Annotated in this window: 47 protein-coding genes, 1 tRNA gene and 1 other RNA gene; 36 read left to right on the top strand and 13 right to left on the bottom strand. The window is 68.7% G+C overall.

The window, feature by feature from the left end:
* Nucleotides 1-78: 78 nt before the first annotated feature.
* The 8 genes from rnr (at nt 79) to BB334_RS02185 (ending at nt 13,415) form a co-directional block, all read left to right on the top strand.
* Entirely contained in the window at nt 79-2,406 is a 2,328-nt protein-coding gene (rnr, locus tag BB334_RS02220; protein ID WP_408646414.1) for a ribonuclease R, read from the top strand.
* Nucleotides 2,399-3,154 carry a 23S rRNA (guanosine(2251)-2'-O)-methyltransferase RlmB gene (rlmB, locus tag BB334_RS02215; protein ID WP_068803875.1) on the top strand — a complete coding sequence of 252 codons (756 nt, stop codon included), beginning with the start codon at nt 2,399-2,401 and terminating at the stop codon, nt 3,152-3,154. Before rnr ends, rlmB begins: the two co-directional genes overlap by 8 nt.
* Nucleotides 3,155-3,245: 91 nt before the next feature.
* Nucleotides 3,246-4,469: a nitrate regulatory protein gene (locus BB334_RS02210; protein WP_068803873.1), complete on the top strand. Its 1,224-nt coding sequence runs from the start codon at nt 3,246-3,248 to the stop codon at nt 4,467-4,469.
* 328 nt (nt 4,470-4,797) lie between these two features.
* Nucleotides 4,798-7,290, top strand: a complete 2,493-nt coding sequence (gene nirB, locus BB334_RS02205) for a nitrite reductase large subunit NirB (RefSeq protein WP_068803871.1) — start codon at nt 4,798-4,800, stop codon at nt 7,288-7,290.
* Between the two features lie 37 nt (nt 7,291-7,327).
* Nucleotides 7,328-7,639 (top strand): nitrite reductase small subunit NirD, encoded by a 312-nt coding sequence (gene nirD / locus BB334_RS02200; protein ID WP_068803869.1) that lies wholly within the window; start codon nt 7,328-7,330, stop codon nt 7,637-7,639.
* 20 nt (nt 7,640-7,659) lie between these two features.
* A complete protein-coding gene (locus BB334_RS02195; RefSeq protein WP_068803868.1) occupies nt 7,660-8,874 on the top strand; it encodes a nitrate/nitrite transporter in 1,215 nt (404 codons plus the stop codon).
* 103 nt (nt 8,875-8,977) lie between these two features.
* Complete coding sequence (locus tag BB334_RS02190) at nt 8,978-10,666, top strand: bifunctional protein-serine/threonine kinase/phosphatase (RefSeq protein ID WP_068804419.1); 1,689 nt, start codon at nt 8,978-8,980, stop codon at nt 10,664-10,666.
* 13 nt (nt 10,667-10,679) lie between these two features.
* On the top strand, nt 10,680-13,415 hold the full coding sequence (locus tag BB334_RS02185; RefSeq protein ID WP_083200235.1) for a nitrate reductase: 2,736 nt from the start codon (nt 10,680-10,682) through the stop codon (nt 13,413-13,415).
* An 18-nt stretch (nt 13,416-13,433) separates the two neighbouring features.
* On the opposite strand, the gene BB334_RS02180 is transcribed toward BB334_RS02185, so the two are convergent.
* Genes BB334_RS02180 through BB334_RS02160 form a run of 5 tightly spaced genes read right to left on the bottom strand, consistent with a single transcriptional unit; the run spans nt 13,434 to nt 20,108 of the window.
* Nucleotides 13,434-14,336, bottom strand: coding sequence for an ADP-polyphosphate phosphotransferase (locus tag BB334_RS02180; RefSeq protein ID WP_068803866.1), 903 nt, complete (start codon nt 14,334-14,336; stop codon nt 13,434-13,436).
* Between the two features lie 4 nt (nt 14,337-14,340).
* Nucleotides 14,341-15,189: a mechanosensitive ion channel family protein gene (locus BB334_RS02175; protein ID WP_068803864.1), complete on the bottom strand. Its 849-nt coding sequence runs from the start codon at nt 15,187-15,189 to the stop codon at nt 14,341-14,343.
* Nucleotides 15,190-15,197: 8 nt separating this feature from the next.
* On the bottom strand, nt 15,198-16,430 hold the full coding sequence (locus tag BB334_RS02170; RefSeq protein ID WP_068803863.1) for a MarR family transcriptional regulator: 1,233 nt from the start codon (nt 16,428-16,430) through the stop codon (nt 15,198-15,200).
* A gap of 20 nt (nt 16,431-16,450) precedes the next feature.
* Complete coding sequence (mgtE, locus tag BB334_RS02165) at nt 16,451-18,085, bottom strand: magnesium transporter (RefSeq protein WP_088179136.1); 1,635 nt, start codon at nt 18,083-18,085, stop codon at nt 16,451-16,453.
* A gap of 10 nt (nt 18,086-18,095) precedes the next feature.
* On the bottom strand, nt 18,096-20,108 hold the full coding sequence (locus tag BB334_RS02160; protein WP_068803861.1) for an SLC13 family permease: 2,013 nt from the start codon (nt 20,106-20,108) through the stop codon (nt 18,096-18,098).
* 186 nt (nt 20,109-20,294) lie between these two features.
* Between BB334_RS02160 and BB334_RS02155 the strand changes: the two genes are divergently transcribed.
* Nucleotides 20,295-21,608 (top strand): MFS transporter, encoded by a 1,314-nt coding sequence (locus tag BB334_RS02155; protein WP_068803859.1) that lies wholly within the window; start codon nt 20,295-20,297, stop codon nt 21,606-21,608.
* 15 nt (nt 21,609-21,623) lie between these two features.
* Here the strand turns inward: BB334_RS02155 and BB334_RS02150 are convergent, their stop codons facing one another.
* The 5 genes from BB334_RS02150 to BB334_RS02130 form a co-directional block, all read right to left on the bottom strand.
* On the bottom strand, nt 21,624-24,332 hold the full coding sequence (locus tag BB334_RS02150) for a cation-transporting P-type ATPase (RefSeq protein ID WP_068803858.1): 2,709 nt from the start codon (nt 24,330-24,332) through the stop codon (nt 21,624-21,626).
* 64 nt (nt 24,333-24,396) lie between these two features.
* Nucleotides 24,397-25,857, bottom strand: coding sequence for a GntP family permease (locus BB334_RS02145; RefSeq protein ID WP_068803856.1), 1,461 nt, complete (start codon nt 25,855-25,857; stop codon nt 24,397-24,399).
* Nucleotides 25,854-26,924, bottom strand: coding sequence for a patatin-like phospholipase family protein (locus BB334_RS02140; protein ID WP_068803854.1), 1,071 nt, complete (start codon nt 26,922-26,924; stop codon nt 25,854-25,856). Before BB334_RS02140 ends, BB334_RS02145 begins: the two co-directional genes overlap by 4 nt.
* 147 nt (nt 26,925-27,071) lie before the next feature.
* On the bottom strand, nt 27,072-28,487 hold the full coding sequence (locus tag BB334_RS02135) for a nicotinate-nucleotide adenylyltransferase (RefSeq protein WP_068803852.1): 1,416 nt from the start codon (nt 28,485-28,487) through the stop codon (nt 27,072-27,074).
* A 34-nt stretch (nt 28,488-28,521) separates the two neighbouring features.
* On the bottom strand, nt 28,522-29,346 hold the full coding sequence (locus BB334_RS02130) for an NADPH-dependent oxidoreductase (RefSeq protein ID WP_068803850.1): 825 nt from the start codon (nt 29,344-29,346) through the stop codon (nt 28,522-28,524).
* A 169-nt stretch (nt 29,347-29,515) separates the two neighbouring features.
* Here BB334_RS02130 and BB334_RS02125 point away from each other — a divergent pair, with 169 nt between their 5' ends.
* Together BB334_RS02125 and ffs are read left to right on the top strand one after the other, a co-directional pair.
* Nucleotides 29,516-31,207: an AMP-binding protein gene (locus BB334_RS02125; protein WP_068803845.1), complete on the top strand. Its 1,692-nt coding sequence runs from the start codon at nt 29,516-29,518 to the stop codon at nt 31,205-31,207.
* A gap of 44 nt (nt 31,208-31,251) precedes the next feature.
* Nucleotides 31,252-31,350, top strand: an RNA gene (gene ffs, locus BB334_RS02120) — signal recognition particle sRNA small type.
* Nucleotides 31,351-31,408: 58 nt separating this feature from the next.
* On the opposite strand, the gene BB334_RS02115 is transcribed toward ffs, so the two are convergent.
* Together BB334_RS02115 and cfa are read right to left on the bottom strand one after the other, a co-directional pair.
* A complete protein-coding gene (locus BB334_RS02115; RefSeq protein ID WP_068803843.1) occupies nt 31,409-32,311 on the bottom strand; it encodes a ZIP family metal transporter in 903 nt (300 codons plus the stop codon).
* 116 nt (nt 32,312-32,427) lie between these two features.
* Complete coding sequence (gene cfa / locus BB334_RS02110) at nt 32,428-33,621, bottom strand: cyclopropane fatty acyl phospholipid synthase (protein ID WP_068803841.1); 1,194 nt, start codon at nt 33,619-33,621, stop codon at nt 32,428-32,430.
* Between the two features lie 200 nt (nt 33,622-33,821).
* Between cfa and dnaX the strand changes: the two genes are divergently transcribed.
* The 9 genes from dnaX (at nt 33,822) to BB334_RS02065 (ending at nt 41,302) form a co-directional block, all read left to right on the top strand.
* Nucleotides 33,822-35,789, top strand: coding sequence for a DNA polymerase III subunit gamma/tau (gene dnaX / locus BB334_RS02105; RefSeq protein WP_068803839.1), 1,968 nt, complete (start codon nt 33,822-33,824; stop codon nt 35,787-35,789).
* A 71-nt stretch (nt 35,790-35,860) separates the two neighbouring features.
* Entirely contained in the window at nt 35,861-36,184 is a 324-nt protein-coding gene (locus BB334_RS02100) for a YbaB/EbfC family nucleoid-associated protein (protein WP_068803837.1), read from the top strand.
* A complete protein-coding gene (gene recR, locus BB334_RS02095) occupies nt 36,184-36,777 on the top strand; it encodes a recombination mediator RecR (RefSeq protein WP_068803835.1) in 594 nt (197 codons plus the stop codon). The genes BB334_RS02100 and recR overlap by 1 nt, the downstream gene beginning before the upstream one ends.
* A gap of 167 nt (nt 36,778-36,944) precedes the next feature.
* Complete coding sequence (gene petA, locus BB334_RS02090; RefSeq protein ID WP_068803833.1) at nt 36,945-37,538, top strand: ubiquinol-cytochrome c reductase iron-sulfur subunit; 594 nt, start codon at nt 36,945-36,947, stop codon at nt 37,536-37,538.
* Nucleotides 37,539-37,541: 3 nt separating this feature from the next.
* Complete coding sequence (locus BB334_RS02085) at nt 37,542-38,810, top strand: cytochrome b (RefSeq protein WP_068803831.1); 1,269 nt, start codon at nt 37,542-37,544, stop codon at nt 38,808-38,810.
* The gene (locus BB334_RS02080) at nt 38,807-39,562 is read left to right on the top strand and encodes a cytochrome c1 (protein WP_068803829.1); all 756 of its coding nucleotides are present in this window, start codon (nt 38,807-38,809) and stop codon (nt 39,560-39,562) included. Before BB334_RS02085 ends, BB334_RS02080 begins: the two co-directional genes overlap by 4 nt.
* A gap of 108 nt (nt 39,563-39,670) precedes the next feature.
* A complete protein-coding gene (locus BB334_RS02075) occupies nt 39,671-40,267 on the top strand; it encodes a glutathione S-transferase N-terminal domain-containing protein (protein WP_068803827.1) in 597 nt (198 codons plus the stop codon).
* A gap of 58 nt (nt 40,268-40,325) precedes the next feature.
* Nucleotides 40,326-40,784: a ClpXP protease specificity-enhancing factor gene (locus BB334_RS02070; RefSeq protein WP_068803825.1), complete on the top strand. Its 459-nt coding sequence runs from the start codon at nt 40,326-40,328 to the stop codon at nt 40,782-40,784.
* 29 nt (nt 40,785-40,813) lie between these two features.
* Nucleotides 40,814-41,302 (top strand): hemerythrin domain-containing protein, encoded by a 489-nt coding sequence (locus BB334_RS02065; RefSeq protein WP_068803823.1) that lies wholly within the window; start codon nt 40,814-40,816, stop codon nt 41,300-41,302.
* A gap of 7 nt (nt 41,303-41,309) precedes the next feature.
* Here BB334_RS02065 and BB334_RS02060 read toward each other — a convergent pair whose 3' ends face one another.
* Nucleotides 41,310-42,569, bottom strand: coding sequence for a D-amino acid dehydrogenase (locus BB334_RS02060; RefSeq protein WP_068803821.1), 1,260 nt, complete (start codon nt 42,567-42,569; stop codon nt 41,310-41,312).
* Between the two features lie 148 nt (nt 42,570-42,717).
* On the opposite strand from BB334_RS02060, the gene BB334_RS02055 reads away from it, so the two are divergent.
* From BB334_RS02055 to BB334_RS18350, 16 genes are all read left to right on the top strand, one after another.
* A complete protein-coding gene (locus tag BB334_RS02055) occupies nt 42,718-43,719 on the top strand; it encodes a class 1 fructose-bisphosphatase (RefSeq protein WP_068803819.1) in 1,002 nt (333 codons plus the stop codon).
* Nucleotides 43,720-43,771: 52 nt separating this feature from the next.
* Nucleotides 43,772-45,499: an autotransporter assembly complex protein TamA gene (locus BB334_RS02050; RefSeq protein ID WP_068804413.1), complete on the top strand. Its 1,728-nt coding sequence runs from the start codon at nt 43,772-43,774 to the stop codon at nt 45,497-45,499.
* Between the two features lie 184 nt (nt 45,500-45,683).
* On the top strand, nt 45,684-45,974 hold the full coding sequence (gene groES / locus BB334_RS02045; protein ID WP_068803817.1) for a co-chaperone GroES: 291 nt from the start codon (nt 45,684-45,686) through the stop codon (nt 45,972-45,974).
* 53 nt (nt 45,975-46,027) lie between these two features.
* Nucleotides 46,028-47,677 carry a chaperonin GroEL gene (gene groL / locus BB334_RS02040; protein WP_068803815.1) on the top strand — a complete coding sequence of 550 codons (1,650 nt, stop codon included), beginning with the start codon at nt 46,028-46,030 and terminating at the stop codon, nt 47,675-47,677.
* 181 nt (nt 47,678-47,858) lie between these two features.
* Nucleotides 47,859-48,545 carry a response regulator transcription factor gene (locus tag BB334_RS02035; RefSeq protein WP_068803813.1) on the top strand — a complete coding sequence of 229 codons (687 nt, stop codon included), beginning with the start codon at nt 47,859-47,861 and terminating at the stop codon, nt 48,543-48,545.
* The gene (locus BB334_RS02030) at nt 48,520-50,007 is read left to right on the top strand and encodes a sensor histidine kinase (RefSeq protein WP_068803811.1); all 1,488 of its coding nucleotides are present in this window, start codon (nt 48,520-48,522) and stop codon (nt 50,005-50,007) included. Before BB334_RS02035 ends, BB334_RS02030 begins: the two co-directional genes overlap by 26 nt.
* Before the next feature lie 143 nt (nt 50,008-50,150).
* Nucleotides 50,151-50,459, top strand: coding sequence for a DUF485 domain-containing protein (locus BB334_RS02025; RefSeq protein WP_068803809.1), 309 nt, complete (start codon nt 50,151-50,153; stop codon nt 50,457-50,459).
* Nucleotides 50,456-52,171 carry a cation acetate symporter gene (locus tag BB334_RS02020; RefSeq protein WP_068803807.1) on the top strand — a complete coding sequence of 572 codons (1,716 nt, stop codon included), beginning with the start codon at nt 50,456-50,458 and terminating at the stop codon, nt 52,169-52,171. The genes BB334_RS02025 and BB334_RS02020 overlap by 4 nt, the downstream gene beginning before the upstream one ends.
* Nucleotides 52,172-52,326: 155 nt before the next feature.
* Nucleotides 52,327-52,402, top strand: a tRNA-Phe gene (locus BB334_RS02015).
* A gap of 169 nt (nt 52,403-52,571) precedes the next feature.
* The gene (gene hemA / locus BB334_RS02010; protein WP_068803805.1) at nt 52,572-53,825 is read left to right on the top strand and encodes a glutamyl-tRNA reductase; all 1,254 of its coding nucleotides are present in this window, start codon (nt 52,572-52,574) and stop codon (nt 53,823-53,825) included.
* Between the two features lie 68 nt (nt 53,826-53,893).
* A complete protein-coding gene (gene prfA, locus BB334_RS02005; RefSeq protein WP_068803803.1) occupies nt 53,894-54,973 on the top strand; it encodes a peptide chain release factor 1 in 1,080 nt (359 codons plus the stop codon).
* Between the two features lies 1 nt (nt 54,974).
* A complete protein-coding gene (gene prmC, locus BB334_RS02000) occupies nt 54,975-55,820 on the top strand; it encodes a peptide chain release factor N(5)-glutamine methyltransferase (RefSeq protein ID WP_068803802.1) in 846 nt (281 codons plus the stop codon).
* Between the two features lie 131 nt (nt 55,821-55,951).
* Nucleotides 55,952-56,275, top strand: a complete 324-nt coding sequence (grxD, locus tag BB334_RS01995; protein ID WP_068803799.1) for a Grx4 family monothiol glutaredoxin — start codon at nt 55,952-55,954, stop codon at nt 56,273-56,275.
* A gap of 298 nt (nt 56,276-56,573) precedes the next feature.
* Complete coding sequence (locus tag BB334_RS01990; protein ID WP_068803797.1) at nt 56,574-57,173, top strand: hypothetical protein; 600 nt, start codon at nt 56,574-56,576, stop codon at nt 57,171-57,173.
* Nucleotides 57,174-57,188: 15 nt separating this feature from the next.
* Nucleotides 57,189-57,449: an HPr-rel-A system PqqD family peptide chaperone gene (locus tag BB334_RS01985; protein ID WP_068803795.1), complete on the top strand. Its 261-nt coding sequence runs from the start codon at nt 57,189-57,191 to the stop codon at nt 57,447-57,449.
* Nucleotides 57,446-57,671: hypothetical protein (locus BB334_RS18350; RefSeq protein ID WP_198531156.1), on the top strand; the 226-nt coding region annotated here is incomplete at its 3' end. The genes BB334_RS01985 and BB334_RS18350, both read left to right, overlap by 4 nt.

Raw genomic sequence — 57,671 nt, 5'->3', positions numbered from 1 at the left:
AAGGCTGCCGCCAGCAAGCCCGCCGAAACGGCGCCATCCAACCGGCGGTCCGCGGCGCCGACCGCGCAGCAGCCGGCCGTGGAAAAGGCCGCGGGCAAGAAGGGCGAGGCGGGCAAGAAGCGCAAGCCAGGCCCCGCGCCGAGCGCGATCCGTCTCGCAGATCCCTTCCACGCGCGTGAGGCGCTCGAGTACGAGAATCCGCTGCCGAGCCGCGAGTACATCCTGCAGATCCTCGCCGAGCGCGGGGTGCCGGTGCCGTTCTCGACCCTGATCGAGGCGCTCGACATCCACCCGCACGAGATCGACTACTTCGATCGCCGCCTGCGGGCGATGGAGCGCGACGGCCAGATCTACCGCAACCGCGCCAATGCCTACCTGCTGCCCGCCAAGGCCGACCTGATCAAGGGCAGGGTGGAGGGGCATCCCGACGGCTTCGGCTTCGTGCGCCGCGATGACCGCGAGCCCGACATCTTCCTCGGTCCGAAGGAGATGCGCGAGGTGCTGCACGGCGACCGCGTGATCGTGCGCATCTCCGGCACCGACCGCCGCGGCCGCCCGGAAGGCAAGCTGGTCGAAGTGCTCGAGCGCGCCAACGAACGGGTCGTCGGCCGCGTGCGCAACGAGCATGGCGTGCTGATCGTGGTGCCCGAGAACCGCCGTCTGGCGCAGGACATCCTCGTCGCGCCGGGCGGCAAGCGACCGCAGCCGGGCCAGGTCGTCACCGTCGAGCTCATCGAGCAGCCCACCAAGTACGCCCAGCCGATCGGTCGCATCGTCGAAGTGCTCGGCAACTATGCCGATCCCGGCATGGAGATCGAGATCGCGCTGCGCAAGCACGACCTGCCGTTCGAGTTCTCCCCCGAGGCGAAGACCGAGACGCGCAAGCTGCCGCCGAAGGTGCGCAAGAAGGACTGGGCCGGCCGCGAGGACCTCACCGCGCTGCCGCTGGTGACGATCGACGGCGAGACCGCGAAGGACTTCGACGACGCGGTGTATTGCGAGCGCCAGGGCCGCGGCTTCCGCCTCATCGTCGCGATCGCCGACGTGTCGCACTACGTCGCCGCCGGCGGTGCGCTCGACGGCGATGCCTTCGATCGCGGCAACTCGGTGTACTTCCCGCGCCGGGTGATCCCGATGCTGCCGGAGAAACTGTCGAACGGGCTGTGCTCGCTCAATCCCGAGGTCGAGCGCCTGGCGATGGTCGCCGACATGAGCATCTCGACGACCGGCGCGATTAAGGCCTATCGCTTCTATCCGGCGGTGATCTGGTCGCACGCCCGGCTGACCTACACCCAGGTCGCCGCCGCGCTCTACGACAAGGACGCGGCGGTGCGCGCCGAACTCGCCGCGGTGCTGCCCCACCTCGAGAATCTGGACAAGGTCTTCCGCGTGCTGCTGAAGGCGCGCGCCAAGCGTGGTGCGATCGACTTCGAGACCACCGAGACGCGCATGATCTTCGACGACCAGGGCAAGATCGAGCGCATCGTGCCCGAGGTGCGCAACGACGCCCACCGCCTGATCGAGGAATGCATGCTGGCCGCCAACGTGTGCGCCTCCGACTTCCTCGCCAGCCGCGAGCATCCCGCGCTGTACCGCATCCACGACACGCCGGCCGAGGAGAAGCTCGCCAAGCTGCGCGACTTCCTCAGCGAATTCGGTCTGCAGCTCGGCGGCGGCGACGAGCCTCGCGCGCTCGACTATGCCAAGCTGCTCGACCAGGTCAAGGATCGGCCCGACGCTCAGCTGCTGCAGACGGTGATGCTGCGCTCGCTCAAGCAGGCGATGTACAGCCCCGACAACGTCGGCCATTTCGGCCTCGCCTACGAGTCCTACACGCACTTCACCTCGCCCATCCGGCGCTATCCCGATCTCCTGATCCACCGCGGCATCAAAGCGGCGCTCGGCGGCGAACAGTACCGCCCCGGCGACTGGGAGGAGATCGGCCTGCACTGCTCGATGACCGAGCGCCGCGCCGACGACGCCACCCGGGACGTGGTCGCCTGGCTCAAGTGCTACTTCATGCAGGATCGCGTCGGCGAGGAGTTCACCGGCGTGGTGTCGTCGGTCGTGCCCTTTGGGCTGTTCATCGCGCTCGACGACATCTTCATCGAGGGCCTGCTGCACATCTCCGATCTCGGCACCGACTACTTCAAGCACGACGAGACCCGTCACGCCCTGCTCGGCGAGCGCACCGGCAAGCAGTTCCGCCTCTCCGACCGGGTGCGCGTGCAACTCGTGCGGGTGGATCTCGAGACCAACAAGATCGACTTCCGTCTCGTCGAGGGTCCGTTGCCGCGCGCAGGCGCGACGTCCGAAGCGAAACCGGTAGAATCGCCCGCCTCCGGGCCGGCCGCAGGCGTCGCCCGCAAACGCAAATCTTCCGCAAAGGGCTCCAGCCGTGGCTAAACCTGCCGAAACCTCGCCTTCCTCCCGCCTGATCTACGGCTTCCATGCGGTCTCCGCCAAGCTGCGGCAGTCGCCCGAAGCGGTCTTCGAGATCTACCTGTCGGCCGACCGCAAGGACGTGCGGGCAAAGAAGTTCGTCGCCCTCGCCGAGGCCGCAGGCATACGCATGATTCCGAGCGAAGGCGAGCGCCTCGACGCCATGGTCGGCACCCGCCGCCACCAGGGGGTGGTCGCCAAGATCGACGCCACCCGGCGCGAGCTCAAGCTCGCCGACGTGCTCGACAGCCTGGACGAGAAGGCGCTGATCCTGGTGCTCGACGGCGTGCAGGATCCGCACAACCTCGGCGCCTGTCTGCGCGTGGCCGACGCCGCAGGCGCGCACGCGGTGATCGCCCCCAAGGACCGCGCGGTCGGCCTCAACGCCACCGCGGTGAAGGTCGCCAGCGGCGCGGCCGACACCGTGCCCTACATCACCGTCACCAACCTCGCGCGCGCGCTGCGCGAGCTGAAGGAGGCCGGGGTGTGGGTGATCGGCGCGACGGGCGAGGCGGAGAAATCGATCTACGAAGTCGACCAGAAGGTGCCGGTGGCGTGGGTGCTCGGCGCCGAGGGCGCCGGCCTGCGCCGGCTGACCCGCGACACCTGCGACGAACTCGCGCAGATCCCGATGCACGGCAGCGTGGAGAGCCTCAACGTCTCGGTGGCGAGCGGCATCTGCCTGTTCGAGGCGCGCCGCCAGCGCGGCTGAGAACGCGCCGCCGCTTGACGGTGTGAATCTTGCTTCGAAAGGAATCGCTTCGCGTCGTCCGGCGTGGAGCGATTCTTTCTTGGGAGGCGGGATGAAGTCGGTCGTGGATTACCTGGCTGCGGCCAGGCAGTGCGAGATCCGGGCGTTGGAGCGCCTGCACGCGGCCTGCGAACTGGTCTCCGACATCGCCCGCCTGGTGCACGTGCTGCAAAAGGAGCGTGGCAGTTCCAGCGTCTTCCTCGCCTCCGGCGGCCGCCGCTTCGCCGACCAGCGTTCGCAGCGCATCGCCGAATGTCTCGGGGCGGAAGCGGCGCTGCGCGAGCGCTTGGCCGCCCTCGAGCCGGAGGCGGGGGGCGACGCCCGGCTGTTCACCCGCATCGCCGCGGTCGTGCACGGGCTCGACGGCCTCACTGCGCTGCGTGAGGGCATCGGTAGTCTTGCGCTGAAGCCGGAGCAGGCCTGCGCCGCCTTCGACCGCCTGATCGCCGATCTGCTCGCGGTGGTGTTCGAGGCTGCCGATAGCGCCGGCGATCCGGCGATCTCGCGTGCGCTGGTGGCGATGTTCAACTTCATGCAGGGCAAGGAGCTCGCCGGTCAGGAGCGCGCCGCCGGTGGGCTGCTGCTGGCGTCGGGGCGGGCCGACGCCACGCACCGCGACCGTCTGCTGCACCTGATCGAGGCTCAGCAGCGCTGCTTCGGCGTGTTCGCCGAGTTCGGCGAGATCGACGTGGTGGCGCGCTGGCGCGCCGCCGAGGCCGAGGCCGCGATGGGCGAGCTCGAACGACTGCGCGGCATGCTGTGCACCGCCAGGCCGGGGGCTGCGCTCAAGGCGGCGCTCAGCGAATCCTGGTTCGCCTGCTGCACGACGCGGATCGACGCTATGAAGAACATCGAGGCCCAGCTTGCCGCCGGGCTGCAGCAGTTGTGCGTGGACGAGACCGCCGATGCGCGCGCCACTCTCGGTGAGCTGGCGCTGCCCGCCTCGGCGGCGCCGGGCGGCCCGCCTGCGGTTTTCGTCGATGCGGCGCAGGCGGCCGACCCGATCGTCGCCGGGGAAGCGGGCCCGCGCCTGGGGCGCTCGCTCCTCGACATGCTGCAGGCGCAGTCGCGCCGTCTGCAGTCGATCAGCGACGAGTTGCACGCGGTGCGCGGCGCGCTCGAGGAGCGCAAGCTGATCGAGCGCGCCAAGGGCCTGCTGATGGCCGAGGAGGGCCTGTCCGAGGACGCCGCCTACCGGCAGCTGCGGCGATTGGCGATGCAGCGGGGCGAGCGCCTGGTGGCGGTCGCACGCGCATTCCTCGCCGGGCGTCGCTGAGCGCCGCTGGCGCACCGATCGCGTGCGGCCGCAGCGCATGCTGCACTGCAATAGTGCGCAAACCCTCGCGCGCGCGCCCTTCATCGCGCTCTCAAACCCTTCGCTTAAGGGGGGGCGGTGCGATCCGAGGATCTGGCACGGTCCCTGCTTAAGGAATACCGAGACTGAGCCAACGGCGGCTCCGGATTCGACGCACCATCCGCAACATCCCTGACCAATGGACAACGGCGTCCATTTCCCTCCGGCCCGCGGCCGGGAGGAGATGGGCGCCGTTCCTTTTCGGGCTCGCCCTCGACGCCGCCTGAATCCGCTTTCCAAGGAGATGCTCATGAAGAAGATGCAACTCGTCCTCGTCGGCAACGGCATGGCCGGCATCCGGACCATCGAGGAGCTGCTCAAGCTCGGCCCCGACCTCTATGACATCACGGTGTTCGGCGCCGAACCCCACGGCAACTACAACCGCATCCTGCTGTCGCCGGTGCTGGCGGGCGAGATGAGCCTGCCCGAGATCATGCTCAACGATCTCGACTGGTATCGCGACAAGGGCATCACCCTGCACGCCGGCTGCAAGGTGACGAAGATCGACCGCGCCCGGCGCAGGGTGATTGCCGAGGCGGACGACGGCAGCGCCACCGAAGCCGGATACGATCGCCTGCTGCTCGCCACCGGTTCCACCCCCTTCATTCCGCCCATCCCCGGCAGGGAACTGCGGGGCGTGCTCGGCTACCGCGACATCGCCGACACCGAGGCGATGATCGACGCCGCCGGCAAGTACCGCCACGCGGTGGTGATCGGCGCCGGCCTGCTCGGTCTCGAAGCCGCCAACGGCCTCATGCTGCGCGGCATGGACGTCACCGTGGTGCACCTCGGCGAGTGGATCATGGAGCGCCAGCTCGACGAGGCCGCGGCCGGCATGCTGCAGGCCTCGCTCGAGGCGAAGGGGATGAAGTTCCTGCTCGCGCGCGACACCGAGGCCCTGCTGCCGGCGTCCGGCGAGGGGGAGGCGCGTGTCGGCGCGGTGCGCTTCCGGGACGGCGCGGAGATCCCCGCCGACCTCGTGGTGGTTGCCGCCGGGATCCGGCCCAACTACGCCCTCGCCGAGTCGGCGGGCCTGTACTGCGGCAGCGGCCGGGTGCGCGGAATCCACGTTTCGGACACGCTGCAGACGGTTACCGACCCGCGCGTCTATGCGGTCGGTGAATGCGTCGCCCACCGCGGCGTGGCCTACGGGCTGGTGGCGCCGCTGTTCGAGCAGGGCAAGGTGTGCGCCAACCATCTTGCCAACCTCGGCATCGGCCGCTACGAGGGCTCGGTGACCTCGACCAAGCTCAAGGTCACCGGCATCGACGTGTTCTCCGCCGGCGAATTCGGCGGCGGGCCGGACACCGAGGAGATCGTGCTCCACGACCGCCAGGGCGGGGTCTACAAGCGCCTCGTGCTGCGCGACAGCCGCATCGTCGGCTCGGTGCTGTACGGTGACACCGCCGACGGCGCCTGGTACTTCCAGCTGATGAAGGAGCGCCAGGACATCCACGAGCTCCGCGATCACCTGATGTTCGGCCATTCGTTCGCCAGCACCCGGCTCGGCGACGCCGGCCACAAGGGCGAGAACCGCGCGGCGAGCATGCCCGACGGCGCCGAGGTGTGTGGCTGCAACGGCGTGTGCAAGGGCACGATCGTCAAGGCGATCAAGGAGCAGGGCCTGTTCTCGCTGGACGAGGTGAAGAAGCACACCAAGGCGGCATCCTCCTGCGGCTCCTGCACCGGCCTCGTCGAGCAGCTCCTCGCTTCCACCGTGGGCGGGGCCTACCAGGCCGTCGGCACCCGCGACAAACCGGTATGTGGCTGCACCGAGCACTCCCACAAGGTGGTGCGCGAGGCGATCGTCAAGCATCGGCTCACCACCCGGGAAGCCGTCTTCGGCACGCTGAACTGGAAGGCGCCGGACGGCTGCGAGAAGTGCCGGCCGGCGATCAACTACTACCTGATCTCGAGCTTCCCGCACGAGGCGAAGGACGATCCGCAGTCGCGCTTCATCAACGAGCGCGCCCACGCCAACATCCAGAAGGACGGCACCTACTCGGTGGTGCCGCGCATGTGGGGCGGGCTCACCACCCCTTCCGAACTGCGTGCGATCGCCGACGCCGCCGAGAAGTACCAGGTGCCCACGGTGAAGGTGACGGGCGGCCAGCGCATCGACCTGCTCGGGGTGAAGAAGGAGGACCTGCCGGCGATCTGGGCCGATCTCAACGCCGCCGGCATGGTGTCCGGCCACGCCTACGGCAAGTCGATCCGCACCGTGAAGACCTGCGTCGGCGCCGAGCACTGCCGTTTCGGTACCCAGCTGGCGATGGACATGGGGGTCAAGCTCGAGCGGATGCTGTTCGACATGTACGCCCCGCACAAGGTGAAGCTCGCGGTGTCCGGCTGTCCGCGCAACTGCGCCGAGGCCGGCATCAAGGACGTCGGCGTGATCGGCGTCGATTCCGGCTACGAGCTCTACGTCGGCGGCAACGGCGGCATCAAGACCGAGGTCGCGCAGTACCTGTGCAAGGTCGGCAGCGACGAGGAGGTGATGGAGTACGCGGGCGCCTTCCTGCAGCTCTACCGTGAGGAAGGCTGGTACCTGGAGCGCACCTGCCACTACCTGGAACGCGTCGGACTCGACCACGTGAAGGCGCGGGTGGTCGCCGACGGCGACAGCCGCCGCGCACTGCACGCCCGCCTGCTCGACGCGCTCAAGGACGCCCGCGACCCCTGGCAGACAAGCCGCGAGGGCGATCGCCTCCGCCAGTTCATCCCGCTCGCGCTCGAGGCCTGAGCGCACCGCCGACCATCCCCGACACGAGGACGAAGACATGAGCAACTGGAAACTGGTCTGCCCGCTGGACCACATCCCCCGGCTGGGTGCCCGCGTGGTGCGCAGGCCGGCCGGCGGCGACATCGCCCTGTTCCGCAACGCGGACGACGAGGTCTTCGCCCTGCACGACAAGTGCGCGCACAAGGGCGGCCCGCTGTCGCAGGGCATCGTCCATGGCCGCAGGGTGAGCTGCCCGCTGCACGGCTGGGCCTTCACGCTCGCGGACGGCAATGCCGTCGCCCCCGACATCGGTTCGTGCGACACCTTCCGCGTGAAGGTCGAGGACGGACGGGTCTTTCTGTCGATCTGATCCCGAACCCGGAGCCCGACATGGACAAGAACTCCTTTCTGCAGGCCGGCCACACGCCCACCCTGATCGCCGCCTTCCTGTACTTCGACCTCGCCTTCATGGTGTGGGTCGTGCTCGGCCCGCTCGGGGTCGGCATCGCCCGCGACCTCGGCCTGTCGCACGCCGAAAAGGGCCTGATGGTGGCCACGCCGGTGCTCGCCGGCGCGCTGTTGCGCATCGTGATGGGCATCCTGGTCGATCGCCTGTCGCCGAAGAAGGCGGCCATCATCGGCCAGATCATCGTCATCGCCGCGATGTTCTACGCGTGGCTGGCCGGCGTCCACAGCTATGCGGAAGTGCTGGTGCTCGGCGTCTTCCTCGGCGTGGCCGGCGCCTCCTTCGCGGCCGCGCTGCCGCTCGCCTCGCGCTGGTATCCGCCGCAGCACCAGGGCACGGCGATGGGCATCGCCGGGGCCGGCAACTCCGGCACCGCGCTCGCCGCGCTGTTCGCGCCGGGGCTGGCCGCCGCCTTTGGCTGGACCAACGTCTTCGGCATCGTGCTGATTCCCCTGCTCGTCGTCCTCGTCGCCTTCTGCCTGATGGCCAGGGACGCCCCGGACGCCCCGCCGCCCAAGACCCTCGGCGAATACCTAAAGGTGCTCAGGGACCCGGACGCGTGGTGGTTCATGTTCTTCTATGCGGTCACCTTCGGCGGCTTCGTCGGCCTCGCCTCCTCGCTGGTGATCTACTTCAACACCCAGTACGGCCTCGACCCGAAGACCGCCGGTTTCTTCACCGCCGGCTGCGTGTTCGCCGGATCGCTGGTGCGCCCGATCGGCGGCAACGTCGCCGACCGCATCGGCGGGGTGAAGTCGCTGACCGTGATGTACCTGCTGGCGGCGCTGTTCCTCGCCATCGTCAGCTTCGGCCTGCCCGAGGCCTGGATGGCGCTGGCGATGTTCGTGTGCGCGATGCTGGCGCTCGGCATGGGCAATGGCGCGGTGTTTCAGCTCGTGCCGCAGCGCTTCCGCAGGGAGATCGGCGTGATGACCGGTCTGGTCGGCATGGCGGGCGGGGTGGGCGGCTTCTACCTGGCGTCCTCGCTCGGCTACTCGCAGCAGCTGACCGGCAGCTACCAGGCCGGCTTCCTGATCTTCGCCGCGCTCGCGGTGTTCGCGCTCATCGGCCTCACCGCGGTAAAGACGCGCTGGCGCACCACCTGGGGCGCGGCGCACCTGAGTTCGGCGAAGATCTGAGGCGAGCGAGCCGACCCAGCCAGGCGCCAGGACGATGAACCCTTCTCGAATCTCCGCGCGCAAGCGCGAGCGCCCGCCCGCGCACTCCGACGCCCGTCCGGCGATGGCGCCCGGCGAGCTCGGGGTCGGGCTCGGCCATGCCAGCCAGCAGGGGCCGCGGCCGCGCAACGAGGACTTCGTCGGCGCCGCCGCGCCCGAGGGCGAGGAACTCGCGGCCAAGGGCGTGCTGCTGGCGGTGGCCGACGGGGTCGGTGGCCACGCGCATGGCCGCGAGGCGGCCGAGCAGACGGTGCGCAGCCTGCTCGCCGACTACTACGCGACGCCGCAGACCTGGGGCGTGGAAAAATCGGTCGAGGCCGTGCTTGGCGCAGTCAATCGCTGGCTGCTGGGCCAGTCGGCCAAGTCGCGCGACTACGCCGGCATGGCCACCACGCTCACCGCGGTGGTGCTGCGCGGGCGGCGCTACCACGTCGCCCACGTCGGCGACTCGCGCGCCTACCGCTGGCGTGACGGCCAGCTGTTGCGCCTGACCGAGGACCACACCTGGGAACACCCCGAGTTCGACAACGTGCTGCGCCGCGCGATCGGTCTCGAAGCCCGCCTGCTCGTCGACCACGATGACGGCGAGCTGGCGGCGGGGGACCGCTTCGTGCTGCTCACGGACGGGGTATGGAACACGCTCGGCGATGCCGCGGTCGCGGCCGTGCTGCAGTCGCACGCCGACCCGCAGGCGGCTGCCGAGGCGCTCACGCTCGACGCGCTGCGCCGCGGCGCCACCGACAACGCCACCGCGCTGGTGGCCGATGTCGAGGGGCTGCCGCCCGACACCTGGCGCGACCGCCTCGCCGACAGCCGCCGGCTGCCGCTGCCGCCGCGGCTCAAGCCGGGCCAGACGATCGACGGCCTGCGGGTCGAAGCCCTGCTGAACGAATCCCGCGTCACCCTGCTGTATCGCGTGACGCGGCTGGCCGACATGCAGGCGCTGGTGATGAAGACCCTGCGCGCCGATGCCGACGCGGAGGCCGCGAGCGCGCTGGTGCGGGAGGAGTGGCTCGCCCGCAGGGTGCCGGGCAGGGGGTTTCCGCGCGTCTTCGACCATCCGCAGCGCGATCACCTCTACTACCTGATGAGCTGGCACGAGGGCGAGACGCTGAAGGCCGGGCTCGGGCGCGGGCACCGCCTCGCGCCGCACGAACTGGTCGTGATCGGTACCGCCCTGCTCAAACTCGTCGGCATGCTGCATCGGCTCGGCATCGTGCATCGCGACGTGAAGCCGGACAACGTCCATATCGACCGTCGCGGCGAGCTGCGCTTGCTCGACCTCGGGGTGGCGGCCTCGGATGCGGAGGATCTCGCCGAAATCAACAATCCTGGCACGCCGTCCTACATGGCGCCGGAGCTGTTCGCCGGCGGCGCGGCGAACGAATCGTCCGACCTCTACGCCTGCGGCGTGACCCTTTACGAGCTGTTGACGCGCAAGTACCCCTACGGCGAGATCGAGCCCTTCCAGCACCCGCGTTTCGGGGCGCCGGTGCCGCCGACCCGGTACCGCCCGGACACGCCGGCATGGCTGGAGGCGGTGCTGCTCAAGGCCTGTGCGCGCGAGCCGAGCGATCGCTTCGAGAACGCGGAGGAATTCCTGCTGGCGCTCGGGCGCGGCGCCAGCCGGCCGCTCGCCAACCGGCGATCGTTGCCGCTGGTCGAGCGCAATCCGCGGCTGGCGCTGAAGCTGGTCGCCGCCGCCTCGCTGCTGCTCAACCTCGTGCTGCTGTTCGTGCTGAGCCGGTACTAGACCCGAACCACTGATGATGAGAATCGCGGAGACCCGGATGGAAACCAAGGCCACCTGTCCCTACTGCGGCGTGGGCTGCGGCGTGCTGATCGGGCACGACGGCGCGCGCATCACCGGCGTGCGCGGCGACCCCGAGCATCCCGCCAACTTCGGCCGCCTGTGCACCAAGGGCTCGACCCTGCACCTGAGCGCGGGCCCCGATACCCGCCTGCTGCATCCCGAATACCGCAGTGCCCGCGGCGAAGCGCGCCGGCGCGTCGGCTGGGAGCAGGCGATCGAGATCGCCGCCCGACGCTTCGCCGCAGTCATCGCGGAGCACGGGCCGGATGCGGTCGCATTCTACGTTTCGGGCCAGCTGCTGACCGAGGACTACTACGTCTTCAACAAGGCGATGAAGGGACTGATCGGCAGCAACAACATCGACACCAACTCGCGCCTGTGCATGTCGAGCGCGGTCGCGGCCTACAAGCAGACCCTGGGAGCGGACGCCCCGCCGTGCGCCTACGAGGACTTCGACCACGCCGATGTGATCCTGATCGCGGGCGCCAATCCGGCCTATGCGCACCCGGTCGCCTTCGGGCGGATCGAGGCGGCGAGGGCGCGGCGGCCGCAGATGAAGCTGATCGTGGTCGACCCGCGCCGCACCGACAGCGCGGCGGCGGCCGATCTCCATCTCGCCATCCTGCCCGGCACCGACATCTGGCTGTTCAACGCGATGCTGCACGTGATGGTGGAGGAGGGCCTCGTCGACGAAGCCTGGGTCGCCGCCCACACCGAAGGCTTCGAGGCCTTGCGCGCGCACGTCCGCACGGTGTCGCCCGGGCGCGCAGCCGAGGTGTGCGGGGTGGCGGCGGAAGACATCGTCACCGCCGCGCGCTGGTGGGGACGGGCGCCGGCGGCGCTGTCGCTATGGTGCCAGGGCCTCAACCAGTCGGTGCAGGGCACCCACAACGGTACCGCGCTGATCGCGCTGTCGCTCGCCACCGGCAGGATCGGAAGGCCCGGTTGCGGCCCCTTCTCGCTGACCGGCCAGCCCAATGCGATGGGCGGGCGGGAGGTCGGTGGCCTGGCCAACCTGTTGTCCGCGCACCGAGACCTCGCCAACCCGGCGCATCGTGCCGAGGTCGCCCGCCTGTGGGGCGTGGACAGCGTGCCCGCGGAGCCGGGACTGACCGCGGTCGAACTGTTCCGCGCCGCGCGCGAGGGCAGGGTCAAGGCGATCTGGATCGCGTGCACCAACCCGGCGCAGTCGATGCCCGACCAGGCGCTGGTGCGCGAGGCGCTCGCCGCCTGCGACTTCGTCGTGTTGCAGGAGGCGTTCCGCAGCACCGACACCGCGCCCTTCGCCGACCTCATGCTGCCCGCCGCAACCTGGGGCGAGAAGGACGGCACGGTGACCAACTCGGAGCGCCGCATCAGCCGGGTCCGCCCGGCGGTGCCGGCGCCGGGCGAGGCGCGGCCGGACTGGCGCATCGCGTGCGACTTCGCGCGCGCCCTCGCGCCGCGCATCGGCAAGCCGCAGGCCGCGCGCATGTTCGACTACGCCGGGCCGCAGGCCATCTTCGCCGAGCATGCCGCGAGCACCATCGGGCGCGACCTCGACATCGGCGGCCTCGACTACGGCCTGCTCGAGGCGGCAGGCCCGCAGCAATGGCCCTTCCCCGCCGGGGCCGCGCTCGCCGACGCCGCCGCGCGGGCCCGCCTTTTCGCCGATGGCCGGTTTCCGACGCCGAGCGGACGCGCCCGCTTCGTCGTACCCGCCGTGGCGCCGGGCGCGGCGGAGGTGGATGCGCGCCATCCGCTGCATCTCACCAGTGGCCGCCTGCGCGACCAGTGGCATGGTATGAGCCGCAGCGGCAAGGTCGCCCGCCTGCACGGCCACGCCGGCGAGCCCCGCATCGAGCTGCACGCCGGCGATCTCGCGGCGCACGGCCTCGCCGACGGCGAGCTGGTGCGGGTGACGAGCCGGCGCGGCGAGCTAGTGCTGCCGGTCGCGGCGTCGGCCGACCTGCGCCGCGGGCAGGCCTTCGTCGCCATGCACTGGGGGCGCAGGGTGCTCAATTCGGCGGGCGTCAACCTGCTCTTCGCGGATGACTTCGACCCGTTCTCGAAGCAGCCTGGCCTCAAGCATGCGGCGGTGCGCATCGAGCGGGTGGCGCTGCCCTGGCGCATGCTGCTGGTGCGTGCCGAGCGTCCCGGGCGCAGCGCCGCGGAAGAAGCCGAGGCGCTGTCGCCGTGGCTGGAGCGCTTCGCCTACGCCTCGCTCTCGCTCGCCGGCCGTGACACGCCTGCGGTGGTGATGCGTGTCGCCCACGACGAGCCGATCCCGGGCGACTGGCTGATCGCGCTGGACGCCTTGCTCGGCCTGGACGGCGACACGGTGCTGCGCTACGAGGACCCGCACCGCGGCGTGGGCAAGCGCATGCTGATCGAGGACGATCGGCTGGTCGGCCTGCGCCTGGCGGGCGAGACCGCGGCCGCGCAGTGGCTCATCGATGCGGTCGTGGGTCAGCGCGAAGCCCTGGCGCTGCGCCGCTGGCTGCTTGCGCCGCTGGCGAAACCGCCCCTGTCGGCGCCCGCCAAGGGCCGCGTCGTGTGCAGCTGTCTCGGTGTCGGCGAGGCCGACATCGCCGCGGGCATCGCCGGCGGCGACCGCCTCGAGGCCTTGCAGGGCCGGCTCGGCTGCGGGACCGCCTGTGGCTCCTGCGTGCCGGAAATCAGGCGCATGATCGCTGCGGCGGCGGCCTAGCCCCCGGGCCGCGCCGCTTCAGTCGCCCTCGGGCTTGCCCTCCGCCTCGAGCAACAGGCGGCTATGCTCCAGCGCCCTGCGCCGCGCCTCGCCGGTCGGCGGGTAGTGCAGGTCGAGGCCCGACAGGGTGTCGCGGATGATCTGCGACACGATCAGCCGTGCGTTCTTCTTGTCGTCGGCCGGCACCACGTACCAGGGCGCGGCCGCAGTGCTGGTGGCGCCCAGGCAGGCGGCGTAGGCCTCCATGTAGCGGTCCCAGCTCTTGCGCTGCTCGAGGTCCGCGTCGGAGAACTTCCAGTTCTTGTCCGGATCGTCGATGCGCGCGAGCAGGCGCTGGCGCTGTTCCTCCTGCGACAGGTGCAGGAAGATCTTCACCACGCGGGTGCCGTTGCGGTGCAGATGGGCTTCGGAGTCGACGATCGAGCGGTAGCGGTCGCCCCAGAAGTCGGGCGCCTCGCGGGTCGAATCAGGCAGTTGCTGGGCGGCGAGGATCTCGGGTCGCACGCGCACGATCAGCACTTCCTCGTAGTAGGAGCGGTTGAAGATGCCGATGCGGCCCCGTTCGGGCAGGGCGATATGCGTGCGCCACAGGAAATCGTGGTCGAGCTCGGTGGCGCTCGGGTGCTTGAAGCTGAAGACCTGGCAGCCCTGCGGGTTGACGCCCGACATGACGTGCCGGATCGCGCCGTCCTTGCCCGCGGCGTCCATCGCCTGGAAGATCACCAGCAGGGAATAGCGGTCGTGCACGTAGAGCGTTTCCTGCAGTTTCTTCAGCGCCTTGGTGCCCGCCTTGAGGCCGTCCTTGTAGTCGGCCTTGACGGCATAAAGGGGATCGACGCGGGTCGGCCAGTCGGCCAAGTCCACGTCGGTGTCGGGGGCGACGCGGAAGCGGGCGATGTCGATCGGTGCGGGCTGGGTCATGAGTTCACTCCTTCGGCGGGGGTTGGACGACGCCGTCGCGGAGGGCCGGCGGCTGCGGTGAGGACGTCGGCATCAGGGGCCGGGCGCCGAGCCGGCGCAGCGCATCGCGGCCGCGCACGGTGAGATCGGTGATGAATCTGAACTGCTGGCGCGGGTCGAGCGGATAGGCGCGGATGCGATACAGGCTACCCCATTCGTGTTCCTCGGAAAGAACCTGGACGGGCGCGTCGAACTGCAGGTAGGGGCTCGTCAGGGCGACGTCCTCCAGCGCGGCGCGAGCGCGGCGTCCATCATGCTCCGGGTGGACGTGGAGCACTGCGTTGCATTGCAGGATCGGGCTGCCGTTGTTTGCGTTGACGACCGGCGAGTCCCACAGCTTGAGGTGGGGGATGCTGATGCGGTCGTCGTCGGCGGTGACGATGTCGACCGTGCGCAGGCCGACGTGCACGACTTCGCCGTAGTGGCCGTCGATCCTGATCCAGTCGCCCGGCCGGTAGGGCTGCTCGAAGGCCGAGACGACGCCGGCGATCAGGCTGCTGGCATAGTCCTTGAGTGCGAAGCCGAGCGCCAGTCCGATCGCGCCCAGCAGGGTCGCCATGTTGCGCAGCGAAGGCTCGATCAGGATCGGGATCATCAGCGTCAGAGCGACGACGACGATCGCCAGACGCAACGGCGGCACGGCGGCGAGCAGGTAGTGGCGGTAGCGGCCGTGCAGGCGGTTGGCGATCCAGGGCAGGGCGCGCTGCTCGGCGATCGCGAGCGCGAACGCAGTCGCCGCAATCAGGATCAGCTCGAACACCGCGCCGCGGTCGAGCGTGTTGAACAGGCGGGCGAGATTGGGTGTGTCTTCCATCGTGAACCTCAGAAACCGTCCACGAGGAAGGCGCGCGAGCGCAGCGCGTCTCGTACCGACGGATAGGCGAGCGGCGCGACCCGCCAGCGCAGGTCGGACGCCTGTTCGACCAGGCCGGAGGATGCGAGGCGCAGCAGCAGGGACTGGATGCGCGCGGGCGAGAGCGGCAGCAGCTCCGTCATCAGGGCCGCCGACAGGCCGTCGTGCAGCAGCACCGCGTGCAGCACGAAGAGCTCGTCCTCGCCGGTTTCAGAGGGCAGCGTCGGCGCCACGAACTCGGCCGCCACCCACACCACCTCACCGGCCGGCGCGGATCCGCCGTCTGCCCTGCCTCCGTCGGTCTCCTCCGCGCTGTCCGGTCCCGGCTCGGCGCGCAGCTGGCGCCGCCAGTGGTGCCAGGCGATCCCGGGATTGCCGCGACAGTGGGCGGCGAGCCGGCGCAATTCGGGCGAGCTCCCGTGGTCGTGGGCGCTGCCGGCATCCTCCGTATCGCCCAGCAGCGCATCGCCGCTCTTCGCGCTGACGAAGCGCACCTGACGGTGGCCCGCGGGCAGGCGCGACAGCAGTTGGGCGAGCGCGGGACCGTCGAAGGCCTGCAGCGTCAGTGCCTGCACCCCCGGCAACGGCCAGACGCGCTGCAGGTAGGCCCAGGCCCAGCTGTCGCAGCCGATAACGCCTTCGCCAAGCGCCCCCGACATCGCCGCCTGCAGGAAGCCGCGTACGAGATCCAGGCCGTTCGCATGGCGCAGGAAGCAGCGCTCGAGCGTGGGCATCACCCATGGACTGCCCACGCCCACGCAGTATTCGTCGATCCAGCGGGAATCGGCGCTCAGGATCTGGGCCTCGGTCGGCGGGCTCAGCGTCTGGGCGCCGACCATGCGTTCCCAGTGGGCGAGGATGGCGGCATGACCGGCATGCGGCTGACCGACCAGGAAGCGCACTGTCGGCCTGTCGTCGGTGGTGGGCTGCGCGGCGAGCGCACGCGCGAACGCTTCGGCCGCGGGCGCCCAGTCGATCGGTGGTGCCAGATGCGCCAGTCTGACGTGCGGCAGTCGGCTCAGCTTCGCCTCGTCACGCGCGCGTTGCGCCCGCGCGTCGCGGCCGCGCAGCAGGCGGGTGAGCGCCTTCCAGCGCCGCTGCAGTGCCGCCGGCTGACTGTCGGCCGGGAGTCGATAGTCCTCGGGCGCCACCAGCTGCCAGCAGGACGTCTCCTGCGGATCGGCGTTCTCGCCTGTCCTCATGCACGTTGGCTTGGCGTCGTTCATAGCAGGAGTAGTGTCGCGAGGCCGAGGAAAGCGAGGAAGCCGACGACATCGGTGACGGTCGTCAGCACCACGCTGCCGGCCAGCGCCGGGTCGATGCCGAGCCGGGTGAGGGTCAGCGGTATCGCCAGTCCGGCGAGCGCCGCGCACAGCAGGTTGAGCAGGATGGCCGCCGCAATGACGCCGCCGATGCCCCAGTCGCCGAACCAGACCACCGCCAGCATCGCCACCACCACCGCCCACAGCAGTCCGTTCAGCAGCGAGATGCCGAGTTCTCGGTTGAGCAACAGGCGGATGTTGCCCTTCTGCACCTGGCCGAGCGCGAGGCCGCGGATCACCAGGGTGAGGGTCTGACTGCCGGCGATGCCGCCCATGCTGGCGACGATCGGCATCAGCACCGCAAGCGCGACGAGGCGCTCGAGCGTGCCCTGGAACTGGCCGATCACCCATGACGCGACGAAGGCGGTCACCAGGTTGATGCCGAGCCACACGGCGCGCCGCCGCGAGCTCACCAGTAACGGCGCGAACATGTCCGCTTCGTCGTCGAGGCCGGCGCTCTGCATCAGGGCGCGCTCGGAATCGTCGCGGATGCGATCGACCACGTCGTCGACCGTGATGCGACCGATCAGCCGCCCATGCAGGTCGACCACCGGCGCCGACAGCAGGTCGTGGTCCTGGAACAGGCGGGCGACCTCGGCGCCGTCGGTGTCGACCGCTATCGGGGCGAGGCCGGTGTTCATGACCTGTTGCACGCGGCATTCCGGCTCGGCGGTGAGCAGCGCGGCCAGACGCAGGGTGCCCTGGAAGTGGCCCTTGCGGTCGACCACCATCAGCTGATCGGTCTGCGGCGGCAGGTCGTCGAGCAGGCGCAGGTAGCGCAGAACCGTGCTGATCCTGACGTCGGCGCGGGTCTCGATCGGGTCGGTGTTCATCAGGCCACCGGCCGAGTCCTCCGGATGGGACAGCATCGATTCGAGCTGGGCGCGCTGCGGGCCGCTGCTCGCCTGCAGCAGGACCTGGCCGAGCGCGGGCGGCAGGGTCTGGATCAGGTCGACCAGGTCGTCGAGCTCGAGGCCATGGGCGGCGGCGACGAGATCGTCGTGGTCAAGCTCGGCGGCGAGTGTCGCGCGGATCTCCTCGTGCAGGTGGGTGAGCACCTTGCCGGCGCGCTCGGTCTCCACCATGCTCCAGGCCTCGCTGCGCTCGGGCGGGGGCAGTGCCTCCAGCAGTCCGGCGACCTTTGCCGGATGCATCCGGTGCAGCGTCTTGCCGACGTGCCTGAGTGCGCCCTCGGCGAGCGCGGTGCGTACGGCGTCGAGCTGGTTCTCGGCAAGGGCGTCGTGCGCCGCCGGAGGCGCGTCGGTCAGTTGGCCCGACACGTCGAACTGCAGGTGCTGGCGGATCCGTGCTTCCTGCGCGGCGTCGACCTGCTGCCAGAGGGCTTTGCGGTGGTCGAGGTCGAGGCGCTCGAGGAGGGCGGCGATCTTCGCCGGGTGCATGCGGCGCAGCAGCTTGCGCACCCGCTTGTTGCGGCCTTCGGCGAGCGCGGTGAGGATCTGTTCGCTATAGGTGCGGGCGCGGCGCGCGTCGGCGTCTTCCGCGCTGGACAGCGGTGGCGTGGGGGTGTCGTTCATCGGTTCTCGCTTACGGGGTCCACACGAGCAGCAGCATCGGCAATGCGATCGCGAGCACCAGCAACTCGAGCGGCAGGCCGAGGCGCCAGTAGTCGCCGAAGCGGAAACCGCCCGGCCCGAGGATAAGGGTGTTGTTCTGGTGGCCGATCGGGGTCAGGAAGGCGCACGAGGCGCCGATCGCCACCGCCATCAGGAAGGCGTCGCTGCCCACCCCGAGCGCCTGCGCCGCACCGATCGCGATCGGGCACATCACCGCGGCGGTGGCGGCGTTGTTCATGACGTCCGACAGGAACATGGTGACCACGAGGACCAGGGCCAGTGCGATCACCAGTTCGCCGCGGGCGACGTGCTCGAGCAGCATGCGTGCGACCAGTTCGGCCGCGCCGGTGCTCTCCATCGCGCCCGCCACCGGAATCAGCGCGGCGAGCAGCACGATCACCGGCCAGTCGACCGACTCGTAGACCGCGCGTGGAGGCACGGTGCGCAGCGCCATCGAGGCGAGCACCCCGAGGGCGAAGGAGATCGCCGCCGGCAGCAGGCCGAAGGCGGCGCCGCCGACGGCGAAGGCCATGATCAGGCTGGCGCTGAGCGCCTTGCCGCGGTCGGGAATGCGCAGGTCGCGTGCGGCGAGCGGGACGCAGCCGAAGTCGCTGGCGAACTGGGCGAGCACATCCGCCGGGCCCTGCATCAGCAGCAGATCGCCCGCGTGGATCGGCATCGTGCGCAGGCGGCTGCGCGAACGCTGTCCTTCGCGCGACAGCGCGAGCAGGTTGATCCCGTAGCGGCTGCGCAGCAGCAGGTCCTTGGCGGAGCGGCCGAGCAGCGGCGATTCGGGCCGCACGACGAGTTCCATGAGAACGACGTCGTCGCTGCGCTCGGCCTCCTTCTCCTCCTCGGTCTCGGCGGCGTCCTCCGAGTCTTCCTGGCGCGAGCTATCCTGGATTTCGGCCGCGGCGTCCCCCTTTGCGGTCGAGCCGGTCTCGTGCTTGCGCAGGCGCTGCTCGCTGACGCCGGCGGCTGAGTTTCCTGCGCGTTCGCCGGCTTCGTCCCGGCCGTCGGCTTCCCCTTCGGCGGCCTCGCCGGCCTCCCCCTCGGCGGCGTTTTTCTTCTCTTCCTCCTCCTCTTCCTCGGGTGCCCTGGCCTCCTCGAGCTCGAGGCCGAGACTGGAGAGCGCGCTCGCGAGCGAATCGACGCCTGCCTCGATGAGGAGGATGTCGCCTGTTCGCACGACGCGGCCGCTGCTCGGCGCCAGCATCCGGACCTCGTTACGCACGAGGCCCACCACCTGGGCGTCGCTCTTGTCGAGTTCGGTCTCGATCTCGCGCAGGTGCATGCCGGCCGCCTTGCTCTTTTCGGGCACGCGCGCTTCGGTGAGATAGGCGCCGGTGTCGAAGCTCTCCGCGTCGGAGCGCTTGCGTGCCGGGACCAGCCGCCAGCCGAGCAGGGCGACGAAGAGGACGCCGCCCGCGGCCACCGCGAGGCCGACCGGGGAGAAGTCGAACATGGCGAAACCGCCGTCGCCCTGGCGGGCGCGGAAACCGGAGACGATCAGGTTCGGCGGGGTGCCGATCAGGGTGGTCATGCCGCCGAGGATGGTGCCGAAGGCGAGCGGCATCAGTACCCTGCCGGGCGGCAGCTCAAGGCGGCCGGCGAGCTGCACCGCCACCGGCATCAGCAGCGCCATCGCGCCGACGTTGTTCATGAAGCCCGACAACAGGGCGCCGACGCCCACCAGCGCCGCCAGGCTCAGGGTCGGGCCGGCCTGCGCCGGCAGGACGTGACGGGTGAGGACGTCGACCGCGCCCGAGGTCTGCAATCCGCGGCTCAGCACCAGTACGCAGGCCACGGTGATCACCGCCGGGTGGCCGAAGCCGGCGAAGGCCTCCGCGGGCGGCACCAGGCCGGCGAGCACGCAGGCGAGCAGTGAGCCGGCCGCCACCATGTCGTGGCGCCAGCGCCCCCACAGGAACATCGCGATGGTGGCGATCAGGATGATCAGGATCAGGGTCTGGTCGTGGGTCATCGAGGCCTCGCTGGCGATGCGACGGAGCGCTCGGCGGACGGCGAGCGCTCGCCAGTTTATGTCGGATGCCGGGCCCTGTAAGCTTGCATCGACTATCGATCGGGCTGCCACTGCCGGCGGACGACGCTCCCCGTCCCCGCGGCCGCGCCGATCCCGCCATTCGATCACCCTCGACACAGGACAGTCATGCCGCGCCACCCCGACTGGATGGAGAGCCTCTACGAACGCCTGGCCGAGGACGACGAGGGCAGGGTGTGCAAGGCCATCAGCGAGGACGCCTGCCGCCAGTCGCCGGGCAACTTCTTCCGCACCCTGGTCGCCAATACCCTGTCCAACCTCGCCGACCGCATCGCCAGCGCCAAGACCACGCTCCCCTGGCTGCTGCTGCAGCTGGGCGCGCCGGCCTGGATGCTGAGCCTGCTGGTGCCGATCCGCGAGTCCGGTTCGATGCTGCCGCAGATGCTGATCGGCGCGGCGGTGCGGCGCCAGCCGGTGCGCAAGTGGGTGTGGGTGTGGGGCGGGCTGCTGCAGGGCCTGTGCCTCCTCGGCATGGGCTGGGCGGCGCTCGCGCTGCGGGGGGCCACGGCCGGATGGGCGCTGCTGGGGCTGCTGTGCCTGTTCAGTCTCGCGCGTGGGGCCTGCTCGGTGGCCTACAAGGACGTCCAGGGCAAGACGATCCCGAAGACGCGGCGCGGTCGGCTGTCGGGCTGGATCAGCGCAATCGCGGGGCTCGCCGCGATGGGCGTGGGCCTCGCGCTCGGGGCGAGCCGGGACGATGCGTCGGTCGGCCTGTTCGCCGGCCTGCTGTGCGGCGCCGCGCTGCTGTGGTTTGCCGCATCCTTCGCCTTCGCGCGCATCGTCGAGGCGCCGGGCGCCACCTCGGGCGGGGCCAACGGCGTGGTCGAGGCGCTCGCCAGGCTGGCCCTGCTGCGCGACGATCCGCCCTTTCGCGCCTTCGTGATCGCGCGTGCGCTGGCGATGGGCTCGGGCCTGGCGGCACCCTTCTACGTCGCGCTCGCGCGCGAGGAGCTGGGCGGCGCGCTCGGCCTGCTCGGCATCTTCATCGCGGTCGAAGGCCTGGCCGGGCTGCTGAGTTCGCCGGTGTGGGGGCGCTGGGCCGACCGCTCGAGCCGTGAGGTCTTCGCCGCGGCCTGCGCGCTGTCCGCGGTCCTGTCGATCGCGGTGGCCTTGTGGTCGTGGCTGCCGATGCCGGCTGCGGCGGCGAGCTGGTTCTACCCGGTGGCCTTCTTCGGCCTCGGCGTCGCCCATGCCGGCGTGCGCCTCGGGCGCAAGACCTACATGGTGGACATGGCCGAAGGCAACCAGCGCACCGACTACGTTGCCGTCAGCAACTCGGTGATCGGCGCGCTGTTGCTGGCTTCCGGCCTGGTCGGCGCGCTCGCGGCGACGGTCTCGGTGCAGGGCACGGTGCTGCTGCTCGGCCTCGCCGGTCTCGTCGGCGCCTGGCTGAGCCTGGGCTGGAAGGAGGTTTCCGGCTGAGGCGCGGCGCGTCGTTCAGGTGGTGCCGCCACGCCGGCGCAGCCAGGCCTTCTCGGCCTCGATGAGCAGGAACACCACGACGCCGATGCCCAGTGGCACCAGCCAGTGGCGCAGCGCGAGCGGCGAGGTGCCGAACCAGACGTTCATGATCGGCAAATAGACGAAGCCGAGTTGCAGCACCGCCAGCGCGCCCACCGCGAGGAGCGCGGTGGGGTTGGTGAACATCCGCGTCACGCGCAGGCTCGATTCGACCAGGAAGCGGCTGTTGAAGAGGTAGAAGGCCTGGGCGATCACCAGGGTGTTGACCGCCATCGTGCGCGCCACCCCCAGCTCCATGTCCAGCGCCAGTTCGACCTCGAACATGGCGATGGTGGCGCCGCCGATCAGCAGCGACACGATCGCCACGCGCCACAGCATTGCACGTCCCATGATCGGCGCGTCCGGCCGGCGTGGCGGGCGCGCCATGACGCCCGGCTCGGCCGGTTCGAAGGCGAGCGCCAGCGCCAGGGTGACCGCCACCACCATGTTCACCCACAGGATCTGCACCGGCGTCAGCGGCAGGGTGAGCCCGAACACCACGGCGGTCAGCATCACCAGGCCCTGTGCGCCGTTGGTCGGGAGGATGAAGAGGATCGCCTTGCGCAGGTTGTCGTAGATGGTGCGGCCTTCCTCCACCGCGCGCTCGATCGACGAGAAGTTGTCGTCGGCGAGCACGATCTCGGCGGCCTCCTTGGTCGCCTCGGTGCCCTTGATGCCCATCGCCACGCCCACATCGGCGCGCTTGAGGGCGGGGGCGTCGTTGACGCCGTCGCCGGTCATCGCCACCACCTCGCCACGCGCCTGCAGCGCCTTCACCAGCCGCAGCTTATGTTCCGGGCTGGTGCGGGCGAAGATGTCGCACTCGTGCGCGATCTCCTGCAGTTCCTCGTCGGAGGCGGCTTCGATCTCGGCGCCGGAGATCACCTTCAGCTCCCCGGCCTTGCCCAGGCCCATCTCGAGGCCGATCGCACACGCGGTGCCGGCATGGTCGCCGGTGATCATCTTCACGCGGATGCCCGCCGTGTGGCAGGACCGGATCGCTGCGGTCGCCTCCGGGCGCGGCGGGTCGATGATGCCGATGAGGCCGAGGAAGACCATGTCCTCGTCGAGATCCTCGAGCGCGAGCTCGCTCTTGCTGTCGGGCACCTCGCGCGCCGCCGCGGCGAGCACGCGCAGGCCCTCGGCGCTCAACGCGTCGATCCGCTCCTCCCAGAAGGCGCGGTCGAGCGGCTCGAGCCCGCCGTTGGCGCCGAGCTCCCGGCTGCAGCGGTCGAGCAGGCGGTCCGGTGCGCCCTTCAGCAGGATGCGGCGGGCGCCGCCCGGCGTGGTGTTGAGGGTGGCCATGAACTTGTTGGCCGACTCGAACGGGATGCTGGCGTGGCGCGCGTGGGCGCCGGCATCGAAGCCCGCCTTGTGTGCGAGCGTGCGCAGCGCGCCTTCGGTCGGTTCGCCGGTGACCTTCCACTGGCCGTCTTCCTCGGCGACCTGGGTGTCGTTGGCCACCGCCACCACCTCGATCACCGCATGCAGGTGGCCGTGCTGGTCGAGGCTGGCGGCCCGGCCGTCGAGGGTGATGTCGCCTTCGGGCCGGTAGCCGGTGCCGCTGACATCATAAGAGCCGCCGCGGGTGACGACATGGCGCGCGGTCATCTCGTTCCGGGTGAGGGTGCCGGTCTTGTCCGAGCAGATCACGGTGACCGAGCCGAGGGTCTCGACCGCATTCAGCTTGCGGGTGATCGCGTTGCGCTGCGCCATGCGCTGCACGCCGAGCGCGAGCGTGATGGTGAGGATGGCGGGCAGGCCTTCGGGGATGGCTGCGACCGCAAAGCCGATCGCGGCGAGGAAGACCTCCCCAGGCGGGAAGTCGTGCAGAACCACGCCGATCAGCACCATCAGCAGCGCCAGGCCAACGATGACCACCGACAGGACCTTGCTGAAGTGCGCCATCTGCCGGGTGAGCGGGGTCTGCAGGGTCTGCACTTCGGCGATCATGCGGTTGATGCGGCCGAGCTCGGTGTGCGGGCCGGTGGCGGTGACCACGCCGACGCCGCGGCCGGCGGCCACCAGGGTTCCCGAATAGGCCATGCCGGAGCGGTCGCCGACGCCGGCCTCGGACTCGACCCGCTCGGTGTTCTTGTCCGCCGGCACCGACTCGCCGGTGAGGGCGGATTCCTCGATGCGCAGGTTGATCGTCCTGATCAGGCGCAGGTCGGCGGGCACGCGGTCGCCCGAGCGCAGACGCACGATGTCGCCCGGCACCAGGCCGTCGGCCTCGACCTCGCACCACTGGCCGTCGCGCCGGGCATGGGCGTGAACCGACAGCATCTTGCGGATGCCCTCGAGCGCTTCCTCGGCCTTGCCCTCTTGAATGAAGCCGATGATGGCGTTGATGACGACCACGCCGAGGATCACCCCGGTGTCGATCCAGTGCCCGAGCACGGCGGTGATGATCGCGGCGGCGATCAGGATGTAGATCAGGATGTCGTGGAAGTGCTTGAAGAAGCGTTTCAGCAGCCCGTCCCTGGGCGGGGCGGGCAGGCGGTTGGGGCCGAGCTCGGCGAGGCGGCGGCTGGCTTCGGCCGAGGACAGGCCCTTGCTGTCGGTGCGTAGCCGGTCCAGGACCTCGTCGGCGCCGAGGGCGTGGGGGCATTCGATCCGCAACGGGCGGGCCTGTGTCTGGTTCATGTTCCTTCTCCTGTGGTGCATGGAGTCCAGCGCAGCCCGCAAGTTGCGCTGCACGGTGCCCGAGTCAGAACGAGCCTAGGACCGAGCCCAGGATCACGAGCAGGGTCAGGGCGAGAATCGGGAACAGCACGGCCACCATGAAGATGTCCTTGTAGGCCTCGCGGTGGCTCAGCCCGCAGATCGCCAGCAGGGTCACCACCGCGCCGTTGTGCGGCAGGCTGTCGAGACCGCCGGTCGCCACCGTGGTGACGCGATGCAGCAGCTCGGGCGCGATGCCGGCGGACTGGGCGAGCGCGAGGTAGTCCGCGCCCAGGGTCTGCAACGCGATGCTCATGCCGCCCGAGGCCGAGCCGGTGACGCCGGCGAGCACGTTCACCGACAGCGCGAGCGACACCAGCGGATTGCCGGCGCCGAGCTGGTCGACGAAAGCCTTGATGAGCTCGAAGGCCGGCAGCGCGGCGATCACCGCGCCGAAGCCGACCAGGCTCGCGGTGTTGAAGATCGGCAGCACCGAGGCGTTGGCGCCGTCGTCGAGGCTGCGGCGGAAGTTGGCGAGGCGGCGCCCGCACAGTGCGAGCAGGAGCAGGCAGGCCAGCGTCAGCGAGCCGATGATCGACCAGATGCCGCGCACCGCGTCGATCGAGGTGGCGCCATAGCGCTCGTGCGCGAGGTAACCGGTGTCGAGCGCGGGAATCAGCAGGCTGCTGAAGACGTAGTTGAGCACGATCACCAGCACGACCGGAGCGATCGCCACCTCGAAGGAGGGCAGGGCGCGCGCGGCTGCCTCGGGCGGAATCATCAGCACGTCGAAGCCCTCGCCGGCGCTGTGCTCGCGCTGCTCCTTGTCGAAGGTGGCGGGCATCGCGCCGGTGTCGTCATGCTGGCCATAGCCTTCGCCTGCGGCACCCGCGCGAATCGCCTGGCGCGCGAGCCACCACTGGCCGAGGCCGAACATCACCAGCGCGGCAATGATGCCGAGCACCGGGGCGGCGAAGGGCGTGGTGCCGAAATAGGGCATCGGGATCGCGTTCTGGATCGCCGGCGTGCCGGGCAGGGCGGTCATCGTGAAGGTGAAGGCGCCGAGCGCGATCGTGGCCGGCAGCAGGCGCTTGGGGATGCCGGCCTGGCGGAACAGCGCGGCGCCGATCGGGTACACCGCGAAGGCCACCACGAACAGCGACACGCCGCCATAGGTCAGCACCGCGCAGGCCAACACCACCGCGAGGATCGCGCGCTCGGCGCCGAGTCTGCCGACGATGCCCTGGGCGATCGCCTCGGCCGCGCCGCTGTCGTCCATGAGCTTGCCGAAGATCGCGCCGAGCAGGAAGAGCGGGAAGTACTGCACGATGAAGCCGCCCGCCGAGCTCATGAAGAGCTGGGTGTAGGTCGCCATCAGCGGTGTGCCGGCGGCGAAGGCGGCGGCGAGCAGCGCCATCGCCGGTCCGAGCAGCAGCACGCTGACGCCGCGGTAGGCGAGCCAGATCAGCAGGCCGAGGGCGAGCAGGACGCCGAGCAGACCGGTCATGCGCGGTCCTCCTTGATCGTCCCCGCGGACCTGATGCTGTCCTCGAGCAGCCAGTCGAGATCGAAGCTGGAGCGCTCGCCCAGATCGCCCCAGTGGGCCTTCAGCCAGCGTTCGGCGCGCTGCCGTCCGAGGTCGCGCAGGTGGCACAGATAGGCCCACTCGGCATTGAGCTTGCTGGAGGCCTTGAGATCGAGCAGGTCGTCGTCGGCGTGGATGCGATGCAGGCGCATGTCGCGGTAGCGCTCCTGCTCCAGACCCTCCGTCTCGATCAGGTCGCGCAGCAGCATGATCGCACGCAGCTCCTTGAGCAGGCTGGTGTTGAAGGTGATCTCGTTGAGGCGGTTGATGATGTCGCGCGCGGTGCGCGGCACCTCGGGGCGCTCGAAGGGGTTGATCTGCACCAGCACGAGGTCGCGTGCGTCGCACTCGTCCACCAGCGGGAAGAGCGCAGGATTCCCCATGTAGCCGCCGTCCCAGTAGGCTTCGCCGTCGATCTCGACCGCCTGGAACATGAAGGGCAGCGCGGCCGAGGCCATCAGCGCATCGACGCTGATCTCGGGCTGGCGAAACACCCTGGGGCGGCCGCTGCGCACATTGGTGGCGGTGACGAACACCTTGATCGCGCCGCAACGATTGACGCGGTCGAAGTCGACGATGTCGGCGACCAGGTCGCGCAGCGGATTGAGGTTGAGCGGGTTGAGTTCGTAGGGCGAGAACATCCGGCTGAGGTGGTCGAAGAAGACATAGCTGGGCGAACTCTCCAGGCTCCAGTCGCCGTTGAGGCGCGACCACAGGTCACGCTGGATGGGACTTCCGAGCGCGGCCTTGCTGACCGTCCGCCAGAAGCGCTCGAGCGCGGCGCGCGCGCCGTCGGCGCCGCCGGCTTCGAGCCCGTCGGCGAGGACGACCGCGTTCATCGCCCCGGCGCTGGTGCCGCTGACGCCCTCGATGTGCAGTTGCGGTTCCTCGAGCAGGCGCTCGAGCACGCCCCAGGTGAGCGCGCCGTGGGCGCCGCCGCCCTGGAGCGCGAGTTCGATCGTTTTCCGTCCGGAATCGTGGTTCGCCATGTGGTTATTCTCCCTGCGCAGCTTCTGCGTTGATGTTGCGGTGCCGCAACAGAGAGCGCGGGCAGGCCAGCGAAGTTCCGCGCGGAGCGCGGGCCAAAGACGAAGGCCCTGCGGTGCAGGGCCTTCGAGGGACGGGCGAGAGATCGCTTACTCGGTGTCGTAGCCGAGCAGCCGGCCTTCGATGACGCGGGCGGCGACGCCCTCGGGCACGTCCTGCTCCCACTCGCCGCGGCCGCGGCGCAGGCCGGCGAGCACGTCGCCGACGTCGATGTGCAGGTGCTCGTCGTCGAGCGGCTGCACCGCGAGCAGCTTGTCGTTCTCCACCAGATGGGCGAGCAGCTGACGCAGGTTGGCCGGCACCTCCACGTTCGCGAGCGTGACCAGCGTGGCGCGGTCGCTGCCTCGCGGGCGCGAGGGATAGACGTAAACGTGGGTGTTGTCGGGGAAGAGCTTGCCGAAGGCCTCGAGGATGCCGCCTTCCAGACCCTCGTAGTATTTCTCGTCGAACAGCGGCGCGAAGTCGCGCACCGACAGCACGATACCGATCGGCTTCTTCGTGTAACGCCGCAGATAGGTGCGCAGGCGGAAGAAGCGGACGTAGTCCGAGATCATCACCGTGTAGCCCTGCGAGGCGAGCAGGTCGATGCGCGCGAGAAAGTCGGCGCCGTCGACGTTGTCGCCGCTGATCAGCGAGTTCATCGTGATCTCGGCGAGCGAGACGATCTCGTTCTCGACGACCGCGGCGAGCTGGCTGAACTGCCTGAGGCCCGCTGCCATCATGTCGATGTTCACCAGCGTCACCGGCTTGAAGCTGCCGCGCATGACCATGACCGGCTTGCGATAGAGGAGCTCGCCCGGCACCACCACCTTGCCTTCGGGATCGAACACCACCGCCCGTGTCAGCCAGCTGCGGATCAGATGCAGGTTCATCAGGCGGTTCTCGACCTCGTCGAAGTAGGGGCCGGAGAAGTGGATCAGGTCGACCTCGATGCGCTCGGAGCCCAGCCCGTCGGCGAGCCCATCGACCACCCATTCGGGCTTGTGGTGGTTGAAGAAAACACCGTGGATCAGGTTGACCCCGAGGATGCCGAGTGCCTCGGACTGCATCGCATTGTCGTTGTCGAGCATGCGCACATGCATGACCACGTCGCTCGGCTCGGCGCCCGGGTGGAGCTGGGCGCGGACACCGATCCAGCCGTGGCATTCGTTCTGCTGCTTGAAGCTGCGCGCGGTGACGGTCGCGGCGTAGGCGAAGAAGGTGGTGTTCTTCGGGCGCACGTGAGACAGCCGCTTGACCACCTGGGAGAACTCCTTGTCGAGCATCTGCAGCAGCCGCTCGCGGCTGACGTAGCGCGCGACCTGACCGTAGATGTCGTCGCTCACCGCCATGTCGTAGGCCGACATCGTCTTCGCCACGGTGCCGGCGGCGGCGCCTACCTGGAAGAAGCGCCGCGCCACCTCCTGACCGGCGCCGATCTCGACGATCGAGCCGTATTTGTACTTGTCCAGGTTGACCGCGAGGGCCTTCTGGTCGGTGCTCAGGCTGCTGTCGCGTTGGTGCATCGGCATCTCCTCGTGACGGTTCGGCGGGGTGGGCTCATTCGAGCGGGAAGCCGCGCGCCTTCAGCGCCGCCACCAGGCGGTCGCGGCCCGAAAGCGACTCGGGCCCAGCGATGCGTTTGGCCGAATGGACCGCCCAGGTGCCGTGCACCTTCATCTGCTGCGACTCGTAGAACTTCGCCATCGTGCGGTTGTAGGATGCGATGCCATCATCCTGGGCCGCGAGCGAGTAGGTCTCGTGGTGCAGGACCACCGACTGCGGCGGGCGCGGCTTCACCGCTGCGGGGCGGGCCGGATCGGGCGTGCCGACGCACAGGCCGAACACCGCGACCACCTCCTCGGGCAATGCGAGCAGTTCGGCGACGTCTTCGGGACGGTTGCGCATGCCGCCGATGTAGACCGTGCCGAGGCCGAGCGACTCGGCCGCGGCGACGGCGTTCTGCGCGGCGAGTGCAGCGTCGATCACGCCGACGAGGAACATCTCCAGGTAGTCGAGGCCGGCCGACGGACGCTCGAGCTGGGCGGCGATGCGGCGCAGGCGGGCGAGGTCGGCGAGCCACACCAGTTGCAGCGGTGCGTCGCGCACATGGGCCTGCCCGCCGGCGAATTCAGCCAGCGCCGCGCGCCGCGCCGGGTCGCGCACCGCGACAACGCTCCACGCCTGCAGGTTGGAGGAGCTCGAGGCGGACTGGGCGGCGGCGACGATCGCGGCGAGCTGTTCGTCGGTGACCGGGTCGGGCAGATAGGCGCGCACCGAGCGGTGGGTCAGCAGCTGCTCGATCAGCGGCGACCAGGCGATGGAGGCGGGCATGGCGTCTTCGCCATAGCGGTCGCGCATGAGCTGGTGGACAAGGTCAGACATGGCTTTTCCTGGCAATCGGGATAGAGCACGAGTATACGGTGGCAGGCAAGCCGTGGAATTTTTTGATCTGGTTCGACTTGAATTACGTTGACGTAAACGTAAAATAGCTGGATTCGCAGCCGTGGCACCCGTTGCGCAGCCATTCCAATGACCAAGAAGAGGAGAGCCCATGACCGCCGTCGCCGAATTTCTCGCCGCGCGTGACTTCCTGCAGGCCCATCGGACCGACTACGCGACCGCGTACGCCGGCTTCAAGTGGCCGAAGCTGAAAGAATTCAACTGGGCGCTGGACTATTTCGACACCATCGCTCAGGGCAACGACGCCCCCGCGCTGTGGATCGTCGAAGAGGACGGCAGCGAGGCCAAGCTGTCCTTCGCCGAGATGTCGGCGCGCTCGAACCGCGTCGCCAACTGGCTGCGCAAGCAGGGCGTCAAGCGTGGCGAGCGCATCCTGATCATGCTCGGCAACGAAGTGCCGCTGTGGGAAACGATGCTCGCCGCGATCAAGCTCGGCGCGGTCGTGATTCCGGCCACCACCCTGCTTACGCCGGACGACCTGATCGACCGCGTCGAGCGCGGCCAGGTCAAGCACATCGTGATCGGCGAGGCCCACACCGACAAGTTCGCCGACCTGCCGGGCAGCTTCAGCCGCATCTGCGTGGGCGAGCCGCCCGCGGGCTGGAAGCGCTTCGCCGACGCCCATGCCGAGTCCGACGTTTTCACCCCGGACGGCGTGACCCGCGTCGACGATCCGCTGCTGCTGTACTTCACCTCGGGCACCACCTCCAAGCCCAAGCTGGTACTGCACACCCACCAGTCCTACCCGGTCGGCCACCTGTCGACGATGTACTGGATCGGTCTTCAGCAGAACGACCGCCACCTCAACATCTCCTCGCCGGGCTGGGCCAAGCACGCCTGGAGCTGCTTCTTCGCGCCGTGGAACGCCGGTGCCTGCGTGTTCCTGTACAACTACAACCGCTTCAACGCCAAGGCACTGCTCGACGTGCTGGTGAAGTACGAGATCACCACCATGTGCGCGCCCCCGACCGTGTGGCGGATGCTCATTCAGGAGGACCTGGCCTCGGTCAAGACCAAGCTGCGCGAGCTGATCGGCGCCGGCGAGCCACTCAACCCCGAGGTCATCGACCAGGTGCAGAAGGCATGGGGCATCACCATCCGCGACGGCTTCGGCCAGACCGAGACCACCGCCGAGATCGGCAACACGCCGGGCCAGCTGCTCAAGCCGGGCTCGATGGGCCGCCCGCTGCCGGGCTACAGGATCGCCCTGCTCGACGCCGACAGCAACCCGGTGACCGAGGGCGAGATCTCGCTGGTGCTGGGCGACAGCCGCCCGGTCGGCCTCATGGTCGGCTACGCCGGCGATGCGGCCAAGACCGCTGAGGTCATGCGTGACGGCCACTATCGCACTGGCGACGTCGCCAGCATCGACGAGGACGGCTACATCACCTACGTCGGCCGCGCCGACGACGTGTTCAAGGCCTCCGACTATCGCATCAGCCCCTTCGAGCTCGAGAGCGTGCTGATCGAGCACCCCGCGGTGGGCGAGGCGGCGGTGGTGCCGAGCCCCGATCCGGTGCGCCTTGCGGTGCCCAAGGCCTTCGTGATCCTCGCCGCCGGCTACGAGCCGAGCAAGGAGCTGGCGAAGGACATCTTCGCCTTCACCCGCGAGAAGCTCGCGCCCTACAAACGCATTCGCCGCTTGTCCTTCGCCGATCTGCCCAAGACCATCTCGGGCAAGATCCGCCGTGTCGAGCTGCGCAAGGCAGAAGAGGCGCGGGGTGAGAACGTGCGCGGTGAGCTCGAGTTCTTCGAGGAAGATTTCCCCGAACTGAAGGGCTGATCGGACGCGCGCCACGGCCGGTATGCTGCTACAATGCCGGCCGTGGCGGGTCTCCCCGCATTGCAGCGCGGTGAACCTGGTCAGGGCCGGAAGGCAGCAGCCACAGCCGCTCCCTGCAAGTGCCGGGGGTCAGGCTCGCCACCCCCAACACCAAAAAGGGCGTTCCCGGATCGGGAACGCCCTTTTTCAATCGTGTGCAGCTCAGGCCAGCAGCGTGTCCATCAGCATCATCGCGAGGAAGCCTGCCACCAGACCGCTGGTGGCGAGCGTCTCGTGCCCGCGACGATGCGATTCGGGGATGATCTCGTGGCTCACCACGAAGAGCATCGCCCCCGCCGCGCCGGCGAGGCCCCAGGGCAGGATCGCTGCCGAGGCGCTGACCATCATCGAGCCGGCGATCGCCGCGATCGGCTCCATGAGGCCGGACACCGACGCGACGGCGAAGGCGAACAGGCGGCCGTAGCCTGCTGTGACCAGCGCGATGGCGACGATCAGGCCTTCGGGCACGTTCTGCAGCGATATCCCGGTTGCCACCGCATCGCCGCTGCCGCTCGCCGCGCCGTTGAGGCCGGAGGCGACGCCGATCGCGAGCCCTTCCGGGATGTTGTGCACCGCGATCGCGAAGACGAACAGCCAGACCGCGGTGCCGCTGCGCGAGCCGTCGGGGGCGTGGGTGTGCGGCAGGGCCCGGTCCATCGCGAGCAGGGCCGCCGCGCCGATCGCCAGGCCCGCGCCGACCAGCATCGCGGCATCGACCCGCGAAGCGAGCTGGGCCTCGGCCGCGCCGAAGGCGGGCATCAACAGCGAGAACACGCTCGCCGCGAGCATGACGCCTGCGCCGAAGCCGAGCAGCAGGCTCTGCGTGCCCGCGCTGATGCGGCGCACCACGAGCAAGGGGAGGGCGCCGAGCGCGGTGGCGGCGGCAGCCATCGCGCCGCCGGCGAGTGCGCCCGACACCGGCAGCTCGAAACCTTCGAGGCCGCGCACCGCCTGCGCCGCGAGCACGGCGAAGCCGACCAGCACGACCAGCCACCCAGTGATCGCGCGCAGCGCACCCGCCGGACCGGCAGGCTGGAAATGCATTCTTGCGACCTTGGCGACCATGATGAACCGTCTCCCTGGAAACGCGGGACGAGGCGCCCCGACGACGATTCAATTATCCGGCGGTAATGAGAATAATTCCAGTTAAATGGTAGAATGCCTGTGATTGCGATTTTCAATCACGACGACCGCCGGTACCCGCCCGCCACCCCCTCGGGCGACAGCACGACCTGCCACAGCTGATTGGTCCGGGCGCGAAAGGTGCCGGCGCAGGCGAGCAGGTAGTAGCGCCACATGCGGTGGAAGCGCTCGCCGAAGGTTTCGGCGAAGGCTGGCCACGCGGCCTCGAAGCGTTCGTGCCACGCCATCAGCGTGCGGTCGTAATCGGCGCCGAAGTTGTGCACATCCTCGACGATGAACAGGCCTTCGGAGCTATCGGCGATCTGGCCGAGCGAGGGCAGGGCGCCGTTCGGGAAGATGTAGCGGTCGATCCACGGGTCGGTGGCGCAGTTGCGGAGGTTCTTGCCGATGGTGTGCAGCAGGAAGAGGCCGTCGTCGGCCAGGCTGCGGCGCGCGATCTCGAAGTAGTCGCCGTAGTTCTTGTGGCCGACGTGCTCGAACATGCCGATCGAGGCGATGCGCTCGAAGCGTTCGCCGCCGTCGGGGTTGAATTCGCGGTAATCCTGCAGGCGGAACTCGACCGGCAGGCCCTCGCAGCGGGCTGCGCCGTACGCGGCCTGCTCACGCGAGATGGTGAGGCCGACGCAGTGCGCGCCGTAGTGTTGCGCAGCGTATTTCATCAGGCTGCCCCAGCCGCAGCCGATGTCGAGCAGGCGCATGCCGGGCTCGAGCCCGAGCTTGCGGCAGATCAGGTCGAGCTTGGCCGCCTGCGCCTGCTCGAGACTGTCGGCCTCGGCCCAGTAGCCGCAGGTGTAGACCATGCGGGAGTCGAGCATTGCCTCGAAGAATGCGTTGCCGAGGTCGTAATGGACCTCGCCGACCTTCCAGGCGCGGCGCAAGTTCTGCAGGTTGAACAGGCGCGAGCGTACGCTCTGCAGGACCAGCGCGCTGCGGCCGACCTTCTCGTCGAGGCGGGCGCGCAGCACGCGGCAGATGAATTCGTCGAGGCGCTCGCAATCCCACCAGCCTTCCATGTAGCTCTCGCCGAGGCCGAGGCTGCCGCGAGCCAGCACGCGGTCGGCGGTCTGCGGATTGTGGATGATCATGTCGAAGGGGCGGCTGCCGCCGACCTCCACGCCTGCTTCCGCGAGCAACTCGACCACCGTCTGCAGCGCGCTGCTCCCGGCGAGCCCGGGCGGCGCGCTTGCGCGTACTGGGTGTTCGACGGCGGGTCGGGGGCGTGCCTGTTCCATTCCTGTCTCCGTGCCAGCGTCCCGGGCGGGGCGGGATCGTTCAGGATGCGGGCGGGCAGTCCCCGCCCGGACGTGGCTCACGTCCATATCATCGAAATATAGTCGATGACTCCGACATCGAAAACGCTTCTGCGCCCGCGCGGGCGGCGTGGGCGAACTCGGCGCAGCCGGCCCGGCGTGCTCTGCTAGAATCGCCGCCCATGAGCTATCAGGTCCTCGCGCGCAAGTGGCGGCCGAAATCCTTCGGCACGCTGATCGGTCAGGAGCACGTCGTGCGTGCGCTGACGCACGCGCTCGCCACCGGGCGGCTGCACCATGCCTGGCTGTTTACCGGCACGCGCGGGGTGGGCAAGACGACGATCAGCCGCATCCTCGCCAAGGCGCTGAACTGCGAGACCGGCGTCACCGCCGAGCCCTGCGGCGTCTGCGATGCCTGCCGCGCGATCGACGCCGATCGCTTCCCCGACTACGTCGAGATGGACGCCGCCTCCAACCGCGGGGTGGACGACATGGCGGCGCTGCTCGACAAGGCGGTCTATGCGCCGGTGCAGGGGCGCTACAAGGTGTACATGATCGACGAAGTTCACATGCTCACCGGGCACGCCTTCAATGCGATGCTGAAGACCCTCGAGGAGCCGCCCGAACATGTGAAGTTCATCCTCGCCACCACCGATCCGCAGAAGATCCCGGTCACGGTGCTCAGCCGCTGCCTGCAGTTCAACCTGAAGCAGATGTCCCCGGGGGCGATCGTCGATCACCTGAGCCACATCCTGCAGGCCGAGGCGGTGCCCTTCGAGGCGGGCGCCTTGCGCCACCTCGCGAAGGCGGCGAGCGGCTCGATGCGCGACGCGCTGTCCCTGCTCGACCAGGCGATCGCCCATGGCGCCGGCCGGGTCGAGGAGGCGCAGGTGGTGAACATGCTCGGCACCGTCGGCGACGACCATCTCCATGCGGTCCTCGCCGCGCTCGCTGCCGGCGAGGTTGCCGAGCTGCTCGCGGTGGCCGACGACATGGAGGCGCGCAGCCTCTCCTTCGATGCCGCGTTGCAGGCGCTGGCGAGCCTGCTGCACCGGGTCGCGTTGCTGCAGTTCGCGCCGACTGCGATCGCCGACGAGCGCGAGCGCGCGCGCCTGGCTTTGCACGCCGCGGCCTTCGACGCCGAATTCCTGCAGCTCGCCTATCAGATCGCGATCCATGGCCGCGATGAGCTCCCGTTGGCGCCGGACGAGTACACCGGCTTCAGCATGACGCTGTTGCGCCTGCATGCCTTCCGCCCGCTGCAACCGCCCGCGCTCGGCGGGCTGCCGGACGGCGATCGCGGCGGTGCCGGACGGGCGGATGCGTTGCCTGCCGCGCCCCGTCCATCGTCGCCGTCGCGTCGGCCCGAGCCGGCGGGGTTACCACCTTCGACCGCTGCCGCCGCGCTCCGGGGCGGGGGCGCGCTGACGGAGGTGCCGGCCGCGCCGGTGGCGGCGCCGCAGGTTGTCGCCGCCGATGAGCCGGCATCTCCGACGCCAGCCGCTTCTGCCGCGCCGAGTCGGGCGCCGGTCGAGCACGACATCCCGCCGTGGGAAGAGCTGCCGCCCGAGGCCTTCGCCGACCAGTACGAGGGCGCGGGTGGCGAGCGTGTCGACGAGCGTGCGACTCCGCCGTCGCGGGTCGAGGGGCCAGCCGGGGGCGCACGGCCGCGGCCCACGGCGGGTGCGCAGCCAGTGCAATCGAGTGCGGTCGGCGCAGGCGATGCGGGCGATGCGGGCGATGCGGGCGACGCCGCTGCGCTGTTCGCGCGCGGCGACTGGCGGGGCCTGATCCGCGCCGCCGGTCTCGGCGGCCTGGTGCGCGAGCTGGCGCAGCACTGCGAATGGGCGGGTTTCGCCGATGGCACGCTGGCGCTGACCGTGTCGACCATGCACCGCCATCTCTACGAAATGAACCGCGCGCTCGGCGAGCGCCTGCAGGAGCAGCTCGCTGCGGCGCTCGGGCACGGGCTCAGGCTTCGCATCGCCGTCGGCGACATCGCCGGCGAGACGCCCGCACAGCGCGACGCCGCCGAGCGCCGCCAGCGCCATGCCGAGGCGGTCGCCGCGCTCGAGCGCGACCCCTTCGTGCGCGAACTCATCGAGCGGTTTGACGCAAGCCTGAACGAACCCTCGGTGAAGGCGCTCTGAAACCTTCCGTGTCGTCGCACGGTAAGTCCTTGTCCCGATTCCAACCCAACCTCTGAAGTGGAGACGTCGTCATGATGAAAGGCGGTATCGCCGGCCTGATGAAGCAGGCCCAGCAGATGCAGGAAAACATGAAGAAGATGCAGGACCAGCTCGCGACCGTCGAGGTCGAGGGGCAGTCCGGCGCCGGCATGGTCAAGGTGCAGATGACCTGCAAGTACGACGTGCGTCGCGTGTCGATCGACGAGTCCGTGATGGACGACAAGGAAATGCTCGAGGACCTCGTCGCCGCGGCGGTCAACGATGCCGTGCGCAAGGTCGAAACCACCACGCAGGAGAAGATGGCCGGCTTCACCTCGGGGCTCAACCTGCCGCCGGGCATGAAGCTCCCGTTCTGATGAGCCCGTCCAGCCTCGACGAGCTGATCGAGGCGCTGCGCTGCCTGCCGGGGGTGGGGCCGAAGTCGGCCCAGCGGATGGCCTATCACCTGTTGCAGCGCGATCAGCGCGGCGCCGCCCGGCTCGCCGAGGCGCTATCCCATTCGCTCTCGGTGCTGCGTCACTGCGAGCGCTGCAACGCCTTCAGCGAAGAGCCGGTGTGCTCGCGCTGCGCCAATCCGCGTCGCGATGCCGGCCTGCTGTGCGTGGTCGAGACGCCGGCCGATCTCGCGATGATCGAGCAGACCCACGCCTATCAGGGGCTGTACTACGTGCTGATGGGCCGACTTTCGCCGCTCGACGGGATCGGTCCGCGCGAACTCGGGCTCGACCGCCTGATCGCGCGCGCCACCGACGGGGCCGTGCGCGAGGTCATCCTCGCCACCAACTTCACCAACGAGGGCGAGGCGACCGCGCACACCGTGGCGAGCCTGCTCGGCGCTCGCGGCATACGTGTCAGCCGCCTGTCGCGCGGGGTGCCGGTCGGCGGCGAACTCGAACACATTGACGCGGGGACGATCGCCCAGGCCCTGGTCGAGCGCCGCACGCTGTAGATTTGCGCCAGCGCAAGGAAACGGCGTCGGCGACGGCTCATGATCGCCCCCAAAGCCTTGTGGCGCCTGAGAAACGCGCCTGCGCGCTTTCTCTGGCGGGGGGAACTCGCTATAATTCGCGGGATTTTGTATCCGGGTCTTTCGTATTCCTTTCAGGGAAGAGGGTCATGAGCGTAGATGAAAGAATGGACAGCAGTCGCCGCACTTTGTTGCTCGCGACGTCGGCCGCGGGCGGTGTCGCCGCGGTAGCGACCGCAGTGCCGTTTGTCGCCAGCCTCACGCCGTCCGAGCGAGCCAAGGCCGCCGGTGCCGCGGTCGAGGCGGACGTGAGCAAGCTTGCGCCGGGCGAGATGATGACGGTCGAGTGGCGCGGGAAGCCGGTGTGGATCCTCCGTCGCACCCCCGAGATGCTCGCTTCGCTCGACAAGACCGACGACGTTGTCAGCGACCCCGCGTCGGACGAGCAGCAGCAGCCCGAGTACGCCAAGAACAAGCACCGCTCGATCAAGCCTGAATATCTCGTCACCGTCGGCATCTGCACCCACCTCGGCTGCTCGCCCACCGAGAAGTTCAAGGTCGGCGCGGAGAGCGGTCTCGGCGCCGACTGGCCGGGCGGCTTCCTCTGCCCCTGCCACGGTTCCTACTTCGACCTGGCCGGCCGCGTGTACAAGAGCATGCCGGCGCCGACCAACCTCGAAATCCCGCCGCACCAGTATCTGTCCGATACCTCCATCCTCGTCGGCGAAGACGGAAAGGCCTAAGCGATGACGACCAAATCCCAAGCCTTGCTGAATTGGGTTGACGAGCGTTTCCCGCTCACGTCCACCTGGAAGGCGCACCTGTCCGAGTACTACGCGCCGAAAAACTTCAACTTCTGGTACTTCTTCGGCTCGCTGGCCCTGCTGGTGCTGGTGCTGCAGATCATCACCGGCATCTTCCTGGTCATGCACTACAAGCCGGACGCCTCGCTGAACGCGGCCGGCGTGCCGGTGGCCTTCGCCAGCGTCGAATACATCATGCGCGAGGTGCCGGGCGGCTGGCTGATCCGCTATCTGCACTCGACCGGTGCGTCGGCCTTCTTCATCGTCGTTTACCTGCACATGTTCCGCGGCCTGATCTACGGCTCGTATCGCAAGCCGCGCGAGCTGATCTGGATTTTCGGCACCCTGATCTTCCTGGCGCTGATGGCCGAAGCCTTCATGGGCTACCTGTTGCCGTGGGGGCAGATGTCCTACTGGGGCGCCCAGGTGATCGTCAACCTGTTCTCGGCGATCCCCATCATCGGACCGGACCTCTCGCTGGTGATCCGCGGCGACTTCGTCATCGGTGACGCCACGCTGAACCGCTTCTTCTCCTTCCACGTCATCGCCGTGCCGCTGGTGCTGATCGGCCTGGTGCTCGCGCACATCGTCGCGCTGCACGAAGTCGGCTCGAACAACCCCGACGGCGTCGAGATCAAGAAGAAGAAGGATGCGACCGGCAAGCCGCTGGACGGCATCCCCTTCCATCCCTACTACACGGTGAAGGACATCGTCGGTGTGGTGGTCTTCCTGTTCTTCTTCAGCGTGGTGGTGTTCTTCATGCCTGAAGGAGGCGGCTACTTCCTCGAGTACAACAACTTCATCCCCGCCAACCCGATGGTGACGCCGCCGCACATCGCCCCGGTCTGGTACTTCACCCCCTTCTACTCGATCCTGCGCGCGGTCACCTATCCGCTGTTCGGTCTCGATGCGAAGTTCTGGGGCGTGGTGGCGATGGGTGCGTCGGTGGTGATCATCGCCTTCCTGCCCTGGCTGGATCGCAGCCCGGTGAAGTCGATCCGCTACAAGGGACCGGTCTTCAAGATCGCGCTCGTGATCTTCGTGATCTGCTTCTTCATCCTCGGCTACCTCGGCGTGCTGGCTCCGACCCCGGGACGTACGCTGGTGTCGCAGATCTGCTCGGTGCTGTACTTCGCGTTCTTCCTGCTGATGCCGTGGTACAGCAAGCTCGACAAAGTCAAACCCGTACCGGAAAGGGTGACGTTCAAATGAAAATGAGCCTGATCAACCTCATCAAGCGTGCCGCGGCGGTGCTGATGTTCGCGCCGGCGGTGGCGATGGCCGCGGGTGCCGCGCTGCATCTCGACAAGGCGCCGGTCAGCACCGACCCGGCGGCCCTGCAGCACGGCGCCAAGCTCTTCGTCAATTACTGCCTGAACTGTCACGGCGCGTCCTACGTGCGCTACAATCAGCTGCAGAACATCGGGCTGTCCGAGCAGGCGATCAAGGACAACCTGCTGTTTACCGGCGAGAAGACCGGCGATCTGATGAAGATCGCGATGCTTCCCGCGGAGGGCAAGCAGTGGTTCGGCGCCGCGCCGCCCGATCTGTCGGTGATCGCGCGCTCGCGCGCTTCGGGCGACGGCAGCGGGGCAGACTGGTTGTACACCTATCTGCGCCAGTTCTATCGCGATCCCCAGCGCCCGACCGGCTGGAACAACGTGATCTTCGCCAACGTCGGCATGCCGCATGCGTTCTGGGAACTTCAGGGCGAACAGCGGGCCAACATCACCGAGAATGCCGACGGCACCAAGACGATCGCGCTCGAGCTGGTGAAGCCGGGCAAGCTGTCGGTCGAGGAGTACGACAAGGCGGTCGCCGACCTCGTGTCCTTCCTCGTCTGGATGGGCGAGCCGGTGGCCGAGAAGCGCAAGACGATCGGTACCTTCGTGCTGATCTTCCTCGCCGGCCTGTTCGTGCTGTCGTACGCGCTCAAGAAGAATTACTGGAAGGACATTCATTGATCGGGGGAAACGACTGGCCGCGAGGCCTGGCAATTCCGTCCTGACCCCGACGCACCACGCGGAAGCGCGTGGTGCGCTTTTGCTTTTGCACTCCGGAGTGGCAACACCATGATGAACCTGTATTCCGGCACGACCGATCCCTTCAGTCACCGCTGCCGGATCGTGCTCTACGAGAAGGGCATGGACTTCGAGGTCATCGACGTCGACCTCTACAACAAGCCCGAAGACATCGCCGTCATCAACCCTTACAACCGGGTGCCGGTGCTGGTCGATCGCGACCTCGTGCTTTACGAATCGAACATCATCAACGAGTACATCGACGAGCGCTTCCCGCATCCGCAGCTGATGCCGCCCGACCCGATCATGCGTGCCCGCGCGCGCCAGCTGCTGTTCACCTTCGAGCACGAGCTGTTCTCGCATATCGAGGCGCTCGAGGCCAACCAGAAGGGTGTCGACAAGACCCGCGCCCACGTGCGCGACCATCTGACCCAGCTCGCGCCGGTGTTCGCCAAGCAGAAGTTCATGCTCGGCGACGAGTTCTCGATGCTCGACGTCGCGATCGCGCCGCTGCTGTGGCGTCTCGAGCACTACGGCATCGAACTGCCGAAGAGCGCCGCGCCGCTGATGAAGTATGCTGAGCGGATTTTCAGCCGGCAGGGTTTCATCGATGCCCTGACCCCGTCCGAGAAGGTGATGCGGCGCTGAGCCGCAAGCGTGCCGGCGGCGCGCAAGACCGGCGCCGCCGCAGTCGCCCAGGAGTTTCATGAGTAACGTTTCGACCAAACCCTATCTGATCCGCGCCATCTACGAGTGGTGCGTCGACCAGGGCTTCACCCCCTACCTCGCCACCCTGGTAGATGCCGATACCCGGGTGCCGCCGGGCTATGCCAAGGACGGTCAGATCGTCCTCAACATCGGCCCCGATGCCGCCCACAAGCTGGCGATGGAGAACGATTTCATCAGCTTTCAGGCCCGATTCGGCGGTGTCGCGCATTCGCTGCTGGTGCCCGTGGACAACGTCGTGGCGATCTATGCGCGCGAAAACGGGCAGGGCATGGCCTTCGAGGTCCATGCCCCGGCGGCCGAGGTGGTCGACATGGGCGGCGATGCCGAGGCCGATGCGACCGCGCGCGAGGGTTCCGCGGCCGCGACCACCGCGCCGGACGAACCCCCCGAGCCGCCGCCGCCCGCCCGTGGCAGCCACCTCAAGGTGATCAAGTAGCCGCGCACGGCACATAACGGAGAGGGTTCATGCCTGAACTGCAGTGGAAGGAAGATCTCGAGCTGGGTGTGGCGCGCATGGATGCGACCCACCGCGAGTTCGTCGAGCGCTACAACGCGCTGGCGGGCGCCGGTCCCGACGATTTTGCCGCTCGTCTCGACGAATTCGCCGCCCACACCGAGGCGCATTTCGCCCAGGAGAACCGGTGGATGGAGGCCGTCGGCTTCCCCGGTTGCCATCGCGGCGAGCACGACCGGGTGCTCGCGGTGGTGAACGACATTCGCAAGCGGGTCGCCGGTGGCGACCTCTTCCTCGGTCGCCGCCTGGTCGAGGAGCTGCCCGCGTGGTTCGCCAACCACACCAGCGGGATGGATGCAGCGCTGGCGTTCCACCTCCAGAGCATCGGCTTCGATGTCGAGCGCGAAGCTTTCGTCGCCCGCGAGGACGGCAGCTGCGGACCGCAAGGCGGCGGCTGTGGGTGCGCGACGCTGAGCGCGGCTCCCGAACCGGCGGCTTGAGCCAGGGTCAGGCCGGCCGCAGGAAAGGGAAGCCGACGTCGGGCGTTCGCCCGTCCATCAGTTCCGCCAGGCTGGCCGCCGAGCCGCAGGCCAGCGTCCACCCGAGCGTGCCGTGCCCGGTGTTGAACCACAGGTTGGAGGCGCGCGCCCTGCCGATCAGCGGCAGGTTGCCCGGCGTCGCCGGGCGCAGCCCAGCCCAGGCTTTGGCGCGTGTGAGGTCGAGCGCGCCTGGAAATCGCGCCCCTGCCCAGTCGAAGATTGGCTTCACCCGCTCCGCTCGTATCGTGGTGTCGAAACCGTCGAGTTCGGCCGTGCCCGCGATCCGCAGGCGGTCGCCGAGTCGCGAGCAGACGATGCGGCGTGATTCGTCGGTGAGGCTCACGCTCGGTGTGCGTGCCGCATCGACCACGGGCGCCGTCACCGAATATCCCTTCACCGGATAGATCGGCAGCCGCTCGCCGAGCGGCGCCACCAGGCGCGGTCCGTAGCTGCCGAGGCAAACCACGAAAGCATCCGCAGCCAGGGTCTCGCTGCCGCGGTCTTCATGTCGAACCTCGACGCCCGCGATGCGATTGCCGGCGGGCAGCAAGTGCGCCACCGTGGTCCGGTAGCGGAAGTCGACCCCGCGCGCGGCCAGCAGCGCCGCGAGTGACTGGGTGAAGCGGAAGGCATCGCCCGATTCGTCGTGCGGCGCGTACAGCCCACCGAGCGGACGCTGCGGCGAGGCCGCCAGCGCGGGCTCGATGGAGAGGCATTCGTCGACCCCGCAGACCCGCGCCGTGACGCCGAAACCGCCGAGCGCGGCCGCGCGTGCCGGCGCGTGGGCGAGTTCGGCGGCGTCGTAGAAGAGATGCAGGATCCCTCGTTCGAGCTGATCGTAGGCGATGCCCGTCTGCGCGCGCAACCGCCGCAGGGCCTGCCCGCTGTGCAGCGCGAGCGCGGCGATCGCGGCAGTGTTGCGCCGATGCCGCCAGGGCAGGCATTCGCGCAGAAAGCTTAGCGCCCAGGACCACTGGGCAGCGTCGGCGCGGGGGCGGAACAGCAGCGGCGAGTCCGCGCGGCCGAGCCAGCGCAGCATCAGCCAGGGCGCGCCCGGGCTCGACCAGGGCTCGGGGTGGCTGATCGATACCTGGCCGCCGTTGGCGAAGCTGGTCTCGCGGCCGGCCTCGGGCTGGCGATCGATCACGCTGACCTCGTGGCCGGCCGCGTGAAGATACCAGGCGGTGCTGACGCCGGAGACGCCGGCGCCGAGAACCATCACATGCATGGGGAGCGGGGGAGGGCTGTGGCGGAGCCGGGATCATAAACGCTGCGCCGGCGGACTTCGCGGCCGTGTTGATGGCGGTCGTGCGCATCCGGGCCGGAACCGGGATAATCGATGCATGTCATCTCATTTCCTCCAGCGGGAGTTCGTCATGCGTCGTGTCAGCCTTACCCAATTCCTGATCGAACAACAGCGCGCCGGCCGCATCACTGCCGACCTGCGTCTGTTGCTCGAGGTCGTCGCGCGCGCGGTGAAGGCGATCCGGGTCAACGTTTCCAGGGGCGCGCTGGCGGGCGTCCTCGGCGAGGCGGGCACCGACAACGTGCAGGGTGAAGCGCAGAAGAAGCTCGACGTCATCGCCAACGAGATCCTGCTGCAGGCCAACGAGTGGGGCGGCCACCTCGCGGGGATGGCGTCGGAAGAGGTCGAGACGGTATGCCAGATCCCCTTCGACTATCCGAAGGGCGGCTACCTGCTGCTGTTCGATCCGCTCGACGGGTCGTCGAACATCGACATCAACGTTTCGGTCGGCAGCATCTTCTCGGTGCTGAGCAATCCGCCGGGTCCGACCGAGCCGAGCGAGGAGAGCTTCCTGCAGGCGGGGGTACTCCAGAAGGCGGCCGGCTATGCACTCTACGGTCCGTCGACGATGCTGGTGCTCACCGTCGGCAACGGCGTGCACGGCTTCACCCTCGACACGGAGATGGGCAGCTTCATCTACACCAATCCGTTCATGACGGTACCGGTCGATACCCGCGAGTACGCGATCAACTGCTCGAACGCCCGCTTCTGGGAGGAGCCGGTGAAACGCTATGTCGGCGAACTGCAGGAAGGCAGGGACGGCCCGCGCGGAGAGGACTTCAACATGCGCTGGGTGGCCTCGATGGTGGCGGACGTGCATCGGGTGCTCACCCGCGGTGGCATCTTCATGTACCCGGTCGACGAGAAGATCCGCGCCCAGGGCGGCAAGCTGCGCCTGATGTACGAGGCCAACCCGATGGCGCTGCTGGTCGAGCAGGCCGGTGGCGCGGCCTCCACCGGGCGCGAGCGCATCCTCGAGGTGCAGCCGGTGAAGCTCCACCAGCGGGTGCCGGTGATCCTCGGTTCGAAGCACGAGGTCGAGCGCGTCGTCGCCTATCACGCCGAGGCCTGAGCACATCGTGCCGGAAAGATTGACGAATACGCCGCGGCGACCGGTTGCGGCGCTGCGGCGACTGGTGCTGTGCGCTTGCCTTTCGCCGCTGATCCTGCCTGCGCACGCGCAGCAGCCGCTCGAGGTCGATCTGGAGGCGCCCGCGGAGGTGCGTGCGCTGCTCGAAAGCCACGTTCGTCTCCTCGGCGACGAAGTGGTGCTGCCCGAGGCCGGACCCGATCGCAGTGCGATGGTGCGTCGCGCGCGCCGCGAGGTCGTCGAGCTGCTCGCCACCGAAGGCTATTTCCGCCCGAGCGTGCGCTTCGACCGCGAGGAGGCCGAACGCTGGCGCCTGATCGTCGAGCCGGGGCAGCGTGCCATGGTGAGCGTGGTGACGCTGCGCTTCGCGGGTGCGCTCGCAGAGGCCGGTGAGGCGGAGCAGGCTCGCATCGCCGACCTGCGCGAGGCCTGGACGCTTGGCGAGGGCATGGCTTTTCGGCAGGCCGAATGGGACGCGGCGAAGCAGCGGCTGCTCGATCAGGTCGGCGCGCGGCTCTACGCCGCGGCGAGGATCACCCGCAGCCGGGCGGAGGTCGACCCCGAGGCGGGCGAGGTGCGGCTCGAGGTCGACATCGACAGCGGGCCGCCTTTCTACCTCGGTGCGCTCGATGTGAGCGGTATCGACGCCTTGCCCAAGGGCATCGTCGAGCGCTACAGCACGCTCGAGGCGGGGGACCCTTACGATCGCGACGAATTGCTCGCCTTCCAGGCCGGGCTTCAGAACGAGCCGCAGTTCGCGGCGGTGATCGTCGAGATCGATCGCGACCCCGCACGCGCGGCGGCGACCCCGGTGCGGGTGCAGGTGGCCGAGGCGCTGCCCAAGCGGCTCGGCTTCGGCGTCGGTTATTCGACCAATACCGGCTACCGGGTCGAGACCAGCTACCGCGACGTCAACCTGCGCAAGCGCGGCTGGGAACTGGTGAGCGGGATCAGGCTGGAGCAGAAGCGCCAGTCCGCGTTCGCCGACGTGTTCCTGCCGCCCAAGCAGGGCAAGCATCGGGACAGCTTCGGTGCCCTGCTCGACCGCAGTGACCTCGAAGGTCTGAAGGTGACCAGCCAGGCGATCGGCGTCGCGCGCGCCACCCAGCGCGACGACATCGAGACGCGGCTCGCGCTGCGTCTCCAGCACGAGGAGCTCGAACCCGATGGCGCCGAGGCGACCTCGACCCGCACCGTCACCGGCAACTGGACCTGGATCAAGCGCTCGGTCGACGACCTGCTCGATCCGCGCCAGGGTTACGTGCTCGAGGTGCAACTCGGCGCCGGCACCACCGTGGCGCCGAGCGACCGTCGCTTCACCCGTGCCTATCTGCGCCATGTGCGTTATTTGAGCGTCGCCGACCGCGACGTCCTCATCCTGCGCGGCGAGCTCGGCGCCACCTTCGCCGGCAGCCGCGAGGGCATTCCGCAGGACTTCCTGTTCCGCACCGGCGGTTCGCAGTCGGTGCGGGGCTATGCCTACCAGAGCCTCGGGGTGGAGGAGGGCAACGCCACCGTCGGCGGCCGCTACCTGGGCACCGCAAGTGCGGAATATGTGCACTGGCTCCGCCCGCAATGGGGCGTCGCCGCCTTCGTCGACACCGGCGACGCCGCCGACTCGCGCAACGAATTCGATCTCAAGACCGGCTACGGACTCGGCGCGCGCTGGCTCAGTCCGGCGGGCCCGCTGGCGATCGACCTCGCCTACGGCCATGACGACAGCAAGCTGCGGCTGCACTTCGGGGTTGCGATCGCGTTCTGAATGCGCGCGGCCCCGTCGCGGCTGCAAAATTTCTCCACCCCGCGCACTTGAAATGGCAAAACCTCGCCCCTATTATTAGCACTCGTTGGCAGTGAGTGCTAACGGCTGCAGCATCCTGCGGCCACTGCGAATTTGTCTGCACGTGGCAACGCCACGAAACCAAGCCTCAATAGGAGATCGTTCGATGAAGATTCGTCCCTTGCATGACCGCGTGATCGTCAAGCGCCTGGAAGCCGAGCGCAAGACCGCCAGCGGCATCGTGATTCCCGACTCCGCCGGCGAGAAGCCCGACCAGGGCGAAGTGCTGGCCGTCGGCAACGGCAAGATCCTGGACGATGGCAATGTCCGCCCGATGGCGGTGAAGGTGGGCGACAAGGTGCTGTTCGGCAAGTACGCCGGCCAGTCCGTGAAGGTCGAAGGCGAAGAGCTTCTCGTCATGCGCGAGGAAGACATCATGGGCGTCGTCGAAGGCTGAGCCTTCCGCCCGTCCCGTCAAGATACAACCGCATAATCCTGGAGTTCTGAAGAATGGCAGCTAAAGAAGTCAAGTTTGGTGATTCCGCCCGCGAGCGCATGGTCGCCGGCATCAACACCCTGGCCAACGCGGTCAAGGTGACCCTGGGCCCGAAGGGCCGCAACGTCGTGCTCGAGCGCTCCTTCGGCGCCCCGACCGTGACCAAGGATGGCGTCTCCGTCGCCAAGGAAATCGAACTGAAGGACAAGTTCGAGAACATGGGCGCACAGATGGTCAAGGAAGTCGCCTCCAAGACCTCCGACATCGCCGGTGACGGCACCACCACCGCGACCGTGCTGGCCCAGTCGATCGTCCGTGAAGGCATGAAGTTCGTCGCCGCCGGCATGAACCCGATGGACCTCAAGCGCGGCATCGACAAGGCGGTCATCGCCACCATCGACGAGCTGAAGAAGCTCTCCAAGCCGTGCTCGACCAACAAGGAAATCGCCCAGGTCGGCTCGATCTCGGCCAACTCCGACGCCGACATCGGCGAGATCATCGCCCGCGCGATGGACAAGGTCGGCAAGGAAGGCGTGATCACCGTCGAGGACGGCAAGTCGCTGCAGAACGAACTCGACGTCGTCGAGGGCATGCAGTTCGACCGTGGCTACCTGTCGCCCTACTTCATCAACAACCCGGACAAGCAGGTCGCGATCCTCGAACAGCCCTTCGTCCTGCTGTTCGACAAGAAGATCTCCAACATCCGTGACCTGCTGCCGGTGCTCGAGCAGGTGGCCAAGGCCGGCCGTCCGCTGCTGATCATCGCCGAGGATGTGGAAGGTGAGGCGCTCGCCACCCTGGTGGTGAACAACATCCGCGGCATCCTCAAGACCTGCGCCGTCAAGGCGCCGGGCTTCGGCGACCGTCGCAAGGCCATGCTCGAAGACATCGCCATCCTGACCGGCGGCCAGGTCATCGCCGAGGAAGTCGGCCTGACCCTCGAGAAGGCGACCCTCGAAGACCTCGGCCAGGCGGCCCGTATCGAGATCGGCAAGGAAAACACCATCATCATCGACGGTGCCGGCCAGGGCGAGCGCATCGAAGCGCGCGTCAAGCAGATCCGCGTGCAGATCGAGGAAGCGACCTCCGACTACGATCGCGAGAAGCTGCAGGAGCGCGTGGCCAAGCTCGCCGGCGGTGTCGCGGTGATCAAGGTCGGCGCTGCCACCGAAGTCGAGATGAAGGAGAAGAAGGCCCGCGTCGAGGACGCCCTGCACGCTACCCGCGCTGCAGTGGAAGAGGGCATCGTTCCGGGCGGCGGCGTTGCGCTGCTGCGCGCCCGTGCTGCGCTGGGCGAGCTCAAGGGCGACAACCACGACCAGGACGCCGGCATCAAGATCGTGCTGCGCGCGATGGAGCAGCCGCTGCGCGAGATCGTCGCCAACGCCGGTGACGAGCCGAGCGTGGTGGTGAACAAGGTCACCGAGGGCACGGGGAACTACGGCTTCAACGCCGCCTCCGGCGAGTACGGCGACATGGTCGAGATGGGCGTGCTCGATCCGACCAAGGTCACCCGCACCGCGCTGCAGAATGCCGCGTCGGTCGCCGGTCTGATGCTCACCACCGACTGCATGGTCGCCGAGCTGGCCGAAGACAAGCCGGCCGGCGGCATGCCCGACATGGGCGGCATGGGCGGCATGGGCGGCATGGGCATGGGCATGTAAGCCCGTCCCGGCGCCTCGGCCCGAGATCGGCCCCGCTTCGGCGGGGCCGATTGCGTTCACCCGCGCCTCGCCGCGGGGGCCGGTCGCGTTGCCGCATGGGCGCGGAATGTGCGCGGCAGGCGTGGGATAATCGGCCCGCTGTGCGCCTACGCCATCCATCATCGACCCGAAGCGGAGAGACATGCGCATCCTGCTTGCAGAAGACGACCCCGTGATCGCCGACGGTATCGGCCGCGCGCTCAAGCGCGGGGGCTACGCGATCGACCACGTCGCCAGCGGCGCCGACGCCGACGCCGCGATCGCCACCCAGCCCTACGACCTGCTGATTCTCGACCTCGGCCTGCCGAAGCTGCCCGGCATCGAGGTGCTCAAGCGCTTGCGCGCGCGCAAGTCGGCGCTGCCGGTGCTGATCCTGACCGCCCAGGACGGGGTGGAGGATCGCGTGCGCGGGCTCGACGCCGGCGCCGACGACTATCTCACCAAGCCCTTCGCCCTGCCCGAACTGGAGGCGAGGGTGCGCGCGCTGACGCGGCGCGGCACCGGCCAGCCGCGCTGCATCGAGGTGGGCGACCTGAGCTATGACCAGGCCGACCGCGTGGTGAAGATCAGGGGCCAGGTGGCCGACCTGTCGGCGCGCGAGATCGGCCTGCTCGAGGTCTTCGTCCTGCGGGTGGGGCGGCTGGTGAGCAAGGACCAGCTGGTGGATCACCTGTGCGGTTGGGGTGACGAGGTCTCGAGCAACGCGATCGAGGTCTATGTGCACCGCCTGCGCAAGAAGCTGGAGGACAGCGGGCTGCGCATCGTCACCGTGCGCGGGCTGGGCTACTGCCTGGAAAATCCGGATGCTGCCCAAGCGCCGAAAGTCTGAGCGCAACGCCGGCGGCGGCCGTCGTGCCGGCCCGCCGAACTCGCTGTTCGGCGAGATTCTCGACTGGATGCTCGCGCCGCTGCTCTTCCTGTGGCCGATCTCGATCATCCTCACCCACAGCGTCGCCGGCGATCTCGCCAACCAGCCCTACGATCGCGCGCTCGCCGACAGCGTGCGCACGCTGGCGCGCCTGGTGATGCTGGAGGAGGACGGCAGCGTCGGAGTGCATTTCCCGGCGCCTCCGCGCGCCATGTTCCGCGCAGACCAGGACGATGCGGTGTACTACCAGGTGAGCGACGTCCGCGGCCAGATGATCAGCGGCGACGCCGAGGTCCCGCGCGCGGCGGTGCCGCCGGTGCTGTTCGCCGAGGAGGTGCTGTTCCGCGACGAGACGATCCACGGCGAGGAGGTGCGGGTCGCCTACCAGTTCCTGCGCGCCGGCGGCGAGCCGGAGGGGCCGCTGGTCGCGGTGCAGGTGGCGGAGACGCGCAACAAGCGCTCGGATCTCGCCTCGCAGGTGGTCACCGGCGTGCTCCTGCCGCAGTTCGCGATCATTCCGCTCGCGGTCGTCCTGGTGTGGGTCGGCCTGAGCCGCGGCATCGCGCCGCTGAACCGCCTGCAGAGCCTGATCCGGCAGCGTCGGCCGACCGATCTGTCGCCGATCGCGCCGGCGAGCGTGCCGGAGGAGGTCAGGCCGCTGATCGTCGCCTTCAACGACATGATGGCCCGCCTCGAACAGAACCTGCAGGCCCAGCAGCGCTTCATCGCTGACGCCGCGCACCAGATGCGCACTCCGCTCACCGGCCTCAAGATGCAGACCGACCTCGCCCTTTGCGAGTCCGATCCGCGCCAGGTGCGCGACTCGCTCGCGCGCATCGCCGAGAGCACCGACCGCGCGGCGCACCTGATCAATCAGCTGCTCTCGCTTGCGCGCGCCGAAGCCAGTTTCGAGAAGCTATACGTGGTCGAGACCGTGGATCTGGTCGAGGTGGTGCGCGAGGTCGCGCAGGACGTCTACCCTCGGGCGCGGGCGAAGGCGATCGACTTCGGCGTCGAAGGCGGCGAGCAGCCGCTGCAGGTGGAGGGCAACCCGGTGCTGCTGCGCGAGATGGTCAAGAACCTGATCGACAACGCGATCAAGTACACTCCGCGTGGCGGTCACGTCACCGCCCGCACCCGCCTGGCGGGCTCGCCGGTGGTCGAGGTCGAGGACAGCGGCGTGGGCATTCCCGAGCCCGATCGCGAGCGGGTATTCGAGCGTTTCTACCGCGTGCTCGGCAGCGGCGAGGACGGCTCCGGGCTCGGCCTGCCGATCGTGCTCGAGATCGCCGAGCTCCACCGCGCGTCCGTCACCCTCGATCCCAACCCCGCGGGGGCGGGCACGATCGCCCGCGTGGTGTTCCCGCGCACCGCGCTGCAGGTGCTGCCGCCGGTGAAGGGGGGCTTCCAGCCGCTCGGCTGAATGGCCATCACCTCGGTGGCCGGGCCTGCCGACCCATCTTTTTGTGCGCTGCGGCGGTGCCGTAAGCGGCGGGTAAGCATCGGGGAGTAGCTTCCGTCTCGCCGGGTGAAGGCCCGACGCCAAAAGCGACAAGGAGACGGAAAATGGAAGACAAACTGGTGGCACAGATCGCCGCCAATCCGAAGTACCAGCGTCTGGTGAAGACGCGCACGCGCTTCGGCTGGCTGCTCACCGCGATCATGATGGTGGCCTACTACGGCTACATCGCGGTCATCGCCTTCGACAAGGAGCTCCTCCATCAGCGCCTGGGCGAGGGCGTGACGACACTCGGCATTCCGGTCGGCTTCGGCCTGATCGTGTTCACGATCCTCATCACCGGCTTCTACGTGCGCCGCGCGAACTCCGAGTTCGACGCGATGACGCGCGACATCGTCAAGGAGGCCGGCAAATGAGCGGGCTCATGCACCTCGCGGGCGGCCTGCTGCTCGCCACCCTGTCGGCGGCGGCGATCGCCGCCGGCGGCGACCTCGGCCAGGCGGAAAAACAGGCGACCAACTGGACCGCGATCGCGATGTTCGGGGTTTTCGTGGTCGGCACCCTGTTCATCACCAAGTGGGCGGCGTCGAAGACCAAGTCGGCCGCCGACTTCTACACCGCCGGCGGCGGCATCACGGGTTTTCAGAACGGGCTCGCGATTGCCGGCGACTACATGTCGGCGGCCTCCTTCCTCGGCATCTCGGCCGCGGTGATGATGAGCGGCTACGACGGCCTGATCTACTCGATCGGCTTCCTCGTCGGCTGGCCGGTGATCACTTTCCTGATGGCGGAGAAGCTCCGCAACCTCGGCAAGTTCACCTTCGCCGACGTCGCCGCCTACCGCTTCAAGCAGACCCCGATCCGCGCCTTCGCCGCTTCCGGCACGCTGGTGGTGGTGGCCTTCTACCTGATCGCGCAGATGGTCGGCGCCGGCCAGCTGATCAAGCTGCTGTTCGGCCTCGAGTACTGGATGGCGGTAGTCATCGTCGGCGCGCTGATGATGATCTACGTGCTGTTCGGCGGCATGACCGCGACCACCTGGGTGCAGATCATCAAGGCCTGCCTGCTGCTCGCCGGCGCGTCCTTCATGGCCTTCATGGTGCTGCTGAACTACGGCTTCTCGCCCGAGGCGATGTTCGCCGACGCGGTGCGGATCAAGACCGAAGTGGCCATGGCGGGCGGCAAGACGGCGGCAGAGGCATCGGCGGCGGGGCAGTCGATCATGGGGCCGGGCTCCTTCATCAAGGATCCGATCTCGGCGATCTCCTTCGGCATGGCGCTGATGTTCGGCACCGCCGGCCTGCCGCACGTGCTGATGCGCTTCTTCACCGTGCCCGATGCCAAGGAAGCCCGCAAGTCGGTGTTCTGGGCCACGACCTGGATCGGCTACTTCTACGTGCTGACCTTCATCATCGGCTTCGGCGCGATCGTCTTCGTGTCCACCAACCCCGACTTCCTCGACGCCAAGGGCGTTCTGATCGGCGGCGGCAACATGGCGGCGGTGCATCTGGCCAATGCGGTCGGCGGCAACATCTTCCTCGGCTTCATCTCGGCCGTGGCCTTCGCCACCATCCTCGCGGTGGTCGCCGGTCTCACCCTGTCGGGCGCCTCGGCGGTGTCGCATGACCTGTACTCCACCGTGTTCAAGAAGGGCAAGGCGGATTCCGCTTCGGAACTGCGCGTCTCGCGCATCACCACCATGGTGCTCGGCGTGATCGCGGTGATCCTCGGCATCGCGTTCGAGAAGCAGAACATCGCCTTCATGGTGTCGCTGGCCTTCGCGATCGCGGCCTCGGCCAACTTCCCGGTGCTGTTCATGTCGGTGCTGTGGAAGAACTGCACCACCCGTGGCGCCACCATCGGCGGCTTCCTCGGTCTGCTCTCCGCCGTGCTGCTGACCGTGCTGTCGCCCTCGGTGTGGGAAGCGACGCTTGGCAATCCCGCCGGCTCCGCCCCCTTCCCGTATGCCTCGCCCGCGCTGTTCTCGATGGCGGCCGGCTTCATCGGCATCTGGCTGTTCTCCATCCTCGACAACAGTGCGCGTGCCAAGGAAGACCGCGCCGGCTTCCTCGCCCAGTCGGTGCGTTCGGAAACCGGCATCGGCGCCTCGGCCGCGTCGGCTCACTGAGCCCATCCCCGCCTGCGGGCGGGGGCTGAATGGATGCGGCGGGTTCGCGAAAGCGGCCCGCCGCTTTCTTTCACGGCGTGTGGGGGGAGCCGCGATAGAAAATCCGAAAAGGGATTTGACAGCTCCAGCAAGACCGCTATAATGCGGCCTTCTTCGGCCAGGTAGCTCAGTTGGTAGAGCAGCGGATTGAAAATCCGCGTGTCGGCGGTTCGATTCCGTCCCTGGCCACCAGAACAAGAAAAACGGGTCGGCGTTCGCGTCGGCCCGTTTTGCTTTTGGGTCGATCCGGCGGGATCGTGACGCGAACCCGGCTGATCCCGCTCAATCTTTGCGGAAAATCGCGGATGCTATAATCCGCCGGTTATCCGCAAATCGCCGGTTTTCAGCAGGCTTCCCGCGCATGCAACTCTACGCCCTCGGACTGAATCACCACACCGCGCCGCTCGCGATCCGCGAGCGCGTGGCGTTTCAGGCCGAATCGCTCGGTGAAGCCCTGCACGACCTGACGCGCGCCGGCGAGGTGCGCGAGGCGGCGATCCTGTCGACCTGCAACCGCACCGAACTCTATTTCACCGCCGAGCAGGCCCAGGCCGCCGCCGACTGGCTGGCGCGCTTTCACCAGCTGTCGCTGACCGAGGTGTCGCCCTACCTTTACGCCTATCCCGAGCGCGACGCGATCCGCCATGTGTTCCGCGTCGCCAGCGGGCTCGACTCGATGGTGATCGGCGAGCCGCAGATCCTCGGCCAGGTGAAGGATGCGGTGCGTACCGCCGAAGAGGCGGGCACCCTGGGCATGCTGCTCAACAAGCTGTTCCAGAACACCTTCGCCGTCGCCAAGGAGGTGCGTTCGAGCACCGCGATCGGCGCCAACATCGTGTCGATGGCCGCCGCCTCGGTGCATCTGGTCGAGCGCATCTTCGGTCACATCTCCGAGCAGCACGTGCTGTTCATCGGCGCGGGCGAGATGATCGAGCTGTGCGCGGCGCACTTCGCCGGCGCCCGCCCGGCTTCGATGACGGTGGCCAACCGCACCGAGGAGCGCGCGCAGGAACTTGCCTCGCGCTTCGGCGCCCGCACGATGCGGCTCGACGGCATCGGCGAGGTCTTGCCGAAGTTCGACGTGATCGTCTCCTGCACCGCTGCGCCGCTGCCGATCGTCGGCCTCGGCATGGCCGAACGCGCGGTGAAGGCGCGTCGCCACCGGCCGATGGTGATGGTCGACCTTGCCGTGCCGCGCGACATCGAGCCCGAGATCGGCGAGATGGACGACGTCTTCCTGTATACGGTCGACGACCTCGCCCAGGTGGTCGATGCCGGCCTCGAGTCGCGCCAGCAGGCGGTGGTGGAGGCCGAGCGCATCATCGACACCCGGGTGGACGGGTTCCTGCACTGGCTTGAACTGCGCGGGGTGGTGCCTACCATCCGCGCCCTGCGCGAGCAGGCCGACGAGACGCGCCAGACCGAGCTCGAGCGTGCGCTGAGGCTGCTTCGCCGGGGCGACGACCCGGAGCAGGTGATCGCCGCGCTCGCCCATCGGCTCACCAACAAGCTGACCCATGCGCCTTCGCGCTACCTGCACGATGCGGAGGGCGAGCGCCAGCTCGAGGCCGTGCAACTGATCGGCCAGCTGCTGCATAGCGCCCGTCGGCGCTAGCCGCATCCCGCGCGCCGCCGTCGGCAGAGGCCGGCCGTACGCGTCCGCGCATATTGGTAGACACATCCATGAAGCAGAGCATCCGCGACAAACTCGAACACCTCGCCGCCCGACTGGAAGAGCTGGATCGCGAGCTCGCGGCCGAAGACGCCGCGCGCGACATGAACGGTTTTCGTGCGCTCGGTCGCGAGCGTGCCGAGATCGAGCCGGTGGTCGAGCTCTACCAGCGTTGGCGCCAGGCGGTTGCCGACTGCGCGACTGCGCGCGAACTGCTCGCCGACCCCGAGATGCGCGAGTTCGGCGAGGCCGAACTCGAGGCTGGCGAGGCGCGCATCGAAGCGCTCGAGCGCGACCTGCAGCGCGCCCTGCTGCCGCGCGATCCCAACGATGAGCGCAACCTCTTTCTCGAGATCCGCGCCGGCACCGGCGGCGACGAGGCGGCGCTGTTCGCGGGCGAATTGCTGCGCATGTATGCGCGCTATGCCGAACGTCAGCGCTGGACGCTGGAGGTCGTGTCGGCGAGCGAGTCCGAGCTCGGCGGCTACAAGGAGGTCATCGCCCGCGTCGTCGGTGCCGGCGCCTACTCGAAGCTGAAGTTCGAGTCGGGCGGCCATCGCGTGCAGCGCGTGCCGGTCACCGAGACGCAGGGCCGCATCCACACCTCGGCGTGCACGGTGGCGGTGCTGCCCGAGGCCGACGAGGTCGAAGCGGTGGACATCAACCCGGCGGACCTGCGCATCGACACCTTTCGCGCCTCGGGTGCGGGCGGCCAGCACATCAACAAGACCGATTCCGCGGTGCGGGTCACCCACCTCCCCACCGGCCTCGTGGTCGAATGCCAGGACGACCGTTCGCAGCACCGCAACAGGGCGCAGGCGCTCGCCGTGCTCGCAGCCCGCCTTTACGACGCCCGCGTGCGCGCGCAGCAGAGCGCGGAGGCGGCGGCACGGAAGAGCCTCGTCGGCAGCGGCGACCGCTCCGAGCGCATCCGCACCTACAACTTCCCCCAGGGCCGGGTCACCGACCACCGCATCAACCTCACCCTGTACAAGCTCGATGCGGTGATGCAGGGCGATCTCGATGAACTCGTGGATGCGCTGACCCTCGAGCACCAGGCGGCCCAGCTCGCCGCCCTCGCGGAGGACTGAGATGGACTTTCCCGAGCCTCCGGTCGACATTGCTGCCGCGCTCGCCTGGGGCAGGCTGCGGGTAGACCCGATGGAGGCGCGACTGCTGCTGCGCCATGTCCTGCAATGCCCGCTGTCGCGTCTGGTGGCACGGCCGGAGCAGCCGCTCGAGGCGAAGGCCTGGGCGGACTACCGCGCGCTGATCGAGCGACGGGAGGCGGGCGAGCCGGTGGCCTATCTGGTCGGCGGGCGAGAGTTCTACGGGCGGGAGTTCATGGTGAGCGCCTCGGTATTGATCCCGCGGCCCGACACCGAGCTGCTGGTCGAACTGGTGATCGCCCACTGCGGCGAAGGGCGGCGGGTGAAGCTGCTCGATCTCGGTACCGGCAGCGGCGTGCTGGCGATCACGCTCGCCCTCGAGCTGGACGAGGCCGAGGTGACGGCGGTGGACCGCTCGCGCGAGGCGCTCTGGGTTGCGATGGCCAACGCCGCGCGGCTGGGCGCCAGCGTCTCCTTCGTCGAGAGCGACTGGTTCGCCTCCCTCGGCGAGGAGCGCTTCGACATCATCGTCGCCAATCCGCCCTACATCGCCTCTGGCGATCCCCATCTTCAGCAGGGCGACCTGCGCTTCGAGCCCCGCTCGGCGCTGGCCGCCGGCCCGGCCGGTCTCGACGATCTCGCGTCGATCGTGGCGGCAGCGCCGGCCCGGCTCGAGCGCGGCGGCTGGCTCTTCGTCGAGCATGGCTATGACCAGGCGCTCGCTGTGCGGGGCTTGCTGACCGATGCCGGGTTCGCCGGGATCGCCTCGTGGAAGGATCTTGCGGGCATCGAGCGAGTGTCCGGCGGGCGCTGGTTGGGCCGTGGCTGAGCGGCTAGGCCGCGAAAGCAACTCCTTGTCGCGCTTTTCGGGAAGCGTTCGCGGCTGGGGCGATATTGACGCGCACCGGCTCCGCGCCTAGAATTTCCGACTGTTTCACTCAACTATAGCGGGTCCGTTCCATGAACATCAATGACGTCATTCAACAGCAGGTGAGTTCGCACCCGGTGGTGCTCTACATGAAGGGCTCGCCGCAGTTTCCGCAATGCGGCTTTTCCTCCGGCGCGGTGCAGATCCTCAAGGCCTGCGGCGTCGCCGAGGTCTTCGCGGTGAACGTACTCGCCGACCCCGAGATCCGCCAGGGCATCAAGGAGTTCTCGAACTGGCCGACGATCCCGCAGCTCTACGTCAACGGCGAATTCGTCGGTGGCAGCGACATCATGCGAGAGATGTACGAGAGCGGCGAGCTCCAGCAGATGCTGAAGGACGCGGGCGCCGCCGGGTGATCCGGGCGCGGCGGCATGGGGCGAACCCGCTCCATGCCGTTCGAATCGATCGGAGCTTGAATGCTCGACACGAAAGTGTCGATTTTTTTTACAGATCATGGGTTTGACGCTTGCGTCAGGCGGCCCCCGATGTCGTTCAACTGCTTGAGCGAAAGAGGTTTTTTCTATCGGTAAGGCGTGTGGCTTGAATATTGCGTGTATAGCGCAGAGGTTTCATGCAGCATGCCGGCATCGTTTTCGATGCCTTGATGATGTACCCTGACAGCGAATATTCAGCATAGAAACAAGAGGATTTGCCATGACCCAGTCCAAATCCGAGCGAACCGAGCAGCGGCGTCGGATCCTGCGCGCCGCCGCCAGCGCACCCGTCATTCTCACCTTGCCCAGCGGTGCCGCGCTGGCGGCGACCAGCGTGACCTGCGCACAGAAGAGCCAGGAACTCGCGCAGAACTCGCCGCCCGCTGGCGTCGCCGCTGCGCCGGACAACTGGATGCGCTTCAAGGTCGATGTTTACAGTTTCACCGGTTCGGTCTCGGCGACCAGCACCAGCGCCTTCCTGGACGCGTCCGCGACGGGCAGCGCCGATGCAGTGGCGAGCGCCGCCCCGGCGGCGCAGAAGGAGCTCTATTTCACCCTGAGCAGTCAGTGGTACCGCGTGCTCGCGGACGGTACTGCCGACCCGGTGGCGCTGAGTGCTGCCAACAACAAGCCTATTGGCGAATTGGCCAAGCCCGAGGGGGAGCGATTCGTCCTCGTGGACTATGCAGCCTACCAGGCCGGAATCAGTCAGACCCTGTATGTGTATCCGACCAGCTCGCCCGTCATCAACCCGATCAGCGGCGCGTCGTGCTGGAACTCCTTGACCGGGGCGACCCTCACCTCGACCGTGATCAACTGATCGCCGAGGCGCTCGATGGCGATCGGCGAAAAGCCACATCTGCGGCGTCTCGGTGACGCCGCAGTCGTGTTCGACCCGCTGAGCTGGGAGACGCACGTGCTCCCGCCCGCAGCCGCGGTGGTCGCGGAGATCGCCGAGGAACTGTCGGCGGAGGGCCCGGTTTCCGCGGAGGTGCTCCGTCGGCAACTGCGGGAGGAGTTCCAGCTCGACTGTGACACGCCCGAGATGCGGCAGCTGTTGCGCATGATGGGCGACATCGGCATGCTGGAGGGATGACGCCAGCACCAGGTCCGATCAGCCAGACTTCGCTTTCCGAACTCGAACAGGCCCTCGCCGAAGAGGGCCTGTTCGTCGATTACGGCGCCTGTGTCGTGCGCCTGCGCTCGAGGCTGAAGGGTTTCGCCCACAGCCTGCGCGGGGTGTATGGCAGCTTTGCCTTCATGCCGGAGGCGCCGTTTGCCGACCTCCATGTGCGAGTCGATCCCGGGCGAGGCTTGC

The sequence above is a fragment of the Thauera phenolivorans genome, from assembly GCF_001696715.1.
GTDB classification, from domain to species: Bacteria; Pseudomonadota; Gammaproteobacteria; order Burkholderiales; family Rhodocyclaceae; genus Thauera; species Thauera phenolivorans.
Note: the sequence above shows the minus strand (reverse complement) of the source record. Positions and strands in the feature narration are given on the sequence as shown.

Excerpts from the sequence above, each read along its gene's own strand:
- BB334_RS02210 (WP_068803873.1), top strand. The coding sequence starts at position 3,246 with ATGAAGTCGGTCGTGGATTACCTGGCTGCGGCCAGGCAGTGCGAGATC.
- nirB (WP_068803871.1), top strand. The coding sequence starts at position 4,798 with ATGAAGAAGATGCAACTCGTCCTCGTCGGCAACGGCATGGCCGGCATC.
- nirD (WP_068803869.1), top strand. The coding sequence starts at position 7,328 with ATGAGCAACTGGAAACTGGTCTGCCCGCTGGACCACATCCCCCGGCTG.
- BB334_RS02195 (WP_068803868.1), top strand. The coding sequence starts at position 7,660 with ATGGACAAGAACTCCTTTCTGCAGGCCGGCCACACGCCCACCCTGATC.
- BB334_RS02190 (WP_068804419.1), top strand. The coding sequence starts at position 8,978 with ATGGCGCCCGGCGAGCTCGGGGTCGGGCTCGGCCATGCCAGCCAGCAG.
- BB334_RS02185 (WP_083200235.1), top strand. The coding sequence starts at position 10,680 with ATGATGAGAATCGCGGAGACCCGGATGGAAACCAAGGCCACCTGTCCC.
- BB334_RS02180 (WP_068803866.1), bottom strand. The coding sequence starts at position 14,336 with ATGACCCAGCCCGCACCGATCGACATCGCCCGCTTCCGCGTCGCCCCC.
- BB334_RS02175 (WP_068803864.1), bottom strand. The coding sequence starts at position 15,189 with ATGGAAGACACACCCAATCTCGCCCGCCTGTTCAACACGCTCGACCGC.
- BB334_RS02170 (WP_068803863.1), bottom strand. The coding sequence starts at position 16,430 with ATGAGGACAGGCGAGAACGCCGATCCGCAGGAGACGTCCTGCTGGCAG.
- mgtE (WP_088179136.1), bottom strand. The coding sequence starts at position 18,085 with ATGAACGACACCCCCACGCCACCGCTGTCCAGCGCGGAAGACGCCGAC.
- BB334_RS02160 (WP_068803861.1), bottom strand. The coding sequence starts at position 20,108 with ATGACCCACGACCAGACCCTGATCCTGATCATCCTGATCGCCACCATC.
- BB334_RS02155 (WP_068803859.1), top strand. The coding sequence starts at position 20,295 with ATGCCGCGCCACCCCGACTGGATGGAGAGCCTCTACGAACGCCTGGCC.
- BB334_RS02150 (WP_068803858.1), bottom strand. The coding sequence starts at position 24,332 with ATGAACCAGACACAGGCCCGCCCGTTGCGGATCGAATGCCCCCACGCC.
- BB334_RS02145 (WP_068803856.1), bottom strand. The coding sequence starts at position 25,857 with ATGACCGGTCTGCTCGGCGTCCTGCTCGCCCTCGGCCTGCTGATCTGG.
- BB334_RS02140 (WP_068803854.1), bottom strand. The coding sequence starts at position 26,924 with ATGGCGAACCACGATTCCGGACGGAAAACGATCGAACTCGCGCTCCAG.
- BB334_RS02135 (WP_068803852.1), bottom strand. The coding sequence starts at position 28,487 with ATGCACCAACGCGACAGCAGCCTGAGCACCGACCAGAAGGCCCTCGCG.
- BB334_RS02130 (WP_068803850.1), bottom strand. The coding sequence starts at position 29,346 with ATGTCTGACCTTGTCCACCAGCTCATGCGCGACCGCTATGGCGAAGAC.
- BB334_RS02125 (WP_068803845.1), top strand. The coding sequence starts at position 29,516 with ATGACCGCCGTCGCCGAATTTCTCGCCGCGCGTGACTTCCTGCAGGCC.
- BB334_RS02115 (WP_068803843.1), bottom strand. The coding sequence starts at position 32,311 with ATGGTCGCCAAGGTCGCAAGAATGCATTTCCAGCCTGCCGGTCCGGCG.
- cfa (WP_068803841.1), bottom strand. The coding sequence starts at position 33,621 with ATGGAACAGGCACGCCCCCGACCCGCCGTCGAACACCCAGTACGCGCA.
- dnaX (WP_068803839.1), top strand. The coding sequence starts at position 33,822 with ATGAGCTATCAGGTCCTCGCGCGCAAGTGGCGGCCGAAATCCTTCGGC.
- BB334_RS02100 (WP_068803837.1), top strand. The coding sequence starts at position 35,861 with ATGATGAAAGGCGGTATCGCCGGCCTGATGAAGCAGGCCCAGCAGATG.
- recR (WP_068803835.1), top strand. The coding sequence starts at position 36,184 with ATGAGCCCGTCCAGCCTCGACGAGCTGATCGAGGCGCTGCGCTGCCTG.
- petA (WP_068803833.1), top strand. The coding sequence starts at position 36,945 with ATGAGCGTAGATGAAAGAATGGACAGCAGTCGCCGCACTTTGTTGCTC.
- BB334_RS02085 (WP_068803831.1), top strand. The coding sequence starts at position 37,542 with ATGACGACCAAATCCCAAGCCTTGCTGAATTGGGTTGACGAGCGTTTC.
- BB334_RS02080 (WP_068803829.1), top strand. The coding sequence starts at position 38,807 with ATGAAAATGAGCCTGATCAACCTCATCAAGCGTGCCGCGGCGGTGCTG.
- BB334_RS02075 (WP_068803827.1), top strand. The coding sequence starts at position 39,671 with ATGATGAACCTGTATTCCGGCACGACCGATCCCTTCAGTCACCGCTGC.
- BB334_RS02070 (WP_068803825.1), top strand. The coding sequence starts at position 40,326 with ATGAGTAACGTTTCGACCAAACCCTATCTGATCCGCGCCATCTACGAG.
- BB334_RS02065 (WP_068803823.1), top strand. The coding sequence starts at position 40,814 with ATGCCTGAACTGCAGTGGAAGGAAGATCTCGAGCTGGGTGTGGCGCGC.
- BB334_RS02060 (WP_068803821.1), bottom strand. The coding sequence starts at position 42,569 with ATGCATGTGATGGTTCTCGGCGCCGGCGTCTCCGGCGTCAGCACCGCC.
- BB334_RS02055 (WP_068803819.1), top strand. The coding sequence starts at position 42,718 with ATGCGTCGTGTCAGCCTTACCCAATTCCTGATCGAACAACAGCGCGCC.
- groES (WP_068803817.1), top strand. The coding sequence starts at position 45,684 with ATGAAGATTCGTCCCTTGCATGACCGCGTGATCGTCAAGCGCCTGGAA.
- groL (WP_068803815.1), top strand. The coding sequence starts at position 46,028 with ATGGCAGCTAAAGAAGTCAAGTTTGGTGATTCCGCCCGCGAGCGCATG.
- BB334_RS02035 (WP_068803813.1), top strand. The coding sequence starts at position 47,859 with ATGCGCATCCTGCTTGCAGAAGACGACCCCGTGATCGCCGACGGTATC.
- BB334_RS02030 (WP_068803811.1), top strand. The coding sequence starts at position 48,520 with ATGCTGCCCAAGCGCCGAAAGTCTGAGCGCAACGCCGGCGGCGGCCGT.
- BB334_RS02025 (WP_068803809.1), top strand. The coding sequence starts at position 50,151 with ATGGAAGACAAACTGGTGGCACAGATCGCCGCCAATCCGAAGTACCAG.
- BB334_RS02020 (WP_068803807.1), top strand. The coding sequence starts at position 50,456 with ATGAGCGGGCTCATGCACCTCGCGGGCGGCCTGCTGCTCGCCACCCTG.
- hemA (WP_068803805.1), top strand. The coding sequence starts at position 52,572 with ATGCAACTCTACGCCCTCGGACTGAATCACCACACCGCGCCGCTCGCG.
- prfA (WP_068803803.1), top strand. The coding sequence starts at position 53,894 with ATGAAGCAGAGCATCCGCGACAAACTCGAACACCTCGCCGCCCGACTG.
- prmC (WP_068803802.1), top strand. The coding sequence starts at position 54,975 with ATGGACTTTCCCGAGCCTCCGGTCGACATTGCTGCCGCGCTCGCCTGG.
- grxD (WP_068803799.1), top strand. The coding sequence starts at position 55,952 with ATGAACATCAATGACGTCATTCAACAGCAGGTGAGTTCGCACCCGGTG.
- BB334_RS01990 (WP_068803797.1), top strand. The coding sequence starts at position 56,574 with ATGACCCAGTCCAAATCCGAGCGAACCGAGCAGCGGCGTCGGATCCTG.
- BB334_RS01985 (WP_068803795.1), top strand. The coding sequence starts at position 57,189 with ATGGCGATCGGCGAAAAGCCACATCTGCGGCGTCTCGGTGACGCCGCA.